Source organism: Latilactobacillus sp. VITA-14, from assembly GCF_046580785.1.
GTDB lineage: Bacteria > Bacillota > Bacilli > Lactobacillales > Lactobacillaceae > Latilactobacillus > Latilactobacillus curvatus.
Window position 1 is genome coordinate 57,672 of sequence record NZ_JBJKTM010000005.1, and the last position, 51,196, is coordinate 108,867.

Annotated in this window: 47 protein-coding genes, 2 pseudogenes and 1 riboswitch (1 of these 50 running past the window's edge); of the genes and pseudogenes, 22 read left to right on the forward strand and 27 right to left on the reverse strand. The window is 43.4% G+C overall.

Annotation, left to right across the window (positions count from 1 at the left end):
• Together ACF1X7_RS03540 and ACF1X7_RS03545 are read left to right on the forward strand one after the other, a co-directional pair.
• Positions 1-409: the 3' portion of an ATP-binding cassette domain-containing protein gene (locus ACF1X7_RS03540; protein WP_064777138.1), read on the forward strand. The gene continues 251 nt to the left of window position 1, outside the view; only the last 409 of its 660 coding nucleotides appear in the window; its start codon lies off the left edge, out of view; it ends in the stop codon at positions 407-409.
• Positions 393-1,154: an ABC transporter permease gene (locus tag ACF1X7_RS03545; RefSeq protein ID WP_064777139.1), complete on the forward strand. Its 762-nt coding sequence runs from the start codon at positions 393-395 to the stop codon at positions 1,152-1,154. The genes ACF1X7_RS03540 and ACF1X7_RS03545 overlap by 17 nt, the downstream gene beginning before the upstream one ends.
• 39 nt (positions 1,155-1,193) lie before the next feature.
• Here the strand turns inward: ACF1X7_RS03545 and plsY are convergent, their stop codons facing one another.
• Positions 1,194-1,811 (reverse strand): glycerol-3-phosphate 1-O-acyltransferase PlsY, encoded by a 618-nt coding sequence (plsY, locus tag ACF1X7_RS03550; protein WP_004270300.1) that lies wholly within the window; start codon positions 1,809-1,811, stop codon positions 1,194-1,196.
• 201 nt (positions 1,812-2,012) lie between these two features.
• Between plsY and parE the strand changes: the two genes are divergently transcribed.
• The 8 genes from parE to ACF1X7_RS03590 all read left to right on the forward strand — a co-directional run bounded on the left by parE (position 2,013) and on the right by ACF1X7_RS03590 (position 14,333).
• Positions 2,013-4,025, forward strand: coding sequence for a DNA topoisomerase IV subunit B (parE, locus tag ACF1X7_RS03555; RefSeq protein ID WP_004270294.1), 2,013 nt, complete (start codon positions 2,013-2,015; stop codon positions 4,023-4,025).
• An 18-nt stretch (positions 4,026-4,043) separates the two neighbouring features.
• The gene (parC, locus tag ACF1X7_RS03560) at positions 4,044-6,506 is read left to right on the forward strand and encodes a DNA topoisomerase IV subunit A (protein ID WP_081272993.1); all 2,463 of its coding nucleotides are present in this window, start codon (positions 4,044-4,046) and stop codon (positions 6,504-6,506) included.
• A gap of 283 nt (positions 6,507-6,789) precedes the next feature.
• Complete coding sequence (pflB, locus tag ACF1X7_RS03565; RefSeq protein WP_039099402.1) at positions 6,790-9,051, forward strand: formate C-acetyltransferase; 2,262 nt, start codon at positions 6,790-6,792, stop codon at positions 9,049-9,051.
• Positions 9,052-9,155: 104 nt separating this feature from the next.
• Positions 9,156-9,974 (forward strand): pyruvate formate-lyase-activating protein, encoded by an 819-nt coding sequence (gene pflA / locus ACF1X7_RS03570; protein ID WP_004271207.1) that lies wholly within the window; start codon positions 9,156-9,158, stop codon positions 9,972-9,974.
• Positions 9,975-10,085: 111 nt separating this feature from the next.
• Positions 10,086-11,051, forward strand: a complete 966-nt coding sequence (locus tag ACF1X7_RS03575) for a LysR family transcriptional regulator (protein ID WP_039099401.1) — start codon at positions 10,086-10,088, stop codon at positions 11,049-11,051.
• 53 nt (positions 11,052-11,104) lie between these two features.
• A complete protein-coding gene (locus ACF1X7_RS03580) occupies positions 11,105-12,028 on the forward strand; it encodes a manganese-dependent inorganic pyrophosphatase (protein ID WP_004271208.1) in 924 nt (307 codons plus the stop codon).
• A gap of 57 nt (positions 12,029-12,085) precedes the next feature.
• Complete coding sequence (locus tag ACF1X7_RS03585; protein ID WP_064777140.1) at positions 12,086-12,439, forward strand: hypothetical protein; 354 nt, start codon at positions 12,086-12,088, stop codon at positions 12,437-12,439.
• A 100-nt stretch (positions 12,440-12,539) separates the two neighbouring features.
• On the forward strand, positions 12,540-14,333 hold the full coding sequence (locus ACF1X7_RS03590; RefSeq protein WP_064777141.1) for a heavy metal translocating P-type ATPase: 1,794 nt from the start codon (positions 12,540-12,542) through the stop codon (positions 14,331-14,333).
• 58 nt (positions 14,334-14,391) lie between these two features.
• Here the strand turns inward: ACF1X7_RS03590 and thiT are convergent, their stop codons facing one another.
• From thiT to trhA, 7 genes are all read right to left on the reverse strand, one after another.
• The gene (thiT, locus tag ACF1X7_RS03595) at positions 14,392-14,994 is read right to left on the reverse strand and encodes an energy-coupled thiamine transporter ThiT (protein WP_039098985.1); all 603 of its coding nucleotides are present in this window, start codon (positions 14,992-14,994) and stop codon (positions 14,392-14,394) included.
• A gap of 48 nt (positions 14,995-15,042) precedes the next feature.
• Positions 15,043-15,139: riboswitch (TPP riboswitch) on the reverse strand.
• A gap of 142 nt (positions 15,140-15,281) precedes the next feature.
• Positions 15,282-16,343 carry a tyrosine recombinase XerS gene (xerS, locus tag ACF1X7_RS03600; RefSeq protein WP_052202739.1) on the reverse strand — a complete coding sequence of 354 codons (1,062 nt, stop codon included), beginning with the start codon at positions 16,341-16,343 and terminating at the stop codon, positions 15,282-15,284.
• Positions 16,344-16,988: 645 nt separating this feature from the next.
• Positions 16,989-17,822, reverse strand: coding sequence for an alpha/beta fold hydrolase (locus ACF1X7_RS03605; protein ID WP_411162430.1), 834 nt, complete (start codon positions 17,820-17,822; stop codon positions 16,989-16,991).
• Positions 17,823-17,827: 5 nt separating this feature from the next.
• Positions 17,828-18,838, reverse strand: a complete 1,011-nt coding sequence (locus tag ACF1X7_RS03610) for an NADP-dependent oxidoreductase (RefSeq protein WP_411162431.1) — start codon at positions 18,836-18,838, stop codon at positions 17,828-17,830.
• 1 nt (position 18,839) lies between these two features.
• Positions 18,840-19,421: a TetR/AcrR family transcriptional regulator gene (locus ACF1X7_RS03615; protein ID WP_146955319.1), complete on the reverse strand. Its 582-nt coding sequence runs from the start codon at positions 19,419-19,421 to the stop codon at positions 18,840-18,842.
• Between the two features lie 130 nt (positions 19,422-19,551).
• A complete protein-coding gene (locus tag ACF1X7_RS03620) occupies positions 19,552-20,394 on the reverse strand; it encodes a DegV family protein (RefSeq protein WP_039098988.1) in 843 nt (280 codons plus the stop codon).
• Positions 20,395-20,414: 20 nt separating this feature from the next.
• Positions 20,415-21,059, reverse strand: a complete 645-nt coding sequence (trhA, locus tag ACF1X7_RS03625; RefSeq protein WP_004270416.1) for a PAQR family membrane homeostasis protein TrhA — start codon at positions 21,057-21,059, stop codon at positions 20,415-20,417.
• A 154-nt stretch (positions 21,060-21,213) separates the two neighbouring features.
• Between trhA and ACF1X7_RS03630 the strand changes: the two genes are divergently transcribed.
• Positions 21,214-21,732, forward strand: coding sequence for a DUF1836 domain-containing protein (locus ACF1X7_RS03630; RefSeq protein ID WP_035186420.1), 519 nt, complete (start codon positions 21,214-21,216; stop codon positions 21,730-21,732).
• A 42-nt stretch (positions 21,733-21,774) separates the two neighbouring features.
• Here ACF1X7_RS03630 and ACF1X7_RS03635 read toward each other — a convergent pair whose 3' ends face one another.
• Both ACF1X7_RS03635 and ACF1X7_RS03640 read right to left on the reverse strand, forming a co-directional pair.
• The gene (locus tag ACF1X7_RS03635; RefSeq protein WP_411162432.1) at positions 21,775-22,644 is read right to left on the reverse strand and encodes a DegV family protein; all 870 of its coding nucleotides are present in this window, start codon (positions 22,642-22,644) and stop codon (positions 21,775-21,777) included.
• 99 nt (positions 22,645-22,743) lie between these two features.
• Positions 22,744-23,166 carry a MarR family winged helix-turn-helix transcriptional regulator gene (locus tag ACF1X7_RS03640; RefSeq protein ID WP_064777146.1) on the reverse strand — a complete coding sequence of 141 codons (423 nt, stop codon included), beginning with the start codon at positions 23,164-23,166 and terminating at the stop codon, positions 22,744-22,746.
• A 151-nt stretch (positions 23,167-23,317) separates the two neighbouring features.
• Between ACF1X7_RS03640 and ACF1X7_RS03645 the strand changes: the two genes are divergently transcribed.
• Positions 23,318-25,033, forward strand: coding sequence for an NFACT RNA binding domain-containing protein (locus ACF1X7_RS03645; RefSeq protein WP_039098991.1), 1,716 nt, complete (start codon positions 23,318-23,320; stop codon positions 25,031-25,033).
• A gap of 111 nt (positions 25,034-25,144) precedes the next feature.
• Here the strand turns inward: ACF1X7_RS03645 and pyrE are convergent, their stop codons facing one another.
• The 13 genes from pyrE to ACF1X7_RS03710 all read right to left on the reverse strand — a co-directional run bounded on the left by pyrE (position 25,145) and on the right by ACF1X7_RS03710 (position 40,183).
• Positions 25,145-25,783, reverse strand: coding sequence for an orotate phosphoribosyltransferase (gene pyrE / locus ACF1X7_RS03650; protein WP_069468212.1), 639 nt, complete (start codon positions 25,781-25,783; stop codon positions 25,145-25,147).
• Positions 25,780-26,499, reverse strand: a complete 720-nt coding sequence (pyrF, locus tag ACF1X7_RS03655; RefSeq protein WP_064777148.1) for an orotidine-5'-phosphate decarboxylase — start codon at positions 26,497-26,499, stop codon at positions 25,780-25,782. The genes pyrE and pyrF overlap by 4 nt, the downstream gene beginning before the upstream one ends.
• Positions 26,492-27,418 carry a dihydroorotate dehydrogenase gene (locus ACF1X7_RS03660; protein ID WP_221276634.1) on the reverse strand — a complete coding sequence of 309 codons (927 nt, stop codon included), beginning with the start codon at positions 27,416-27,418 and terminating at the stop codon, positions 26,492-26,494. The genes pyrF and ACF1X7_RS03660 overlap by 8 nt, the downstream gene beginning before the upstream one ends.
• Positions 27,418-28,206: a dihydroorotate dehydrogenase electron transfer subunit gene (locus ACF1X7_RS03665; protein WP_039099654.1), complete on the reverse strand. Its 789-nt coding sequence runs from the start codon at positions 28,204-28,206 to the stop codon at positions 27,418-27,420. The genes ACF1X7_RS03660 and ACF1X7_RS03665 overlap by 1 nt, the downstream gene beginning before the upstream one ends.
• Positions 28,207-28,278: 72 nt before the next feature.
• Positions 28,279-31,461, reverse strand: coding sequence for a carbamoyl-phosphate synthase large subunit (gene carB / locus ACF1X7_RS03670; protein ID WP_411162433.1), 3,183 nt, complete (start codon positions 31,459-31,461; stop codon positions 28,279-28,281).
• Positions 31,462-31,479: 18 nt separating this feature from the next.
• Positions 31,480-32,556 (reverse strand): carbamoyl phosphate synthase small subunit, encoded by a 1,077-nt coding sequence (locus ACF1X7_RS03675; protein ID WP_064777152.1) that lies wholly within the window; start codon positions 32,554-32,556, stop codon positions 31,480-31,482.
• An 8-nt stretch (positions 32,557-32,564) separates the two neighbouring features.
• Positions 32,565-33,851, reverse strand: a complete 1,287-nt coding sequence (locus ACF1X7_RS03680) for a dihydroorotase (RefSeq protein ID WP_411162434.1) — start codon at positions 33,849-33,851, stop codon at positions 32,565-32,567.
• Between the two features lie 14 nt (positions 33,852-33,865).
• Positions 33,866-34,783 (reverse strand): aspartate carbamoyltransferase catalytic subunit, encoded by a 918-nt coding sequence (locus ACF1X7_RS03685; RefSeq protein WP_064777154.1) that lies wholly within the window; start codon positions 34,781-34,783, stop codon positions 33,866-33,868.
• A complete protein-coding gene (locus tag ACF1X7_RS03690; protein ID WP_411162435.1) occupies positions 34,770-36,077 on the reverse strand; it encodes a uracil-xanthine permease family protein in 1,308 nt (435 codons plus the stop codon). Before ACF1X7_RS03690 ends, ACF1X7_RS03685 begins: the two co-directional genes overlap by 14 nt.
• Before the next feature lie 163 nt (positions 36,078-36,240).
• Complete coding sequence (gene pyrR / locus ACF1X7_RS03695) at positions 36,241-36,783, reverse strand: bifunctional pyr operon transcriptional regulator/uracil phosphoribosyltransferase PyrR (RefSeq protein WP_039099085.1); 543 nt, start codon at positions 36,781-36,783, stop codon at positions 36,241-36,243.
• Between the two features lie 169 nt (positions 36,784-36,952).
• A complete protein-coding gene (locus ACF1X7_RS03700; RefSeq protein ID WP_004270422.1) occupies positions 36,953-37,858 on the reverse strand; it encodes an RluA family pseudouridine synthase in 906 nt (301 codons plus the stop codon).
• The gene (gene lspA, locus ACF1X7_RS03705) at positions 37,851-38,306 is read right to left on the reverse strand and encodes a signal peptidase II (RefSeq protein ID WP_064777156.1); all 456 of its coding nucleotides are present in this window, start codon (positions 38,304-38,306) and stop codon (positions 37,851-37,853) included. Before lspA ends, ACF1X7_RS03700 begins: the two co-directional genes overlap by 8 nt.
• Positions 38,307-38,509: 203 nt before the next feature.
• Complete coding sequence (locus tag ACF1X7_RS03710; protein WP_064777157.1) at positions 38,510-40,183, reverse strand: formate--tetrahydrofolate ligase; 1,674 nt, start codon at positions 40,181-40,183, stop codon at positions 38,510-38,512.
• A gap of 160 nt (positions 40,184-40,343) precedes the next feature.
• Between ACF1X7_RS03710 and ACF1X7_RS03715 the strand changes: the two genes are divergently transcribed.
• The gene (locus ACF1X7_RS03715) at positions 40,344-40,550 is read left to right on the forward strand and encodes a cold-shock protein (RefSeq protein ID WP_004270420.1); all 207 of its coding nucleotides are present in this window, start codon (positions 40,344-40,346) and stop codon (positions 40,548-40,550) included.
• Between the two features lie 68 nt (positions 40,551-40,618).
• Here ACF1X7_RS03715 and ACF1X7_RS03720 read toward each other — a convergent pair whose 3' ends face one another.
• Entirely contained in the window at positions 40,619-41,029 is a 411-nt protein-coding gene (locus tag ACF1X7_RS03720) for an EbsA family protein (protein ID WP_039099087.1), read from the reverse strand.
• A gap of 77 nt (positions 41,030-41,106) precedes the next feature.
• On the opposite strand from ACF1X7_RS03720, the gene ACF1X7_RS03725 reads away from it, so the two are divergent.
• From ACF1X7_RS03725 to nrdF, 5 genes are all read left to right on the forward strand, one after another.
• Positions 41,107-41,502, forward strand: coding sequence for a ribonuclease HI family protein (locus ACF1X7_RS03725; protein WP_004270838.1), 396 nt, complete (start codon positions 41,107-41,109; stop codon positions 41,500-41,502).
• Between the two features lie 73 nt (positions 41,503-41,575).
• Entirely contained in the window at positions 41,576-43,033 is a 1,458-nt protein-coding gene (gene cls / locus ACF1X7_RS03730) for a cardiolipin synthase (RefSeq protein ID WP_064777158.1), read from the forward strand.
• Between the two features lie 321 nt (positions 43,034-43,354).
• Positions 43,355-43,585, forward strand: coding sequence for a glutaredoxin-like protein NrdH (nrdH, locus tag ACF1X7_RS03735; protein WP_004270829.1), 231 nt, complete (start codon positions 43,355-43,357; stop codon positions 43,583-43,585).
• 114 nt (positions 43,586-43,699) lie between these two features.
• A complete protein-coding gene (nrdE, locus tag ACF1X7_RS03740) occupies positions 43,700-45,871 on the forward strand; it encodes a class 1b ribonucleoside-diphosphate reductase subunit alpha (RefSeq protein ID WP_064777159.1) in 2,172 nt (723 codons plus the stop codon).
• Positions 45,872-46,197: 326 nt separating this feature from the next.
• Positions 46,198-47,154 (forward strand): class 1b ribonucleoside-diphosphate reductase subunit beta, encoded by a 957-nt coding sequence (nrdF, locus tag ACF1X7_RS03745; RefSeq protein ID WP_004270820.1) that lies wholly within the window; start codon positions 46,198-46,200, stop codon positions 47,152-47,154.
• 53 nt (positions 47,155-47,207) lie between these two features.
• Here nrdF and ACF1X7_RS03750 read toward each other — a convergent pair whose 3' ends face one another.
• The gene (locus tag ACF1X7_RS03750; protein WP_004270828.1) at positions 47,208-47,714 is read right to left on the reverse strand and encodes a MarR family winged helix-turn-helix transcriptional regulator; all 507 of its coding nucleotides are present in this window, start codon (positions 47,712-47,714) and stop codon (positions 47,208-47,210) included.
• A gap of 138 nt (positions 47,715-47,852) precedes the next feature.
• Between ACF1X7_RS03750 and ACF1X7_RS03755 the strand changes: the two are divergent.
• Positions 47,853-48,425: pseudogene (locus ACF1X7_RS03755) on the forward strand (ABC transporter ATP-binding protein); the annotation flags it as partial.
• A gap of 158 nt (positions 48,426-48,583) precedes the next feature.
• Here ACF1X7_RS03755 and ACF1X7_RS03760 read toward each other — a convergent pair.
• Positions 48,584-49,066, reverse strand: coding sequence for a hypothetical protein (locus ACF1X7_RS03760; protein ID WP_039099091.1), 483 nt, complete (start codon positions 49,064-49,066; stop codon positions 48,584-48,586).
• A gap of 165 nt (positions 49,067-49,231) precedes the next feature.
• On the opposite strand from ACF1X7_RS03760, the gene ACF1X7_RS03765 reads away from it, so the two are divergent.
• The 3 genes from ACF1X7_RS03765 to ACF1X7_RS03775 all read left to right on the forward strand — a co-directional run bounded on the left by ACF1X7_RS03765 (position 49,232) and on the right by ACF1X7_RS03775 (position 51,041).
• The gene (locus ACF1X7_RS03765) at positions 49,232-49,699 is read left to right on the forward strand and encodes a DUF2975 domain-containing protein (RefSeq protein ID WP_064777160.1); all 468 of its coding nucleotides are present in this window, start codon (positions 49,232-49,234) and stop codon (positions 49,697-49,699) included.
• A gap of 11 nt (positions 49,700-49,710) precedes the next feature.
• The gene (locus ACF1X7_RS03770) at positions 49,711-49,917 is read left to right on the forward strand and encodes a helix-turn-helix domain-containing protein (protein ID WP_004270834.1); all 207 of its coding nucleotides are present in this window, start codon (positions 49,711-49,713) and stop codon (positions 49,915-49,917) included.
• Between the two features lie 110 nt (positions 49,918-50,027).
• Positions 50,028-51,041, forward strand: a complete 1,014-nt coding sequence (locus tag ACF1X7_RS03775; RefSeq protein WP_064777161.1) for a lipoate--protein ligase — start codon at positions 50,028-50,030, stop codon at positions 51,039-51,041.
• 26 nt (positions 51,042-51,067) lie between these two features.
• On the opposite strand, the pseudogene ACF1X7_RS03780 reads toward ACF1X7_RS03775, so the two are convergent.
• A pseudogene (locus ACF1X7_RS03780) lies at positions 51,068-51,196 on the reverse strand (IS30 family transposase); the annotation flags it as partial.

A 51,196-nucleotide genomic window follows, 5' to 3' on the forward strand; every position in this document is an offset into this window, starting at 1 on the left:
ACAAGCAACGTTATTTGGTGAAACAATCGGGGATAATTTACGTTTTCCATACGAGATTCGTAATTTACCGATCGATATGGCAGCAATTGAAAAAGCGTTGGCAGCGGTTGGGTTGGCCAACATGCCACTAACGAAAAAAATTACCACGTTATCGGGCGGTGAAAAGCAACGAATTGCCTTGATTCGTAATGTTTTATTTCCACCGGAAGTTTTATTACTTGATGAAATTACGACTGGTTTAGATGCCGCTAATAAGGCAATTGTATTGGCGTTTGTCCAGCACCTCAATGAGGATTGCGGGCTCACAATTATTGCCATTACCCACGATACAGAAGAATTACAACGGAAAGGGCGCCAGGTGCAAATTGTTACTGGCGAATTGGTAAATCAAGATGAACTTAGCCGTTAATGGTCTTTCACTGACGTTTGCTGTGACATTAGTGTTTGTCGCATTAGTCATTAGCTTCCATGAAAAAATCGGTCTTGAAAAAGATATGATTATCAGTGTTTTTCGCGCAATCATTCAATTATTTATCGTTGGTTATTTACTGAAATTCATTTTTCATATTAACGATGTGTGGCTAACGTTATTGATGATGCTGATCATTATTTTTAACGCCGCAGCAAATGCCAAAAAGCGGGCGGGGAAACTACGCAGCGGGTTTCCAATTTCATTTATCGCAATTTTAACAAGTACTGGGGTCACGTTAGGATTACTTGTTTTATCTGGGGCGATTAAGTTTATTCCATCGCAAATTATTCCAATTACTGGGATGATTGCTTCCAACTCGATGGTCGCCATTGGCTTGAGTTACCGCAGCTTACTGGCGCAATTTAAGGATGAACGGCAACCTGTTTTGGAACGACTCGCCTTGGGAGCGACCGCTAAACAAGCATCAATTGCCATTATTCGTGAGAGTATTCGTACGGGGATGTCACCCACGATCGATTCCGCTAAAACGATGGGGCTTGTCAGCCTGCCAGGGATGATGTCGGGCCTGATTTTTGCCGGAATTGATCCAGTCAAGGCCATTATGTACCAGATATTAGTGACCTTTATGTTATTATCGGCAACGAGTCTTGGTTCAGTGATTGCGTGTTACTTAGCTTATCGATCATTTTACAATGAACGGGAACAATTGATTGATCTTTAACTGATTGCACAAAAAAACGCCCGTTTGGCGTTTTTTTAGTTATTGATGTTTTTGTTTATAGCGATAGTACAGGCCAAATGGCACTAAGTTTTCAGTGCCATTTTTAATGCGTTGTAGATTTTCGCGGTGCCGGTAGACCAAGAAAAGTAAGACCAAGGTCGCAATCGAACCGAGTAGCCAATCATGCGTGTAAAACGATAAAATCGCAATCATCAATGGACCGAGGATGCTAGCCATGCTAACCATACTTGTAATCAGGATGACACTGATAAAGATGGTACTGGCAATTACGAAGAAAAGTGGATTGTATGCCAGTAAGATGCCTGCGCTGGTTGCAACGGCTTTTCCCCCCGTAAAGTGTAAAAAGATGGAGTAAGCATGACCGACAACGGCCGCTAAGCCGACGATTAAGACCAATGCATGATTGGGGATGTGAAAAATCATCGGTAGGCTAGCAGCAAGTGTGCCTTTTAAAATATCAAGAAATAAAACGGCTGTCCCAGCGATTGGGCCGAGCACGCGATACGAGTTAGTTGTGCCGATATTATGGCTTCCAGCATCTCGGGGATCTTTATGACAGAAAACGCGGCCGATAATAACGCCTGATGGGAATGAACCGATCAGGTACGCAAGAATAAAGATAAGACTAAGTTTCATGACAAAAACTCCTATTTGTGGCATTTATTTCCCCTATTTTAGCATTTTGACAAGGGAAAAGGAATATTGTATGTTAGAATAGGTGAATACGAACATACATTTGTATTGGCAAGAAATTTTAAATTTTTGATTGTAAAATCATCCAAACTTGTTGATAATATACCTTATCTGTTCATTTTTAAACAAAGGAGTCATACTTGAATGCCAAATCAAAAACAAGATTATAATGATAATTCGATTCAGGTCTTAGAAGGTCTAGAAGCAGTTCGAAAACGGCCTGGCATGTACATTGGCTCAACTGACGGTCGCGGCTTGCACCATTTGGTGTACGAAATTGTCGATAACGCTGTCGATGAAGCCTTGGCTGGTTTTGGTTCAGAAATCAACGTCGTAATTGGCGCGGATAATAGTATTAGTGTCCGTGATCATGGTCGTGGGATGCCGACTGGGATGCACCAATCTGGGATTCCTACGATTGAAGTTATTTTGACAGTGCTTCACGCAGGTGGGAAATTTACCCAAAACAGTTATAAAACATCCGGCGGTTTGCATGGGGTTGGCGCGAGTGTCGTCAATGCCTTATCCGAATGGTTGACCGTCCGCGTTGTGCGTGATGGTGTTGCCTACGAAGAACGCTTTGAAAATGGGGGCCACCCGGTTGGTACCTTGAAAAAAGTTGGCAAAGCTAAAGAACCAAACGGCACGTTAATTACGTTTAAGCCAGATGGGACAATTTTTCAAACGACTACTTATAACTACAATACCTTAGCAGAACGATTACGCGAATCTGCCTTTTTACTCAAAGATGTCAAGATTACGTTGACCGATTTACGCGCTGAGCCAGCACGTGAAGATGTCTTCCATTACCCAGAAGGGATTCAATCATTTGTCGATTATTTGAACGAAGATAAAGATACGATTGGTAATAAGTTATATTTCGAAGGCACCAAAGAAGACATTGAAGTCGAATTTGCGGGTCAATATAACGATGGCTACTCCGAAAACATCATGTCATTTGTGAATAATGTCCGGACAGGTGATGGTGGGACCCATGAAGCTGGGATGAAAGCCGGCTTAACCAAAGCTTTTAACGATTACGCCCGCAAGGTAAACTTGCTCAAAGAACGGGATAAAAACATGGAAGGCTCCGACGTACGTGAAGGTCTTAGTGCCGTCTTGTCTGTCCGGATTCCAGAAGAACTCTTGCAATTTGAAGGGCAAACCAAGGGTAAGCTAGGCTCGCCACAAGCGCGGACAGCTGTCGATAGTTTGGTTTATGAACAAATGAGCTTTTTCTTACTTGAAAATGGTGAATTTGCGCAAGCCTTAGTGCGTAAATCATTAAAAGCACGCGAAGCACGTGAAGCTGCGCGTAAAGCACGTGAACAAAGTCGAAATGGTAAGAAAAAGAAGAAATCCGATGGCTTATTATCTGGGAAGCTAACACCAGCGCAATCGAAAAATGCGGCGAAGAATGAATTGTACTTGGTCGAAGGGGATTCTGCTGGGGGTTCTGCTAAGCAAGGGCGCGATCGGAAATTCCAAGCAATTTTGCCATTGCGGGGCAAAGTTTTAAATACCCAAAAAGCGAAATTACAAGAAATTCTAAAAAATGAAGAAATCAACACGATGATTTACACGATTGGGGCCGGAGTCGGGGCTGAATTCAAACTTGAAGACAGCAATTACGATAAAGTCATCATCATGACCGATGCGGATACCGATGGGGCCCATATTCAAATTTTGTTGTTAACCTTCTTCTACCGCTATATGCGGCCGTTAATTGAAGCCGGAAAAGTCTACATTGCCTTGCCACCATTGTATAAGCTCCAAAAAGGTGCTGGGGCAAAAACGAAGATTGCCTATGCTTGGACTGATGATGAATTGAAAGTCGTCGCTAAAGAAATGGGTAAAGGCTACAGTCAACAACGTTTCAAAGGGTTGGGTGAAATGAATGCTGATCAACTTTGGGATACCACAATGGATCCAACGAGTCGGACGTTAATTCGGGTGCGGATTGATGATGCAGCCTTAGCTGAACGCCGCGTCACAACGTTGATGGGCGATAAAGTTGAACCACGTCGGAAGTGGATTGAAGAAAACGTTAAGTTCACAATGGCTGAAGATGGTAGCATCTTAGATACAACGAATGGTCAACCAGCACCGACAACTTCAAGCGCTGAAGTGGATTTATTTGACCAATTAGACGAATAGAAAAGTGAGTGATTAAATTTGGCTGATGAAGCACAAAAAATTCAAGAGCTAACGCTTGAAGAAGTCATGGGCGACCGCTTTGGCCGCTATTCAAAATACATCATTCAAGAGCGGGCGTTACCAGATATTCGCGATGGGTTAAAACCCGTTCAACGGCGAATTTTATACGCAATGTCCATCGATGGGAATACTTATGATAAAGGGTTCCGGAAGTCAGCGAAGTCTGTCGGGAATGTCATGGGGAATTTCCATCCGCATGGGGATAGTTCAATTTATGAAGCGATGGTCCGGTTAAGTCAGGACTGGAAATTACGTGAACCACTGATTGAAATGCATGGGAATAATGGGTCAATGGATGGGGATCCACCAGCAGCAATGCGGTATACTGAGGCACGCTTAAGTAAGATTGCTGGTGAAATGCTCAAGGACATCGATAAAAAGACGGTTGATTTCGTTTTAAACTTCGATGATACCGCTGAAGAACCCACTGTTTTACCAGCTCGGTTCCCAAACCTCTTAGTGAATGGGGCAACTGGGATTTCAGCTGGGTACGCGACTGAAATTCCGCCACATAATTTAGGTGAAGTGACTGATGGCTTGGTCTATCTATTGGATCATCCCGATGCAACGTTAGAAAAAATGATGACCTTCATCAAAGGACCTGATTTCCCAACTGGTGGGATCTTACAAGGGGTCGATGGGATTAAGAAAGCCTATGAAACTGGTCGCGGTCGAGTTGTCGTCCGGGCAAAAACCAGCATCCAACAATTACGCGGCAATCGGGAACAAATCGTGATTAGCGAAATTCCTTATGAAGTCAACAAGGCTATGATGGTCAAGAAGATTGATGAATTACGCGTTTTAAAGAAGGTCGATGGGATTGCTGAAGTACGAGATGAAAGTGATCGGATGGGCTTATCAGTCGTTGTTGAATTGAAAAAGCAAGCGGATAGTCAAGGGATCTTGAATTATCTGTTCAAAAATACGGATCTGCAAATCACATATAACTTTAATATGGTCGCCATCTCGCATATGCAACCTAAACAGGTTGGCTTATTAGAAATCCTCCATGCCTACTTGGAACATCAAGAAGAAGTCGTGATTCGGCGGACAAAATATACCTTACAAAAGGCATTGGATCGTCAGCACATTGTCGCAGGGCTAATCAAGGCGCTCTCGATTTTAGATCAAGTGATTGCGACGATTCGTGGTAGCAAGAATAAAAAAGACGCTAAAGATAATTTAGTGGCAAGCTACGCCTTCACAGAAGCCCAAGCTGAAGCGATTGTTTCACTGCAATTATACCGGTTAACGAATACCGATGTGACTGCTTTGGAACAAGAATCAGCTGAACTTGATGCAGCGATTAAGGAATACCGGATGATTCTTGGTGATCCAAAAGCACTTACACGGGTGATTAAGGCGCAGTTAAAAGCAATGGTCAAAACTTATCGGAGTGACCGAAAAACTGAAATTGAAGCACAAATTGAGACGCTTGAAATTGATACAAGTGTGACTGTTGTTGACGAAACCGTCATGGTTGCAGTTAGCCATGACGGCTACTTGAAACGTAGTAGTTTGCGCTCGTATCAAGCATCTGAAGGGGCCGACAGCGGTTTGAAAGACGGCGATTTTGCCATTTTACAAAAGCCACTACAAACCTTAGATCAATTGATGATGTTCACCAATTACGGACATTTAATTCAACGACCAGTTCATGAAATTGCTGATTTGAAATGGAAGGAAATGGGCGAACATATTTCGCAATCGATTGGTTTGGCGGCTGATGAAGCGATTATTGCAGCATTTGCCTTTAAGCCAAATGAACAGGCTGGCTATTTTGTGATTGGGACGGATGATGGCTATATTAAACAAACTGCCTTCTCTGACCTCTTGCCAAGTCGAACATATCGTTCTAAGGCACAAGACTTTATTAAGTTGCATGCAGATGCTCATGTGACAAACGTGAACTGGATTCCAAGTGATGAAGGGCTAGCCGTCTTTAGTGCTAGCTATAAAGGTTATGGATTGAGTTTTACCTTATCTGAAGTCTCTGTATCAGGTGCTAAGGCCAGTGGGGTCAAATTAATGGATCTCAAAGATGGGGATGTTGTCACCGGCTTTACGTTATATCATCCAGAAGATAAACATGCAGCCGTTGCCATTATGACGCAACGGGGCGCCTTTAAACGGATGCTCTTAAGTGAGGTTGGTTTAACAAGTCGTGCGCGTCGTGGGGTCTTAATTCTCCGTGAATTGAAGAAAGAACCACATCGGGTAGCAGCAATGGTTAGTGTTGAGCAGGCAAGCGAGTTACTGATTCATACTGATCAGCAAGAAGTGATTGCAATTAACCCTTATCAACATGCAACTGCCGACCGTTATTCGAACGGTAGTTTTGTGATGGATGTTGATGAAGTTGGACAACCGGCATTTGTTCAAACGACTATTCCAGTTAAAAATGAAGACGAGTCAAAATAATAAAAAAGCAAGTCATCTATGTGATGACTTGCTTTTTTCTGTTATACATAAGATGCGGATTTTTTTGGTTTTGTACTATAACAGCAAAATAAGTTTTGCACAATTTAAATGGTGGGGTTATAAAAATATTTTAAGTAGATAAATAGCTATAAATCAATCTTTCAAAAGAGTTTAAGAGTTTCTAAACAATCAAAAAGAAAGGGCTTGCATAAACTATGTGATGTGTTATACTAAATTTGTGAAAACTGTGATAAATAACACTTGACTAATGGAGGTAATCCACATGGTAAAAACCGAAAAAATTAACTTAGCCGACTATTGGGGCGGCTTTAACAAAGGTGACTGGCAAGATGAAATTGATATTCGTGATTTCATCCAACAAAACTTTACTGCCTATGACGGTGATGAAAGTTTCTTAGCTGGTCCAACCGAAGCAACAACAACGTTAAATGATCAACTAATGGAATTGAAGAAACAAGAACGTGAAGCAGGTGGTGTTTTAGCCGCAGACAATGATAATCCTGCAACAGTTACGTCACACGGCCCTGGTTATTTAAACAAGGATCTTGAAAAGATTGTTGGATTACAAACTGATGCCCCATTAAAACGCGCATTCATGCCATTTGGTGGGATTCGGATGGCCGAAGATGCCTTGGAAGCATATGGCTTTAAGACTGATCCAGAACAACACAAGATTTTTAACGAATACCGCAAGACACATAATCAAGGTGTTTTTGATGCTTATACACCAGACATGCGTAAAGCACGTCACTACAAGATTATTACGGGCCTTCCAGATGCCTATGCACGTGGTCGGATTATTCCTGACTTACCACGGATTGCAGTCTATGGGATTGATCGTTTAGCTGAAGAAAAAGTCCGTGACTTTAATGGTGTTGGCGACGGTGAAATGACAGACGATGTCATTCGTCTTCGTGAAGAAATCAATGAACAATATCGTGCTTTACAAGATATGAAGAAAATGGCTGCTAGCTATGGCTTTGATATTTCAAGACCTGCTAAGAATGCCCAAGAAGCAATTCAATGGATTTACTTCGGTTACTTAGCCGCTATTAAGACACAAAACGGGGCTGCGATGTCAGTTGGCCGGATTGATACAACGATGGATATCTTTATCCAACGTGATTTAGAGCGGGGCTTAATTACAGAAGCTGAAGCGCAAGAAATGGTTGACCATTTTGTCATGAAGTTACGGATGGTTCGTTTCATTCGGACAGAAGATTATAATTCATTATTCTCAGGTGATCCAATCTGGGCAACATTATCAATGTGTGGGATTGGTATGGATGGTCGTCATCATGTCACTAAGACTGCCTTCCGTGTCTTGAAGACATTGGAAAATATGGGTGCTGCTCCAGAACCTAATATCACCTTACTTTGGTCAGATCGCTTACCAGAAGGTTTCAAGCGCTATGCAACAGAAGTTTCAATTAAGAGTTCAACGATTCAATACGAAAACGATGATTTGATGCGTAATGAATGGGGGAGTGACTATTATGGGATTGCATGCTGTGTTTCTGCACAACCAATTGCAGACGGCGTTCAATATTTTGGTGCGCGTGCTAACTTGGCTAAGACAATCCTTTACGCAATTAACGGCGGGATCGATGAATTAGGCAAAGCTCAAGTCGGCCCAGCTTATCAACCAATTACAAGTGAAATCATTGATTACAAAGAATTCATGGGTAAATACGATAAGATGTTAGATTGGTTAGCAGACGTTTACGTTAATGCTTTAAACACCATCCACTACATGCATGATAAGTATTACTATGAATCAGCACAATTGGCATTGAAGAATAGTCGTTTAGACCGGACATTTGCGACTGGTATTTCTGGTCTATCACATGCGGTTGATTCAATCTCAGCGATTAAATACGGCCAAGTTAAAGTTATCCGTGATGAAGACGGTATGGCAGTCGATTTCGAAGCGCAAAATCCAGACTATCCACGTTATGGGAACAATGACGACCGCGCTGACGATATCGCTAAATGGTTAGTGAAGACTTTCTATACGAAGATGAATACGCATCATTTATATCGTGGCTCAAAATTATCAACATCTGTTTTAACAATCACATCAAATGTTGTGTATGGTAAGAATACTGGGACAACACCAAATGGTCGTCAAGCTGGCGAACCATTCTCACCAGGTGCTAACCCAGCATACGGTGCTGAAAAGAACGGTGCTTTAGCATCATTACTTTCAACTGCGAAGATTCCATACCGTTATGCAACTGATGGGATTTCAAATACGTTTGGTGTCACACCAAATACATTAGGGCATGATGATGAAGCACGTAAAGACGCGCTTGTGAACATGGTCGATGGTTACATGATTAATCAAGGGATGCATTTAAATATCAACGTCTTCAATAAGCAAACCTTAATGGATGCACAACAACATCCAGAAGAATACCCAACATTAACGGTTCGGGTTTCAGGTTATTGTGTCTACTTCGCTGATTTAACGAAGGAACAACAAGACGACGTTATCTCAAGAACGTTCTTTGACGAAATGTAATCTAACGAAAGTGGATAGCAATATCCGCTTTCTGGTAAGGTCGTTAACGCGAATTAACGACTTTACCAGAAAGCATAGCTTTTCTTTTAAGAGGTGAAAGTGAAATGGCAATTAAATTTACAACACGGTTATCAACTGAAAATGTTGTTCCAGAAACCCCGATAACACCAGAGGTGCCAATTGGATATGTTCATTCGATTGAAACATTTGGTTCAGTGGATGGTCCCGGAATTCGGTTTGTCGCCTTTTTACAAGGCTGTCGCATGCGTTGCGAATTCTGTCATAATCCAGATACGTGGAATATTGGTAGCGGAGAAGCTTATACCGCAGACGAATTAATCGCAAAGGCACTGCCATATAAGGCCTTCTGGGGTAAAGATGGCGGAATTACCTGTAGCGGTGGTGAATCCTTAATTCAAATTGATTTTTTAATTGATTTATTTAAAAAGTGTAAGGCACAAGGGATTAATACCTGTTTGGATACTTGTGGGCAGCCGTTTACGTATAAAGAACCCTTCTTTAGTAAATTCAAAGAATTGATGAAATATACCGATCTTTCAATGGTCGATATTAAGCATATTGATCCAGCGGGGCACAAAAAGTTAACCGGCTTTTCTAACGAACATATTTTGGAAATGATTGAATATATGTCAAATCATGGTCATCATATGTGGATTCGGCACGTCTTGATTCCAGAACGGACGGATTACGATGAGTATCTCACTCGTCTAGGGGATTATATTCAAACGTTAAACAATGTTGACCGAGTCGAAGTGTTGCCCTACCATACGATGGGAATCGTGAAATACGAAAAGATGGGGATTAAATATCCGTTAGCGGGGATTGAACCACCGACCCACGATCGCGTTGTCAATGCGGAGCGTCTATTGCATACAGCAGACTATCCAAAGCAGCAACGCTAACATAAGAAAATTTTAAGCCTTTAATAAGAATGAGCAACGAAAGGGGTTGCTCTTTTTTTATATCTTTATTATTATAATGATAGGCGTAAACTAAAGAACGGAGATTTGAAAATGAAAACAAGACAAGAAAATATCTTCCCCTCTAAAACATTAACCTATTTCCTACAGTTAGCGGAAACGATGAATTATACCCAAGCGGCACAACTACTCGGTATCACGCAACCTGCTTTAACCCAACAGATTAAAAAATTAGAACGGATAGTCGGCGCGCCTTTATTTTATTCAGTCGGCAAGAAGTTACATATTTCGGATGCTGGTCGGACGATGTTGGATGCTACCCATCAGATTCATGATTTATTAAATACTGCGATGGATAAAATTCAAAGTTCAACGAGTGCGACGCGCGGTAAGATTAATATTGGGATTTTAGCATCGATGGAAATCAGTGTTATCCAATCCTTCTTAATTCAATACTATAAACAATTTCCTGACATCGAAGTCAGCATGCACTTATTGACTCGGAAAGAAATCTGGGACCGACTTGAAAATAATAAAATTGATATTGCCATTATGTATTTGCCAGATGACAGCATTAAGAACTGGAAACCTTATAAGTCACATAAGATTGTGGATGAACGCTTACTCTTTATCAGCCAAGATCCTGCTTTAAAGACGCGTAAGAAGATCCGTTTTAAAGATACATTAGATAATAAATGGGTGACATACCCAGATGAATACTATTTAAATCAATTCATCAGTGAAGCCTATAAGAATCAATTGGTTGATCGTCCAGTGAGTGCGGCTCAATTCACATCACCATTTGAAATCATGCGTTTTGCTGAAGCAACTGAATTAAGTACAGCTTTACCAAAGAGTTTTTATGAAGCACATAATTTGGGACTTAAGGGAAACGCGGTTCAATTTGATCCGGCCATTCAGTTCGAATTAGCTTTTGTCTTCCGCAAGGAAAAGGAAGATATTCCACGGATTAATAGCTTTTTCCGTGAATTCGACCATTATTTAGAAGAAAAAGATTATTTAACACGGATTAGAGAGCAAAACCGTAGAATCGTCTAATATTTTTGGTATAATTAGGATGTTATTTTTTTAAAAGGAAGGTCTGTATAAATATGAGTAAAGAATTAGTATTCGGTCACCAAAACCCAGATACAGACGCAATTGTTGCGGCAATGGCGTTTGCTTATCTTCAACAACAACTAGGAAACGACGTAGAAGCCGTTGCGCTAGGTGAACCTAATGAAGAAACAAGCTATGCATTGCGTCATTTTGCAGCAGCAACCCCTCGCATCATTAAAGAAGCAAGCAGTGAAGTTGACAGTGTGATGTTGGTTGATCATAACGAAAGCCAACAAAGTGTTGCCGATATCAAAGATTTAACAGTGACGCACGTTGTTGATCATCATCGAATTGCAAACTTCGAAACAGTCAGCCCATTATTCTACCGCGCTGAACCAGTTGGCTGTACCAGCACAATTTTATTATCAATGTTCAACGAAAACAAAGTTGAAATTCCAGCTCAATTAGCTGGTTTAATGATGAGTGCTATCATTTCAGATACGTTGTTGATGAAATCACCTACAACAACTGAAAAAGATCGGATTGCGATTAAGACATTGGCTGAAATTGCTGATATTGATTTCGAATCATATGGTCTTGAAATGTTAAAAGCGGGCACTAACTTAGATGATAAGAGCGAAGCTGAATTAATTGAAGCAGATGCTAAAACATTCGATATGGCTGGTAAAAAAGTGCGTATCGATCAAGTGAATACAGTTGATATCGAAGCGGTCTTCAAACGCCAAGCTGCTTTTGAAGCTGCTATCGAAGCAGACAATAAAGCTAATGGTTACGACTTATTCGTACTTTTGATTACTGACATCTTAAACAGTAACTCAGAAGCGCTTGTTATCGGTGAACCAGCAGAAGCCTTTGAAAAAGCATTCAACGTAAAATTGAACAACCATCGTGCACAATTAGCCGGTGTTGTTTCACGTAAGAAACAAGTGGTTCCACAATTAACAGAAGCATTTTAATAACGATTAATAATAAAGTCCTTCGGGGCTTTATTTTTTTATTAGGAGGATAGGTAAATGACCGAGGAAAGCATTGATGCAATTCAAGTGATTGAAGCGACAATTCGAAATTGCCAAAAGAGTCAGCTGCAGTTTGTAGCGGGTTCGGCTCAATTTACTTTATTAAAAAATAGGCTTTACGCATTAGAAGTTGGTCGTGATTTATTGAACGGGCACACAGACATAACAGTCGAAGCCTTAGTCGAGGCACAAGCCCCGATTGAATCGATTATTCATAAAACTGAAAAAGCACTCTCTAATCAAAAAAAAACATCACCCGTGATAAAACGAATGACTCTATTATTAGCAGCGATGACTGCCGTGCAGACTGCTATTATAAACCAACTATCTGCAAAAAAGACCCCTCATTAATTTGGGGGGCTTTTTTTGTGTGCCGCCAGATTGGAATTATTCTAATCTAACTAAAAATGTGTTATAATGTAAATGAATTCACAAGAAGGAGCGATTGACGATGAAACATACCATCAAGTTTGCCTTAACAATTAGTGTGGGTGTGATTGCGCTATGCTTGGCGTTTTTGCTACATGAGCCATTGTGGGCACAGATTTTAGTGAGTTTAGCGGGGAGCTTAGTAGCGCTCTCGATGTTTATTGAGATGATTAAAACGCTAAAATCTGGTCAATACGGGGTGGATCTATTAGCGATTACCGCTATTATTGCGACGTTAGCAGTCGGTGAATATTGGGCAGCATTAATGGTCTTGGTCATGTTAACTGGTGGCGACTCATTGGAAGACTATGCAGCGCATAAAGCAGGCCGTGAGTTAAAGACATTACTTGATAATTCTCCGCAAACAGCGCATCGCCTTGTTAATGATGCGGTCGAAGATGTTTCAGTCGATAAGCTTCAAGTTGGTGATCAAGTGATTATTAAACCTGGCGAATTGGTCCCTGTTGATGGGCATATTATTGCAGGAAGTGCTTTATTCGATGAATCATCGTTAACGGGTGAATCACGCCCCGTTGAAAAAGCACTAAATGATGAGCTCATATCAGGCTCTGTGAACGGCGATACGTCGGTTACCATGCAAGTTGACCAATTAGCCGTTAATAGCCAATATCAAGCAATTGTACGGCTTGTAGAGACCTCTGCGGCACAACCAGCGCATTTTGTGCGCTTAGCTGATCGATATGCCGTGCCATTTACATTAGTTGCGTATGTGATTGCTGGAGTAGCTTGGTGGTTATCTAAGGATCCAGTACGGTTTGCAGAAGTGCTTGTCGTGGCTTCGCCGTGCCCATTAATATTGGCAGCGCCTATCGCGTTAATCTCAGGGATGAGTCGTGCTAGTCGAAACGGGATTATTGTCAAGGCTGGCACAACAATTGAAAAATTAGCGTCTGCTAAATCAGCAGCGTTTGATAAAACTGGAACAATTACGAATGGTCAATTGACGGTTGACCAAGTTGTGTCAGTGATTGGTATCGCACCAACCGATTTATTGCAATTGGCGGCTAGTGCGGAGCAAGAATCTTCGCATATTTTAGCACGGTCACTTGTTAAAGCGGCACAGGTAGAACAATTACAACCAATTGAAACATTAAAAGAAGCAACGGGCGCTGGGGTAGTTGCGACGCTGTCGTCTGGACAAACGGTTCGTGTTGGGAAACATCAATTCGTGACGCCAGATGCGCAACAGCCTCTGCAAGAACAAACCACTGTTTACGTTGCGATCAATGATCAATATGCGGGGTACATTACGTTTATCGATCATTTACGACCAGAAGCACCGGCCACGATGCAGACGCTCCATCAACTGGGGATTACGCGTTTGATGATGTTGACAGGCGATCAAGCGACAACTGCGCACCAGATTGCGGAACAAGTCGGAATTGATGACGTCCATGCAGGCTGTCTGCCAGTCGATAAGATTCATTTAATTGAACAAGTACCGCAAGACCAACGCCCACTAATTATGGTTGGTGATGGGGTCAACGATGCACCGTCACTGGCAAGTGCTGATGTCGGGATTGCGATGGGGGCCCATGGCGCAACAGCCGCAAGTGAATCAGCGGATGTGGTGATTCTAAAAGATGATTTAGGACGGGTTAGTCGTGCCGTTCAAATCGCGCGTGACACGATGCGCGTTGCTCGCCAGGCGGTTTTGATTGGGATTGCAATCTGTATTGGGTTAATGTTGATTGCCAGCACCGGGATTGTTCCAGCATTAGTGGGGGCTTTATTCCAAGAGGTTGTCGATACAGTTTCAATCTTATATGCATTACGAGCTAGAACGGATCGTTAAGGGAATTAAAAAGAGCCGTATTAACACCATTCAAGTGTTAATACGGCTCTTTTTTTGTTTATTTTTCAGATTGTACGTGTAAAACCATGTCTTTTGGTAAATATAACTTAGGCACCATGGCTAAACAAATACATAGAACGATGCCGGTTAGAATGAAGCTAGCGATAAAGCTGCCACCGTTAACAGTGAGCGAGTATAGCCAAGCATTCATACCTTTGGGAGCGTATGAGCCCCAATAAACGGCACCGGCTAAGAAGTGGCAGAAGTATTTTGCAAAAGTACCAAAAAATGCGGCCATCCATAAAAGGGTCATCGTTTTGACTTTTGTATGATTTTGAATACTTGCTTGAATAGGTCGTTGTAAGATACCTGCTAAACCAACAACCATGAAGGCAATGGTAAATTCTAGCAATCCTTGCCATACGTTCAAGACACTACCGTTTCCTAATCCACGTAAGATTAAGTCTAGTAGACCCCAGATTAAGCCGGAGACCATTCCAGGAATGGCACCACGGCGTAAACTGTAGATTACAATAGGGATAATCCCAAAGGAGACTTCGATTGCGGAAGGCCCCGCTGTATGGGGGATGTATTCCAATGCCACGGCAAATGCCGCGATGATTGCCCCTTCAATTTGAATCAATAGACGCTGATGTTGCATAAAAATAACCCCTTTTCTTGTTCAACCAACACAAAAAAGGAGTTATCATTTCAACTCCATCACAATTCCTACGCTTGTCTTAACAAACAGGTTCGAAGGGTCTGATTAAAATCACTCTCAGCCAATGGCTCCCCTTTGCGATGGTTAACATTTAATTTTTAGGAACGCTTTCAGTATACTCGATAGCTGGTATAAGTCAAGCAATGTGTAAATCGACGAATTGATGTAAACCAAATGACTGTTAGAACGACGTTGATAATCGTTGCCAAGAAGAGCACTAATAGTGGCTATTCAAGCTGGTCCATTGCCGAGCGTTGTTCATCAGCAACGACGTGCGTATATAAGTGAGTAGCTTGCGTGGTCGTTTGGCCTAGTTGGGTCGCAACAATTGTTTCACTATGAGTTGCCGCCATGAGATCAGTGGCAAGTGTATGGCGGAACTTGTGTGGTGTGAGACGCACGCCAAATGCTTCAGAATACTTCGCGACTAACTTTTCAATGGCATAGTTGCTCATACGCTTGGCGCTGCCACGATAGCGACTGACAAATAAGGCTTGTTCATTATCTTCTTTTAGATAGCGTGATTTACGAATCTGGCAGTAATCCCTTAAAAAAGGTAAACTCCACGGAGCAATTGGGACAGTATCTTGCTGTCCGCCTTTACGGATCACGGTAATTGTAAGTTGTTCAAGATTCAAATCGTTGATGTTGGCTTGGGCCAACTCTGATAGTCGGATGCCCGTTGCCAGCGCCAGTACACAGATGGCAATATCGCGTTCGCAATTTTGCTTGTATGATGCCAGTTGGCGATTAGAAAGCAAGTTAGGGTAATCAACTTGCATGAAGGTGATGAAGTCGTGTTTCTTTTCACCGGTCAGCAGTTGTTTGCTGATGTGTCGTGAACGTGTCGCCATTGTTTCTGAAGCTTTAAGTAGTTTCACCTTCTTCATGACGTTTCGGTAAAAATAAGGCTCACCATCAGCTTGTTCGGCTTCAATGGTTAAGAAGTACCAGAGCGCATTTAATGCGTTAATCGAGCGGTTAACGGCTTGAAAGGAGAGCTTATGGTTATTTTGTTTACGCTTATTCATTAGAAAAATCTTGTAGAGCTCAATATCTTCGAGTTTCATTTTTTCGAGTGCGGTCAGTGGCATCTGGTCGATAGAGGGGACCGCGACGATCTGTTCATCAACTAACCAGGTGAAAAAGCGAACGTATTCTTGTAAGTATTGATAGAGCGTTGCAGAAGAGTAGGCGTTTGCCTGGCGGTTAATGTAGAATTTACGAATGTAATCCGGAAGATTGGCGAGTTGCTTTTCGCAGAGTTCTAAGTAACGTTGTTGATCCATGATGGAAGACTCCTTAATTAACAGTTTAAAGATAGTTTAGCAAAAATGAGGTGAGAATACTACAAGTGTTGTTAAAACCATAATTTTAACAACACTTGTATTGCAAACCGTTCCGCAAACTGATGATCAGATGGTCTTATTCGACTATCTGCATAGCAACCTAAAGATCCTTATTCCGTTTAAAAGTTGGTATATCAACGTTTAAGGCCTTTTTTAACGATTTGATATGTGAGTTTTAAGGCTAAGATGTGTTAATATGCGTATTTACCAATTAAAATCTGCCATAATCGTCAGATTAATCACGGATTTGTGCCTGAGCTTAGATGAATTCTGAATTTAAAGTTAAGTTTGGCGATATCGGTTGGCCAGTCAGTTTGATTCATCATATTGGCGTTGAGTAACTTGTAATAGTTTATGAATCGTGCAGTGTAAAAAACAAACGCATTAAGTGCGGTTCATCAAATCAATTGAATGATGTTGGATAATAAGTGGTTATTTTAGCGCTCTTTTAAGGGATAAGCGTTTCTTCGCATAATATATATTATGTAAACTAAAATAGATTTAAAAAATTAACTAAGCCTACCCACTCGTCACCAGCGTTTAAGCGCAGCAAAAAAGCGCCATATTAAAATGACGCTTCTGTAATTAGTGATTTAAAAACTGAGCCAACAAAGCTGCAAAGTCATTTGGATTTTGGAATAACGCCATATGACCAGCATCTGGGTAAAGTTTTAATTGGGAATTTAAAATCCGTTCATGTAATTCATATGAACCATTAACAGGTGCCATTCGATCGTGATCGCCGTTGACAATCAATGTTGGTTGGTTAATTTGTGCCAGGTTTGCCGGTTGATCGTGCGCATACTGTTTAATTGCCATTAATTGACGACGATAAGCGGCTAACGTAATGGCTTTATCTTCAACAATTTCACGCTGTTTTAACCGGTTAATGAACGCTTTACCAGCCTGTTTGCCTTGGGGCGTTCTGGTGAAGAAGAGGTATTCCTTAACGTCTCTATGCGTTAAGAAGGACCGAATTAAGTCAAAAGTTGTTATGCGCCCCACTTTGGCGATTTCTGAGTCACCCTGGGGACCTGTTCCGACTAAAATTAAGTGATTAACACTTGAGGAGTATTTTAAAGTGAAGGCCTGTGCAACAAAACCACCCATCGATAATCCAAGTAAATCGAATTGAGTGAGCTGCATAGCTGTTATAAAAGCATAACAATCAGCTACCATTTGCTCAATCGTCGTGGGGACTTTGCCATCCGAGAAACCAACACCACGATTATTAAAGACAATCACGCGTCGTTGCTGACTGATCAGGTCAATTAATGCAGGGTCCCAGTTATCTAAAGTGGCTGATAAGTGATTCAATAAAACAAGTGGTAAGCCGCGACCGGTACCCACTTCGCGGTAAGCAAACCGTTGGCCTTGTTGATCTTGAATAAATTGGTTGGGGGTTGTTAGATAAGTCATCTTGATTAGCCCGCTTGAACCTTAATCACCACTTTACCAGTTGGATGGCCGTGAGCAACAAGTTCTAGTGCCTCTTTAACGTGTGCTAAATCGAATTGATGCGGATCGATGGCTAGTACAATCGCTTGTTGTTCAACAATTTCAGTGATTTTTTTGAGTTGGGCACCATCTGAACGAACGAAAATAAAGCGATATTCAACGCCCGCTTTTTTAGCGAGGCGATCCCATTTCCGCCCGGCCAACGAGAATAAGAGTTGCTTCCAAAATGGTAATTGCAATTGTTTAGCGAATTGTTTGTTTGGACCGGCAATCAAGCTTAAAATCCGCCCGCCCGGCTTCATAATCGCCATTTCACGTTCAATATCTGCTCCACCGCGTGTATCAATCACGTAATCGATTTGATCTAAAACTTCCCAGTAATCGGTTGTTTTGTAATCGATATATTGGTCAGCACCCAAATTCAAAATGTGATCTCGCGCGGCTGCATTGCCTGAAACAATCACGGTTAAGCCTAGTGATTTTGCGATTGGGACGGCTATTTGACCGAAACCGCCTGAACCACCAGGGATAAACAGCGTTCGGTTCGATTGGGCTGCCAATTCCTCAAATAGCCCCTGATAAGCCGTTAAGCCAGTCAGTGGGATTGCAACGGCTTCACGTAGCGATAAATCCTTTGGCGTGTACCAGATTGCATCGGTGGTAACCGCGACATATTCAGCAAAGCCACCGATTTTAGCCAATGGTAAACGCGCATAGACTTGATCCCCGACTTTGAAATCAGTGACGTCTGTTCCAATCGCTGTGATTTCACCGGCAATTTCATTACCTAAAGTCAGTGGTAAAGCATAGTTTTGCATTAATTTAGTATCGCCGCGGATATTCATTGGATCCAATGGATTCACCGCTGCATAGGCGACTTTGACGAGTACTTCATTGGCTAGCGGTTGTGGGCGATCAATTTCTTGAATCGTGACAGCTAGTGTTTGATTATATTTTTTAATTTGAGCTGCTTTCATATTAGAAAACCTCTTTCCACGGGAGTGTTTGTAGAGTTTGTTGCACAATTGCTGTTAGCGTAGTTGAATCTGGGTTCACTTTAGCCATGACCCGGATACCAATGAGCGCACTTTGAAGCGATGCAGCTAAAAGATCAATTGCAACAGACGGTTCTAGTTCGGCCTGGCCGGCAATCAGTAATGCCTGCAACAGTGCTTTTTCTTGGGTTAAATAATGCTGAATCAGCGTTTGGATGTCTGGTTCTAATGAATTTAACGTTGCCGCGGTATTCACCACTAAGCAGCCGGCTGGTTGGTTATCCGGATGGTCAATAAATATTTCAAAAATGGCTGTTAAGCGCGACCTTAAATCGGTATGCGTTGCCAGTACTTGCTCGAAACGCTCGTTAATTTGGTCACGATAATGTGCTAGTACTTGGATAAACAGTTCATGTTTATCGCCGAATGTATCGTAAATACTGCGCCGGTGAATCCCCATTGCATCAACTAGGTTTTGCATTGAGGTATTCTCATAGCCTTGTTGCCAAAAGACAAGCATGGCTTTGTCTAAGACAACCGGTGATTCAAATGTTTTTGTCCGCATCTGGATGCTCCTCTCTTATTAGAACGTTCATTCTAATATAAACGATTCTTTGAAATAACGCAACTAGATTTTGCGCAATTTTAAGGGGCAATAAAAAAGAACGCCTCGAATGAGACGTTCTTGTCAGCTGTTATTTTGTCCGATAGAAAATACCAAACGCCCCTAGGCCAACGTGACTCATAATGACCGGGCTGGTTAGTGCGACTGTATAAGGCACATGGGGCTGTGTTTCTTCAAGCGTTGCTTGGATCTTAGCGGATAGTTCATCCGTGATTCCGACGTGTGAGATGCCGATTTCCGCAACGTCTTGGGTGGCTAAGTATTCACGGATATTGTTGAGTTCTTTTGTAAAAGCTTTTAGTCCCCGCCCCTTTGCGACGACTTCTAATTCCGTATCTGTTAAGCGCACAATTACCTTGAGTTTAATGATTTTCGTTAATAGCCCGGCCATTCTACTAATTCGACCACCGCGTTGAAGCGCGTCAAGTGAATCTAAAAAGACGTAGGTTTCGGTTTTACGACGGATGTCATCGAGATGCGCGATAATATCATCAAGAGGCTTCCCTGCTTCAACGTCTTGGGCGGCAGCAACCACTTGATAAGCAAGTCCACGGTCGATTGCTTTACTATCAATCACGTGTACGTCACTTGTTGATTGGTGGGCTGCTGTGTGTGCCCCTTCGATTGTGCCACTTAACAAGCCGGTACAATGAATCGATAGAATCGTACTACCATCAGCCCCTAATTGATCATATAAATCGACGAAACTGCCGACAGTTGGCTGACTTGTTGTTGGAAAATCGGTCGTTGCATTTTGTAAGCGACTTAAAAATTCAGCGCGGGTAATGGTTTGTCCATCAATGAAAGACTCATTTCCTTGTTGAATCGTTAAGGGGACGATGTGAATGTCATATTTGGCGCGTTCGTCTGCTGTCAGTTGAATCGATGAGTCCGTTACAATTTTAATTGTCATATGAGTTGTACTCCTTCAAGTTAAATGTTGAGGTAAATTGAAAAAAACATCAGGGTCGTTCCGAGCATTACGAAAAAGTGCCAAATCAAATGTAAGCCAGGAATTTTAGGAAAACTATAAATTAGAGCGCCAACGGTAAAGACTACGCCACCACTGACTAACAGCCAAAAACCAACTGGACTGAGGTTGACATAAAGGGTCTTACCAGCTAATAAACATAACCACCCCATCACAACGTAAATCGTTGTTTCAATCTTTTGGTACCGACCGTGGCTCAAAATGTGCGTTATAATACCGGCAATCGCTAGTGTCCAGATTGCAATCAGTAAGCTAATTCCTGTTGCATGGCCAATAAAAATCAAACAATATGGCGTGTAGGTACCAGCAATCAGCAAGAAAATATTGCTATGATCGAATATTTGAAACACGCGCTTGGCCTTGGTAAATGCTAAGCAGTGAAATAAAGTCGAAGCGAGATACAGTAGCAGTAATGTGGCGCCATACACTGCTAGACTAGCAATCGCGACTGGTGAGAGTGTTTTATGAATGCTTTTGACCAGGAGCATGATGACTAACGTTAAACTACCGAAAAAACCAATCCCGTGGGTAATGGCATTCCATATTTCATAAATCAGTTGTTGTCGTTTAATCGTGGAAAGTTGCATGGTTCTCGCCTCTTTTTCTCTATTTGCCGAGTATTATAGCGCGAATGTAGATTATAAGTCAATAGATAATAGAATTCGATTCTATGTTAGTGACAAATGATAATTGCTATGGCATAATAAATATACTATCAACAGATTGGTGGCGTTAATCAGTATGCAATCACAAGAATTTGAAAAATGGTTGGGTGACTTTCAACAATTGCGGTTACCATTATGGTCTGAATTTCCAGATTTAGACCTCTATATGGACCAAGTCATTAGTGAGGTCAATAAACGACTGAGTCCTTTGTTGGACGTTAAAATAACGAAAACAATGATTAATAGCTATGTCAAAATGGCGATTATTGAACGACCGGAAAAGAAACGCTATAATCGGGATCATTTAGCCGAATTGATTGTGGTCAGCATTATGAAATTAGTCTTCCCGCTCGATGTCATTAAACAAGGGATTTCGCAATCGTTGGCAAACGACACCGCTGGTAAGGCATATGATCAGTTTGTGCGGTTATTTAATGCCGAAATTGCGAATATTAACGCGCAATCAACGGTTAATGAATTCAATTTAAACGAGGAACCGCTCAACATTGTTCAAAAAGTAGCCGTTAAATCCGTTATTTATAAGCTAATTGGGACGAAGTTGGTTACCTTAGAAGAACCCGTTTCTATCTTATAAGTCACAAAAAAAGCCTGTCGAATTGTTCGACAGGCTTTTAAATTAGGCTTTATCAAAATCTTTAATCCAAGCAAGTGCAATGGCTTTTTCACCAAGATGGGTCCCGATAACTGGGCCAAAGTAGCTGATATCAATTGGTAAGTCTGGATAGTTTGCTTGAAGCTTATCACGCCATGCAATCGCTGCTGGTTCATCGTTAGCGTGAATGATTAGTGCGCGTAATGGATAGTCAACACGTTCGGCTGTTTCAGCAAAAATTTGTTCAGCGCGGGCGTAAGCCTTCTTCAATGAACGAACCTTCTCAAATGCCGTAATTTTGTTAGTGTCAGCGTCAAACGTTAAAAGCGGTTTAATCTTCAACATGCTACCAATAAAAGCAGATGCGTTTGATAAACGACCACCACGCACTAAGTTTTGTAAGTCGTTAACAATGAAACATTCATCCATTGTGCTTTTTAGATCGTCAAGGCGTGCGATAATCTGGTCGACGGTCACTTCTGGGTCGCGTGCCATTCTGGCCGCTTCCGTTGCTAAGTAGCCCATTAACATCACAGTAATCCCTGAATCGTATGGGACAACCTGGATGTTATCGATGGTGCTTGCCGCATTTTTCAATGTCGTGACAAACCCAGAGATGGTACTAGCAAGGTGGATGCTGATGACAGCATCATACCCTTCGTTGCCGAGGTCTTCGTATAGTTTTAACATTTCACCCAGTGGTGGTTGTGATGTACTGGGGAATGTTTCGGATGTTTTTAATTTTTGATAGAACTCTTCAGTGGTTATATCAACGCCTTCATCATAGACCTGGCCATCAAGGATAACCGGAATAGGTACGACGAAGAGATGATGGTCTTTCACTTGCTGTTCTGTGAGATAAGCGGTACTATCAGTGACTACAGCAATTTTCATGGTGACACCTACTTTTTTATTATTCGGTAATAACTATATCATAAATGGTAGGTTAATTCCCCTAAAAATGCCGATTTTCCGAAAAATGTATAGGGCGTCTCATTTTAATGGTCGATTAAAACTTTGATAATAACGGTTCAGTAGGATTTTTAAAAGTTGCTGTTCATCGGTACTCCAGTTTTGTTGAATGTGATTTTCAAGTGCAGTTTGAAGTTGTTGCAACGTACTTAATGCCGTCTTGGCGGTCGGTGTTAAGGCGTAAACGCGTTGGCGCGGATCAGCCCCGGTCACTTTTGTTAACAGCCCTTCTTGAGCCATCGTATTTAACTGCCGACTGAGTGTCGATGCATCGAGTTTGGTTAACGTAATTAATTCTGCGTGCGAAATGCGTTCTTGATCGGGTTCAATGGCCATTAGAATGTTGACTTGGGCTAACTTCAAGTCGAGTCGTAGCGCCCAGTGTTTCTTTTGTTCTTGATACAATAGATTCAGTTGATTAAACGTTGCTGAGGTTGAGCGCACGGTAAATCCCCCTTTAATTGTATAAAGCAATTTGATAATTGTATTATACAATAGTCGTGTTAGCGATTGCAAACAACTAATTTCTTTGAGGTTCCACTGCAAAACCGTTACAATAAGTAAGACAATTCAATTATAGAGAGTGTGAGCAATAATGACCTTTGATGGTTTAATGACCCACGCCGTTGTAAATGAGCTAAATACAACTTTAGCAGACGGCAAAATTACGAAAATTCAACAACCTTATCCAAACGAAGTAATCTTAACGATTCGGGCAAATCGTAAGACCTATCCCCTTCTCCTATCAGCCCACCCATCTTATGCGCGAGTGCAAGTGACGCGGGTGCCTTATGCAAACCCCGCAACGCCACCGAACTTCGCGATGTCTTTACGGAAGTATTTAGATGGCGCCATTTTAGAAAACATCGAGCAAATTGAAAGTGATCGGATTCTAAGATTCACCTTTAAATCACGGAATGAACTGGGGGACTTACAACAACTATGCTTAATCGTTGAATTGATGGGCCGCCATAGTAATGTGATTTTGATTAATCAAGCGACCAATAAGATTCTCGATTTAATCCGGCACGTCGGTGTTTCGCAAAACCGTTATCGGTTCTTAATGCCTGGCGCCGATTATGTTAATCCACCGGCTGCAACCGGGGTTGATGGTTTTACGACTGATTTAAAGACGCTTGATTGGTTAAGTTATTATAACGAAGCTGCTGATGAACAAGTCAAATGGTTACAACAACACTTCCAAGGGATGAGTCATGAAAGTGCCGTTGAACTACAAACCCGTTTAATGGATCATGACAATTATTTGGCGGTTGTGACTGATTTCTTCAAGCAATTCGACCAAGTGACACCAACGTTAACAGTTGGTGACAAGAAGTCGTGGTTCACGGCCTTCCCTTATGAGAGCCTGACAGGGACACTGAGCCATTTTGACACGTTGAGTGAGCTGTTAGACCAATATTACTTACACAAGGCGCAGCGTGACCGAGTGCAGCAACAAGGTGGTGCGCTCATCCACTTCATCCGCAACGAGATTCAAAAGGATGAAAAGAAACTGAAAAAACTACAAAAAACGTTAAAAGCAGCCGACAGTGCGGATGATTACCGGATTAAGGGTGAAATTTTGACCACCTATTTGCGGGAAGTCGAACGTGGCATGACTGAAGTCACGTTGCCCAATTTCTACGACAATAACGAACCGCTTAAGATTACCTTGTCGAACCAGATTAGCCCTTCAAAAAATGCGCAGAAGTATTTCTCGAAATATCAGAAGCTCCGGAATTCAATTGCCTACGTCAATGAACAAATGGCAAAGACCGAAGCAGAACTTGCCTACTTCAACACGATTATGGCGCAAATTGAAATTGCTGAACCCAAAGATTTAGAGGATATCAAAGCTGAATTACAGGCTGAAGGTTATTTAAAGGCTAAGAAAACCGGTGCCAAGAAGCAGAAACGTTACAAGATTAGTGAACCTGAAGTTTTCTATGCGAGTGATGGCACCCGGATTTTCGTTGGCAAGAATAACTATCAAAATGATCAATTAACCTTGAAAAAAGCCCATAAAACTGATATCTGGTTGCATGTGAAGAACATTCCCGGGTCTCATGTGATTATTGATAGCCCAGATCCATCAGAAGATACGCTTCAAGAAGCCGGCAACTTAGCGGCCTACTTCTCGAAGGCGCGCTTATCAGCGGCCGTGCCAGTTGATTATATTCAGGTTAAGAAGATTAAAAAACCGAACGGTGCGCGACCAGGGTTTGTGATTTACGAAGGGCAACAAACACTTTATACGACACCAGACGAGCAACTCGTTCAAAAGCTACGTAACAAACCTGTGCAAGACTAATAAAAAGCGTTACTCCAAAGTGAATTGGGGTAACGCTTCTTTGATTGGTGCGGCTGATGGCACACGCTAAACGTGTTCTGCAAGCCATTACTTTCCGGTTAACACGCTATTCTAATGGGCGTCTGACCATGCTTGTGGGTCTTGGCGCCATTCATTGAGTGATGTGGCTTGTTCTGGAGTTAAGTTATCAGCGGCTTCTTCGACCGCTAATAAGGCGGAGAAATTCGATAAGGTCGTTAGTGGTAAGTTAGCAGTTGCGAAATTCTGTTGGCCGGCTGCCAGTTCGTATGAAAAGATGCCAAAAATACCAAGGACTTCTGCGCCCTCTTTTTGAGCGGCGGCCGCTGCTTGTAAGACACTCCCGCCGGTTGAAATTAAATCGTCAATGAGGACTAATTTTTGACCGGCTTTAAACGGTCCTTCGATTTGACGGCCTTGACCGTGATCTTTCGGTTTCGACCGAATGTAAACCATCGGTAAGTCGAGTTCGGCTGCGACCCATGCAGCATGGGGAATCCCCGCGGTTGCTGTTCCGCCGATGACTTTGACGTCTGGGAATTGCGCTTTGATTGCCGCAGCTAAGTTGCTGGCAATGAGCTTGCGGACTTTTGGATAACCAATCGTTAAACGGTTATCGCAATAGATGGGACTTCTTAGCCCACTCGCCCAAGTAAAAGGGTTGTTAGGACTGAGACTGACGGCATGAATATCGATTAAGGCTTGTGCGACTTGGTGTGCAATTGTTGTCATTTGAAAGACTCCCATTCTGATTTGATAGCTTGGTAAGCTTGATATGGATTTGTAGCTTGCGTAATTGGGCGCCCAACGACAATCGCCGAGCTCTCAGCTTGTGCGGCTTCGTGTGGTGTTACAGCCCGTTTTTGATCATTGGTTTGGCTTGTTGCTGGCCGAATCCCAGGTGTGACGCAGAGAAAATCAGCATTGGTGTGTTCGCGAATCGTTGGCACCTCTTGAGCAGAACAGACCACGCCATCGCAATCCGAGTTCTGTGCGAGTTGCGCATAGTGTGCGACAGATTCTGGTAGGCTGACATTAACGAGTTGTTCGGTTTGCATTTGCGCTTCGCTGGTCGACGTAAGCTGCGTAATCGCTAGTAGTTTAGCGGGCCGCACGTTGCCAAGTGCGGCGCCTTTTTTCAGACCAGCCGCCCCTGCTTTGAGCATTGCCTGCCCACCAGCTGCGTGAATCGTTGTGTAATCGACACCGAGTTGGCCGATAACAGTCATCGCACTTTGAACGGTGTTTGGAATGTCATAGAGTTTTAGGTCGAGAAAAATCCGATAGCCGCGCGCTTTTAACGTTTTAATCAGCTGTGGTCCCTCTTGGTAAAAAAGTTCCATGCCGACTTTAACGAATAAGGATTCATCAGTTGGAAATTGCACTAAAAAACGATCTGTTGTTTCCCAGTTTGGAAAGTCGAGCGCGATAATTAAAGGGTTAGTCATGAGTGCCCTCCTGTGGTAGACCGAATGATTTTAAATCGGTTAGTTGATATTTAGCGAGTTCATCTGGTAATGCGGCGATTAGTTTTGGACAGGCAAATGGATCGCTGAAATTAGCAGTGCCGACTGCGATGGCATTGGCGCCGGCGGCCATTAATTCAAGTGCATCCGCAGCTGTTGAGACACCGCCCATTCCAATAATCGGTAATTTCGAAATTGAACGGACTTGATGAATGAGCCGGATGGCAACGGGTTTTATCGCTGGTCCAGATAAGCCGCCTGTTTGATTAGCGAGAATTGGTTGGCGTGTTTTTGGATCAATCTGCATCCCCACCAGTGTATTGATTAATGAGAAGCCGGCTGCCCCCGCTGCTTCAACTGCTTGCGCAATCGGACGAATATCCGTCACGTTTGGTGAGAGCTTCACGTAAACCGGCACTTGGCTGACTGCAACACAGGCCTTCGTCAACGTGGCAGCGGCTTCTGGTGATGTGCCAAATTCAAGACCGCCATGGGCCACGTTTGGGCACGAGATATTCAGTTCGATGGCATGGACGTTGGGCGCTTGGCTGATTTGTTCACAGACAGCGACGTAATCAGCTTCGGTATTGCCGGCGACATTGGCGATGATTGGTAACTCGGGATAATGCTCGGCTAACCAGGGTAATTTTTCTTGCATAATGACTTCAATCCCGGGATTTTGTAAGCCAATGGCGTTCAACATCCCACTTGGGGTTTCAGCAACCCGTGGTGTCGCATTGCCAAGTCGGGGTTCTTTCGTTGCCGCTTTGATAATAATTGCGCCAAGTTCGTTGAGGTCATAATAGCGACCGTATTCCTGACCGAAGCCAAAACACCCGGAGGCGGGCATAATCGGATTTTTTAAAGCTAAGCCTGGTAAAGTTACTGCTAAGTCTGTCATTAAATGAGCACCTCGTTTGTTTTGAAGACGGGTCCGTCATCGCAAATTTTGAGCTGAATGCTTGGATCACGTTTGAGTTTGGTGACACAGGCGTAGCAGGCACCAATCCCACAAGCCATCCGTTCTTCCAATGAGATATAGGCATTGGGATGCTCACTGAATCGATTATCGACGGCCATTAACAAGCCTTTTGGTCCGCATGCGTAAATGGCATCATATCGGGTTGTCGCATTAGCAAACTGTGCATCGAGTAATAAACCAACATGGCCTTGGTAGCCGTACGAGCCATTATTTGTCGCATAAGCGACTGGCCCGAGCTTGCGAAAGTGATCTTCATAGAAAATGGCTGCTTTAGTTGCAAAGCCGAACACGTGTTGAACGTGAACGCCTTTTGCATTAAGTTGCCGTGAGAGTTCATGTAATGGTGGAATCCCAGTCCCGCCACCAATGATTAGCGCGTTTTGTCCGGCTACTAATTGGTCAATTGGATAACCGTTACCAAGAGGCCCTAAGACGGACAAGCTTGTGCCCACCGGTGATTCACTTAAGATCGTGGTGCCTTCACCAACAACGCGGTATAACAAGGTAATCGTGTTAGTTTGGCGGTCGACATTGGCAATCCCAAATGGCCGACGTAATAAAAGGGCGTCACTGGGAATTTTGATATCGACAAATTGTCCCGGTGCAATGGGTTGCTGTGCGAGGTCTCCGGTGAGGCATAATTCATAGATACTGGGGGCAATTTCGGTTTGCTTAGTGAGGGTTAATTGGTATTCTAATGGCAACATTTAGCAGACTCCTTCTGATTTTTATGTAATAAAAGAGCCTTAGGCAAAGGGCTTCAGACTCTTTTAGTGGTTTTAAAGTGGTTTGGTCAGGAGCGATTGAGATTCTAGGACCGCTAAGATCGCATCAGCGGTATCCAATGAGGTCATCAATGGAATGCCGTGTTCAATGGCGGTTTGGCGAATGACGATGCTGTCTTTAGCGACTTGTGGGGCTTCGTTCAAGCCGGTTGTGTTGATGACCAGTTGAATGTGGCCGGCTTTGATTTTATCAAGTAAATCGCCGCTCGTAGCATTAATCTTGGCAACGGATTGCACTGGCACACCTGCTGCTTGGAATTCTTGACTAGTCCCAGGCGTGGCAATGATTTGATAGCCAACTTCGCGGAAGCGTTTTGCTAATTCGAGCGCTTGTGTCTTATCTTGGTTAGTAATTGTCATTAAGACGTTCCCGTGACTTGGTAAGTGCATCCCACTAGCTTCGAACGCTTTATAGAGTGCTTTTTGCATCGTTACGTCAGTTCCCATGACTTCCCCGGTCGATTTCATTTCTGGCCCGAGTAAGCTATCAACCCGCGTGAGTTTCGAGAATGAGAAGACAGGTGCTTTAATATGAATTAGTGGGCCCGCTGGTAATAGACCGGTTGGGCTCTTTAATTCAGCTAGTGTGCTGCCTAAAATGACTTGGGTGGCCAGTTGCGCCATCGAGATGCCGGTGACTTTACTCAAGAATGGAACGGTCCGACTAGCCCGTGGATTGACTTCAATCACGTAGACTGCTTCATTTTGGATAATGAATTGGATGTTTAACAAGCCGCGACATTCAAGTGCTAAACAGAGCTTGGTCGTGTAAGTGATGATGGCTTGTTTTTCCGCATCCGTCAGATTTTGTGGTGGATAAACCGCCATTGAATCGCCCGAATGAACACCAGCGCGTTCGATATGTTCCATAATTCCCGGAATTAAGACATCTTTGCCGTCACAGATGGCATCGACTTCGCATTCTTTGCCCATTAAGTAGCGGTCAATTAGGACCGGTTGGTCGACTGAAACTTTAACGGCCTCTTTCATGTAATGTGTAAGGTCTTCTGCAGTATGAACGATTTCCATTGCCCGCCCGCCTAAAACGAAACTAGGTCGGATTAAGACCGGATAACCAATCTCTTCAGCAATCTTCAACGCATCTGGCGTATTGGTTGCGGTTGCCCCGACTGGTTGTGGAATGTCGAGTTCGGCGATTAATTGATCGAATTGGTCACGGTTTTCAGCGCGTTTTAAGTTCGCGACGCTTGTCCCGAGAATCTGCACACCATTTTCGGTCAGTGGTTCGGCAAGGTTGATGGCTGTTTGCCCCCCGAATTGCACAATCACCCCTTCTGGTTTTTCGAGTTCAACGACGTTGAGGACATCTTCTAGTGTCAGTGGTTCGAAGTACAATTTATCTGAAATTGAAAAGTCAGTCGAAACTGTTTCTGGATTACTGTTCATGATAATTGCTTCGTAGCCCGCCTTTTGGATGGCTTGCACACAGTGGACGGTTGCATAATCGAATTCAACCCCCTGCCCAATCCGAATTGGACCGGAACCAATCACTAAGATTGAAGGCTTTGTGCTGACAATGCTTTCGTTTTCTTGTTCGTAAGTCGCGTAGTAATAAGGTGTTTGTGATTCGAATTCGGCTGCACAAGTATCGACCATCTTATAAACTGGCTGAATGCCACTTTCTTGGCGCATTTGGCGGACTTGGGCAGGCATGATTTGCCAAGTTGCGGCAATTTTAGCGTCGGCAAAGCCATTTTTCTTGGCGAGTTCGAGTAATTCTAAGTCACCTTTATCGGTCCGGAGTTGTTCTTCAATTTCAACAATGTGGCTGAGTTTATCCAGGAAGAAAAGATCAATTTTTGTCAATTCACTAAGTTCTTGAATTGAATAACCGCGGCGCAATGCTTCGGCAAGGTAGAAAAGTCGGTCGTCTTGGGGATGTACAATCTGTTGGACAAGGTCGTTATCACCGACTGCCGTCAATGCTGGAATTTCGAGATGGTCAGTGCCAATTTCAAGTGAGCGAACGGCTTTGAGTAATGCTTCTTCAATGTTGCGTCCAATGGCCATCACTTCACCGGTGGCCTTCATTTGGGTGCCGAGTTGCCGATCACCTTTGTTGAATTTATCAAATGGCCAACGGGGAATCTTCGCAACGACGTAATCGAGCATCGGTTCAAATTGCGCATAGGTTGTCCCGGTGATTGGATTATGAATTTCATCAAGTGTTAAACCGATGGCGATTTTAGCCGCCATTTTTGCAATTGGATAGCCAGTTGCTTTAGAAGCAAGGGCTGATGAACGACTCACCCGTGGATTGACTTCGATAATGTAGTAGCGGTCGCTATTAGGATCAAGGGCGAGTTGAACGTTACAGCCCCCTTCAATCTTCAAGGCGCGAATGATTTTAAGTGCGGCATCGCGTAATGCTTGGACTTCACGGTCACTTAAGGTTTGAACGGGTGCAAATACGATGGAATCGCCAGTATGAATCCCGACTGGGTCGAAGTTTTCCATGTTGCAGACGACTAGCGCGTTGTCATTTTTGTCGCGCATGACTTCGAATTCGATTTCCTTGAAACCGGCAATACTTTGTTCAACGAGGACTTGTCCGACTGGAGATAGGCTAAGCCCGTTTTTGACAATTGTGCTCAGTTCACCGGCATTTTCGGCAATCCCGCCACCAGTGCCACCAAGGGTAAAGGCTGGACGGATAATGACCGGATACCCGTTTTCGTTAACGAATGTTTGGGCTTCAACGAGTGAATGGGCAATCGCAGATTCTGGAATCGGCTCGTTTAACTGATTCATCAAGTTTTTAAACAGTTCGCGGTCTTCAGCTTGATCAATCGCGCTGAGCTTGGTACCGAGCAATTCAATGTTCAGCTCGGCGAGAATCCCGTTGTTTGCCAGTTCCAAAGCCATATTTAAGCCGGTTTGGCCGCCGAGGGTTGGTAAGATGGCATCTGGGAGTTCTTTGCGTAGAATTTGCGTGACAAAGTCAATCGTGATCGGTTCGATATAAACCGTATCAGCAACGGCTTTATCAGTCATGATTGTCGCAGGATTTGAGTTAATTAAAACGACTTGGTAGCCTTCTTCTTTAAGCGCTAAGCAGGCTTGAGTGCCTGAGTAATCAAACTCGGCGGCTTGACCAATTACGATTGGGCCAGAGCCAATCACTAAAATTTTATGAATATCGGTACGTTTTGGCATCACTAAATCCCCTTTTTACTATTTTTGGCGGCGATTGAAGTCATCGATCATGTCGATAAATTCATCGAATAGATGTGCAGCGTCGTGTGGACCAGGGGCTGCGTCTGGATGGAATTGAACGGAAAAGGCCGGATATTGTCTATGACGGAGACCTTCGACTGTTTGATCGTTAATTTCAACGTGTGTAATCAGAAGGTTTTGTGGGTCGATGGAGTCGGCATCCACGGCGTACCCATGATTTTGAGATGTGAAGTCGATCCGTTTGGTGGCAACTTCTCGGACCGGATGGTTGAAACCACGGTGGCCGAACTTCATCTTGTAGGTTTTAGCCCCATTGGCGAGGGCAAAAAGTTGGTGACCGAGACAAATCCCGAAAATCGGCACTTTACCTTGAATCCCTTTGATCATTTCAATGGCTTCTGGCACATCTTCTGGATCACCAGGGCCGTTGGTTAACATGACGCCGTCTGGATCGAGACTCAGAATTTCTTCAGCTGTTGTGTTGTATGGTAAGACAGTGATGTTACAGTCGCGTTTTGACAGTTCACGAAGGATACTATGTTTTAAGCCAAAGTCAATCACGACGATGTTCCGCCCGTTAGCAGGACTCGGATAAGGTTTGGCCGTTGAGACTTGTTGGACTTGGTTTTTTGGTAAGACCAATGCCTTGAGTTGATCGAACGCGTGATCGTCTGCGGCATCAACGATGCTGGCTCTCATGGTCCCTTTATCGCGCAGACGGCGAGTGATTGCCCGCGTATCGATGCCGGCAATCCCAGGAATTTTCTTTTGCTTTAAAAAGTCATCAAGACTCATATTCATCCGCCAGTTATTTGCTAGGCGTGGTGTTTCATGGACGACAACCCCTTTACAGGTTGGTTTAATCGATTCAAAGTCGTCGCGGTTGACCCCGTAATTACCGATTAAAGGGTATGTAAAAGCGATGATTTGGCCGTTGTATGATTGATCAGTAATGGTTTCTTGGTACCCACTCATCCCGGTGTTAAAGACGATTTCGCCTGTCGAGATAATTGGGGCGCCAAAACCGGTGCCGGGGAAGATGGTGCCATCTTCTAAAATAAGGTAACGTTTCATCTTTTAGTTCACTCCTTTTGATATGCAATCTGACCAGCAACCAAGGTTAATAAAGTATCACCTTGCACTGCTTCGCCGATAAATGGCGTGTTGTGGCCTTTCGATAAGAAAGTGTTTGCGTCGATTGTGGTGGTATCCGTTAAATTAAAAACAGCAAGGTCAGCTGGTTGGCCAACCGCTAACTGGCCGGCGTGTGGTAAGTTGAAAACATGGGCCGGGTTGGTTGTTAGCCAGCTTGTCAGTTGCGCGAGACTAAATGGACCGTTGGCAACTAAATGTGTGTATAACAAGCTAAAGGCTGTTTCACTCCCTACTATACCAAATGGCGCTTTCAATAACGACTGTTGTTTCTCTTCTGTGGTATGCGGTGCGTGATCGGTCGCAATAATATCAATCGTCCCATCCATTAAGCCCGCCCAGAGTGCTTGGCGATCTGCAAGTGTTCGTAGTGGCGGATTCATTTTGAGCATTGCGTTGTCACTGGTAATCGCTGAATCATTGAGTAACAAATGATGTGGGGTGACTTCGCAAGTGACGTTGAGGCCATCTTTTTTTGCGCGGCGAACGAGATTGACGGTTTCCTTAGTTGAGATGTGGCAGATATGATAATGAACGCCGGTCGCCCGCGCTAGCTCGATATCCCGGGCGACTTGGGCGGATTCACTGACACTCGCAATTCCGGGAATGCCTAGTTTTTTAGCGGCTTGACCGTCGTGAATGACGCCGCCGTTGACGAGTGATTCATCTTCGACGTGCGCGACGATGGGCATGTTAATCTGGGCGGCCATCTGCATCGCTTGGTACATTGTTTGTGCCGTTTGTACCCCATGACCATCGTTGGTAAAGCCTGCTGCACCAGCTGCCTTAAACGCCGACATGTCGACAATTGTTTGTTCAGTTAACTCATTGGTAATCGGTGCAAATTGATATGTGTGGACGCTGGTTTCTGCCTGATTGCGTGCAACCAGTGTCTTGAAATCTAGCAAGTTATCAGGTACGGGCCTTAAGTTCGGCATTGCAATTACGCTAGTAAAACCACCGTGGGCAACCGCTGCGCTCCCTGTTTTGAGTGTTTCTTTTGTCGTGAAGCCTGGATCTCTGAAGTGGACGTGTCCGTCGATTAAGCCGGCACTGACGAAATGGCCGTGTGCGTCATAAATCGTTTCTGGGTCGGTTGGGACTGCGGTAATCGTTGGTTCAATTGCCGTAATCTGACCGGTTGCATCGATGGCGATGTCGCGTTTTTGCAGTTGGCCGTCAATCAAGACTTGGCCGTTTTTGATCAATTGATACATAGCAGATCCCCCTCTTAATGTTGAATCAGATGTTGTTGGTCTAATAGGTGTTCAATGATGGCCATCCGCATAAAAACGCCGTTGGTCATTTGTTTAAAAATTCGCGATTGTGGGGCTTCAACTAGTTCGTCGGCAATTTCAACGTCACGATTGACGGGTGCTGGGTGCAACCAGATAGCACTGGACTTAAGGTGTGCTGCCCGCTCAGTTGTTAAACCGTACTGAGTATGGAATGCAGCATCGGATAAGGTTTCATCGGCAGCAAAGCGTTCGTGTTGAATCCGGAGTAACATGACGACGTCAACTTCTGGTAAGACGTCATCGAGTTGGGCTGGTTGTCCGTATTGGGCAAATTCAGGGGCGAACCATTCCTCAGGGCCGGCAAAATACAATGTTGCGCCGAGTTGTTTGAGCAGTTGCATATTTGACCGTGCCACCCGGGAATGACGCAAGTCACCACAGATGACGACTTTTAAGCCTGCAAAGTGGCCGAACTCTTCGTGAATCGTCATTAAATCGAGTAAGCATTGGGATGGGTGTTGCCCACTCCCATCGCCCGCATTGGCCAGTGCCATGTGGAATTGATCATCTGCAAGTAAGGCGTCGTAATAATTATTCTGAGAATGGCGGACAGCAACGAAATCGACGCCAATGGCTTGTACCGTTTTGAGCGTATCGCTGAGGGTCTCGCCTTTGGAAGTCGAACTCGTATCGGCATTGAAGTCTAAGACGGTCATGCCGAGTTTGCGTTCTGCCATTTCGAAACTCGTATGGGTCCGTGTGCTATTTTCAAAGAATAGGTTCATTGCGTAGACCGGCCGAGTTAATTTGCTTGTCGCGCCCTTTTTAAAGGCGCTAGCGCGGTTGATGAGACCTGCGACTAAATCATTGGTGAGTTGATCAACGGAAACCAACGCGTTATGCTTTTGCATTTTGTTGAGCCTCCAATTCAAGTTCGCTCTTTGCTTTATCCGGTAAAACAAGGTTTAAGACAATCCCAAGGACGGTGGCGATGGCTAGCCCTGAGAATTGGTATTGGCCTAATTGTAAGTAGGCATTGCCAATCCCGATGACGAGGATTGATGAACCAATCATTAAGTTGCGTTTCTTATCAAAATCGACTTGTTTGTCGATTAAGACGCGCAAACCGCTTGAGGCGATGACCCCGAAGAGTAAGAAGCTAATCCCACCAATTACGGGTGCGGGGATGCTTTGAATCAACGCGCTCAGTTTGCCGATGAAGCCGAAGATCATGGCGAAGAATGCGGCGCCACCTAAGACCCAGACACTGTGGACTTTGGTGATGGCGAGGACACCGATGTTTTCACCATAACTTGTGACGGGCGGTCCTCCGACAAAAGCGGCGATGATTGAGGCTGTCCCGTCCCCGGCTAACGTGCGGTGAAGACCAGGATCTTTAAAGAAGTTACGCTTGGTGAGTTTGTTTAAGACCATAATGTGGCCCATGTGTTCGGTCATTGTGACAAAGGCAATTGGTGCCATGCTGAGAATCGCGCCCCAGTACAGACCGGGTTTGTAAGTGACAAATGGGACTTGGAAGTCTGGTACTTTAAACCAAGGGGCGTCCATCACGGGTTGAAAATCGACGATTCCGAACAAGACGGCGATGATGTAGCCAGTAATGATGCCGAGCAAGATGGGGACTAAGCTCATGAATCCTTTGAGATACATATTAAAGCCGATGGTGATTAACAACGTTAGTAAAGCGACTGCGAAGAATTTTAAGTCGTAATTCCCGTGGGCATTGATAGTGGCTTGTTTGGCAGCTGTGCCAGCGAGTGATAAGCCAATCACCATCACGATTGGGCCGACAACAATGGGTGGTAAGGCTTTGTCGATCCAGTCGGAACCAATCAGACTGACTAAGATTGAAACGATTAAGTAGACTGCCCCAACCGCCATTGTCCCTTGTGCAATCCCAGGATAGCCAGTCGTTTTCATTAAAGCGAGCATTGGCACGATGAATGAGAAACTCGACCCCATGTATGCTGGAATCTTGCCTTTGGTAATCAAGAGGTACATTAAAGTGCCGACCCCGGAACTGAATAACGCAATCCCTGGGTTTAAACCGACTAAGATTGGCACTAGGACGGTTGAGCCAAACATTGCAAACATATGTTGAATGGATAAACCAATCCATTTACCGGTGCTGGGGCGTTCGTTGACGTCTAAGACCGCATCGGGATTTCTAAATTGTGTAGCCATAAGTATTTCCTCCATGTCGCCGACTTTTTGAACCAAAAAAAGACACACGCTCCAACAGATTGGTAGGTGTGTCCCTTGACGGACTTAGGCCCCTTTTTTTAGGCGCACTAAGTTCAAGACAAACCCTTTTGCTCTCTCTGGAGACAATTAAACGGTTCAGTCGTTATTTAGTTAGTTTTTCGATGGTAATCCCATCATGTTGATCAATTTCTTCCATCGCAACGCGAATTTGTTCGTTGAGGGCGGTTGGAATATTTTTACCGACAAAATCGGGGCGAATTGGTAATTCACGATGACCACGATCGACTAAGACAGCCAATGAAATTTTCTTTGGCCGGCCTAAGTCCATTAAGGCGTCAAGCGCGGCCCGAATCGTCCGCCCTGTGTAAAGCACATCGTCGATTAAGATGACATGCTTATTTGTGATATCAACGGGAATATCGCTCCCGTTAATCTGTGGTTCATTTTGTGTATCAAGATCATGTTGATCATCGCGGTATAACGTAATGTCTAGTGTACCGACGGGCAATGCGATGCCTTCTAATTGTTCGAGGCGTTCTGCAATCCGTTGGGCAATAAACACGCCACGGGTTTTAATGCCGACGAGGACGAGATCTGAAATCCCCTTATTCTGTTCGATAATTTCGTACGTAATCCGAGTAAAGACCCGTTTCATTGTGTTACTGTCGACCACTTCTTTGACCATCGTAAAGACTCCTTCCAAACAAAAAACCTCTCAAACCGATAAGGTCGAGAGGTTACAGTTAGAGACTCCGCGTCTAGTGGTGCTTTCACCGTACCTTCTCGGCCTCACGGGACCGATTTTAAAGGCTTCTATTAAGTTAGACCTAGCTTAACGGAGAATCCTTGATTTGTCAATGATTTTCACGTAATTCGGTTAAAGTTTTCTCGAAGATTGCGGGTAATGGGGCTTCAAAGCGCATCATTTCGCCCGTCGTTGGGTGCTTAAAGCCTAATACAGCAGCATGTAAGAACTGACCATGCCCAGCTAAAGTTTTGCGGGGACCATAAACGGGATCGCCAGCAACTGGCCGGTTAATATAGGCTAAGTGAACGCGAATTTGATGGGTGCGCCCAGTTTCTAGTCGACATTTGATTAATGTGAAGTCTTCAAACCGTTCCATGACCGTAAAATGCGTGACCGCTGGGCGGCCATCTTCGACGATTGCTTGTTTCATCCGGTCGACTTTTGAACGACCAATGGGTGCATCAATGGTCCCCTCGTCTTCTTCGATGTTGCCGTGGACTAGCGCGATATATTCACGTAAGTTTTCCTTAGCTTTGAGTTGGGCGGATAAAGATTCGTGGGCTTCGTTGGTTTTAGCCACCATCAAAAGACCAGAGGTATCTTTATCAATTCGATGGACAATCCCCGGCCGGAAGACGCCGTTGATTTCAGACAATGGGGTGTGCGCCAATAAAGCGTTGACCAATGTCCCATTCGGGTGGCCAGCTGATGGATGAACCACCATCCCTTGTGGTTTATTGACTACGAGGACTTGATCGTCTTCATAGACGATATCGAGCGGAATATCTTCTGGGGTTAAGTCGAGCGTGACAGGGTCTGGAATATTGACGGTGACGACATCCCCTGTTACGACTTTGCGGTTACTCTTACAAGGTTGATCATTGACTTGCACCAAGTCTTTTTTCAACCATTGCTGGATTTGTGAACGTGAGTAATCGGGTAGTAATTGGGTGAGCGCCTTATCAATCCGGCCTGTTTCAGTTGTAATCGTTAATTGTTTAGTTTCAGTCATGAGTCACTTTCTCTTTCAACAAAATAGCAATAAAGACGCAGATGACGCCTACTGTTAAGGCAACATCCGCAACGTTAAAGATGGGGAAATTAATAAATTCGATTTGGAACATGTCTACGACGTACTTAAGGTGGAGCCGATCGATGAAGTTACCAAGTGTTCCGGCTAACAGCAACGTTAAACTGATCCGGTAAAATTTTTCAGTGCGATCAGAGGTATAAAATAAGTAGCCAATTACCCCGAGGGCCACAATGGTGACGAGGTAGAAAAACCACTGTTGACCGGCCAAGATACTCCACGCAGCCCCATCGTTTTGAACATACGTTAAACTCAGCACGTTCGGAATAACGGGTTGGGTTGCTGCAAAGGCAACATGGGCAACAATCCAGCTTTTTAAAAGTTGGTCACCGAGTACAATGACTGCGGCTAAAACGATATAGATGAGCATGGGAACCTCCTATTCATACAATCTACCATTGTCCTTAAAATCGGCTGACTTGTCAATCAGTTTTCGAGATGGGCGTTAGGATATTGGAAAACGTGCTTTTCAAGCTAACTTTCTGCGCTTAACCAAATTTGCCAAATCGCCGATTGTATCGGCAATTCGTCAAATTCTATTAATGCTCAGAAGCTAACCGTTTCAAACGCACTCTAGAATAATCCGCTAATCAGGCCATCTTCTGTGACGTCCATGTTGAGGGCGGCTGGTTTCTTTGGTAGACCTGGCATGGTGAGGACTGTGCCGGTCATTGCGACGATGAAGCCTGCGCCAAGCTTTGGAATCAATTCACGGACGTGAACGGTGAAATCAGTTGGTGCGCCTAATGCTTTTGGATCGTCTGAGAGTGAATATTGTGTTTTGGCGATACAGACTGGTAAGTGGTCCCAGCCATTTTTTTCGATTTCTTTCAGTTGGTTGATAGCTTTGCCCTCGAAAACAACCTCTTTACCGCCATAGATGTCAGTGACAATTGTGGTTAGTTTCGATTGAATGTCGGCGTTTGAATCATATAATGGTTGGAAGTTTTTAGGTTGATCGAGTGCTTCTAAGACGGCCTGGGCTAAATCAAGGCCACCTTTACCACCATGTGCCCAAACACTAGCTAAAACGGCTTTGACACCCAGTTCAGCACATTTTTCTTGGAGCATTGTAACCTCTACTTCGGTATCACTTGTAAACTCATTGATGGCAACGACTACGGGAATGCCGTAACGTTGCATATTAGCAATATGTTTGGCTAAGTTACTAAACCCTTTGTCTAACGCACCGAGATTTTCAGTGGTTAAATCAGCTAAAGCAACACCACCGTTGTATTTTAACGCCCGAACAGTGGCAACAATCACGATGGTATCAGGAGTCTTGCCAAGTTGTGGGACTTTGATGTCTAGGAACTTTTCAGCACCTAAGTCAGCGCCGAAGCCAGCTTCAGTAATCGCAATATCACCCATTTTTAGGGCCGTTTGGGTTGCTAAAATACTGTTACAGCCGTGGGCGATATTGGCAAATGGTCCACCGTGAATTAAGGCTGGTGTATGTTCAAGCGTTTGGACGAGGTTTGGTTTGAGGGCATCTTTTAAAAGCATCGCGATTGCACCGGTGATTTCGAGCTCGCCAACTGTGACGGGTTGCCGATCATAAGTGTAACCAATGACGATTTGGCTAATGCGCCGCTTCAAGTCAGTAATGTCAGTTGCTAAGCAGAGAATGGCCATTAATTCGCTAGCAACGGTAATGTCAAAACCATCTTGGCGCGGCACCCCTTGCACTGGACCACCAAGTCCAATGACAACTTGGCGTAATGCACGATCATTAATATCAAGCGCCCGTTTCCAAATAATTCGGCGGGGATCAATGTTGAGGGCATTTCCCTGTTGCAGATGGTTATCGATTAGGGCGGCTAAAGTATTCACAGCAGCGGTCAATGTGTGCATATCCCCTGTAAAATGTAAGTTAATATCTGCCATTGGTACTACTTGGGCATAGCCCCCACCAGTTGCGCCACCTTTCATCCCCATGACGGGGCCTAGTGAAGGTTCACGTAAAGCAATGACGGCTGATTGATCTAGTTGACGAAGGGCGTCGCCAAGACCGACAGTCACGGTTGATTTACCTTCTCCAGCTGGTGTGGGATTGATTGAGGTCACTAAGATGAGTTTGCCATCTTCTTTTTCTTTCAATCGATTAATGGCAGCGAAATTAACCTTCGCTTTATACGGTCCATATTGTTCTAAATCAGCGGCCGTTAAACCAGCTTGTTCGGCAATTGCCGTGATTGGCTGCATCTCCTTAGCTTCATTTTCCTGTGCTATTTGAATATCTGACATACCGCCCAGCTCCTTTTTATTTATGATACTACCTAGTATAGCTGATTACGTACGGAATTGGCAGATGGGATGCTTAAAAAGAACGATATTCTTCGACACACTTCTTTGTACGTGGTAAAATAAGCGTGTACGCTGATTAACATTTCAAGGAGGGATTGTGATGGAACGAGGAATCGTTAAGTGGTTTAGCAATGCTAAAGGTTATGGCTTCATCAGTTATGGAGATGACGAGGAGGTTTTCGTCCATTTTACCGCAATCCAAACCGACGGCTATAAATCATTGAATAAAGACGAGCCGGTATTATTTGAGATTAAAGAAGGCGCCCGCGGTTTGCAGGCAGCTAACGTGCAAAAGATAGCAGAATAAAAATACGTTTAAACGCTAAAAAAGAGCCACGACAAGATTAATGTTTGTCGTGGCTCTTTTTTATTTAACTATTCTTCAATTGGCCAACCATTTTGTTTCAGTTGTTCAACGAATGCCTGCTTGGCTTTGCGACTAAGGAGTATTTGTTCGGGTTGGTAATCAAGTTCGTTGGTTTTAATTAATAAACCATGTTTTTGGACAATAATGGTCGTAGTCGTTTCACGGTTGATGGTTCGACTATATTTAAATACCGGCCGTTTAAGCGTGATCACGTCTGCCGTCATTGAAACACGATGCCCGAAAATGACCCATAGCGTCAAACAAACGGCAATTAAGCCGATGCCCCACGATTGCCAGTTTAAGTTGATGAGTTCAAGTTGTACAATTAAAGCTAATGTATAGACGAAGCCAATCCAAGACCAAATCGTCACGAAGTAAGCATAATTTGGTTGGTAGAATGCGGTGGTTGTCTTTTGCATGAGAACACTCCTTTTTACGTTTTGTATCATACCATTAACCTGACCCTGCTGTCAGTGAAAGGCGGTAAATTTTAAGAATGATTAAACTTTATACGGACGCAGCAACTCGTGGCAATCCCGGACCAAGTGCGGCGGGAATTTTAATCGTGACACCAGAGCGACAATATCAACTACAAGCACCTTTGCCAGAACAGTCCAATCATGATGCAGAATTTGCGGCGGTCATTCTTGGCTTAGAACAACTAGCCAATCGGGGGCTTACCACGAAAATACTACAGATTAACGTTGACAGCAAGCTTGTCTTTCAGAGCCTAGAAAAGCGGTATGCTAAACATTATCAAGCTGCCGTCGACCGGATTCTAGCACTTGAGGCGCCCTATTCAATGGTCATCCACCAATGGATTCCAGAGCGTCAGAATCAGGGGGCGCACCATCTGGCCCAACAGGGATTACCTCATTTAACTGACTGTTGATAGGCTTAACTAGCGCTTTGAGCGTGATTTTAGTAAAATAATAAGCAACGCTAGAATTTTGGAGGAGTACGATATGGTTTTAGTTACAGAAATAATGTCATTCATCATCTTCATTAATGCCTTATTGGCAATTATTACAATTTTGAGACAGCCCCGCGATATTGCGGCCACCTGGGCGTGGCTGCTAGTCTTAATTTTACTACCCGTGGGCGGTTTTATCCTATATATGTTTACCGGACGGGGCTTATCGCGGAAAAAGATTTTCCAAAGTCAATCGCAAATCGATGATGGGCTTTCCGCATTGGTCGACATTCAACGTAAGGAAAATCGTAAAAACGACCTCTTACCGAAAAAGATGCTTTCCAGTGAAGCATCCGAAATGGTGAATCTCTTTTTAAATATTAATAATGCACCCGTTTTAAAGAATAACCATGTCAAAATCTATACTGACGGGCAAGCAAAGTTTGACGCCCTCTTTGCCGACATCAAACAAGCTCAAAAAAGTATTCATATCGAATATTATACGATCTATAATGACCGATTGGGCAATGAGTTACAACAACTATTGATTCAAAAAGCCAAAGAAGGCGTTTCAGTCAACGTTGTCTACGATGCTTGGGGCTCCCAAGGCGCAACGCAAAAATGGTGGCGCGCACTTGAAGATGTCGGTGGCCACGCGCGAACGTTCTTCAGTTCAAAACACACGATTACCGATTTTCGCTTGAACTTCCGTGATCACCGTAAGATTGTGGTAATTGACGGTAAGATTGGTTATATTGGTGGCTTTAACGTTGGCGATCAATATCTAGGCCGGAGTAAGAAATTCGGATATTGGCGTGATACCCATATGCGGATTACCGGCAATGCCGTGTTAGCCTTACAAGTACGCTTTATGATGGACTGGAACGCGAGTGTTGAGCCTGCGATTAAGTTAACTTACTCGGAAGAACTCTTCCCAGTGGACCAATCCCAAAATCGTGGATCAGCAGCCATGCAAATTGTCTCAAGTGGTCCCGATAAATTAGATGAACAAATCAAACTCGGTTATCTGAAGATGATTAGTACCGCTAAGAAGCGTTTATGGATTCAAACGCCCTATCTAGTTCCGGATGATAGTATTATTGATGCGTTGACGACTGCGGCAATGTCTGGGGTGGATGTTCGTATCATGACGCCTAACATGCCGGATCACCCCTTCATCTACCGTGCAACGGAATACTACAGTCAACTCTTGCATGCAGCTGGCGTTAAGATTTACCGGTATGAAGATGGATTCTTACATGCTAAGACAGCGGTCATGGATGGGCATATCAGCACTGTAGGTTCTGCCAATATGGATATCCGTAGTTTCAAGCTGAACTTTGAAGCCAATACGTTTATTTACGATCCGAAAGTTGCAGCGCAACTTGAAGCGATCTATCAGGCTGATATGGAAAAAGCATCCCTACTAACAGACGAAATAATCGCCCAACAGTCAACTTGGTTAAAATTTAAACAAAAATTTTCACGGTTACTTTCACCAATTTTATAAAATGTTCGTTAACTCATTTTTATGATGGTGCAATATTAAATTAATCCCAATCTAAAAAAATTTTTAAAATCTGTTAAGCTTTGTCCGGCGTGCTTTTGAAAAATTTTGCGCATTAGCAGGGATTGACTTTACCCATAAATATGTTTAACTTAAGTACAGGACGTTGCCCAAGACAATCAAATGAACATTCGTAAACGACCACTATAATTAGTGGTCGTTTTTTGTTTTATCTACAATATGTGGTGTTTATTGATTGCATCTTCCATTTCAAAACGGTATACTATTTTTATCGATAAGAGAAATACAAGGGAGTTAACGATTATGGCAAATATCACATTATATACTAAGAACGGCTGCCCACAATGCCGGATGACGAAACACTTTTTAGAAACGCACAACGTTCCTTTTGTTGAACATAACATCAATGACGAACCACAATATATTGATTACTTGAAGGAACAAGGTTTCCAAGCCGTTCCCGTTTTAGAAGCGGATGGCTTAGAAAGCTTCTCAGGTTTTAGACCAGCGGAATTGCAAAAATTGGCGATTTAAGCACCATGCATTCCCAGTTTTAACGGGTGAGGCCGACTCTTGATTACTAAAGAGTTGGTCTTCACTTTTTTTGAACCCTAAAACAGCTAATATGACTAGAAAGTGGTGGCAAGGATGTCTTTAAAAGAGATTAAAACCGAAGATGTAACATACTATGAATTGAATAACCAAATTAATATTCCAGTGAATGGTCAAATTCCATTACAAAAGGATCAAGAAGCACTCGATGCCTTTTTGGAACAAAACGTACAACCCAATATGGTGACGTTTAAATCACTTCAAGATCGTCTAGATTATTTAGTCGCGGAAAATTATTATGAAGCAGATTTTTTGAAGGCTTATTCTCTTTCATTCATGGAAGAATTGAATCAATATTTAAAGGACCAAGACTTCCACTTCAAGTCATTTATGGCTGCTTATAAGTTCTATGCGCAATACGCATTAAAAACAAACGACAATGGCTTTTATCTTGAAGATTTTAAAGATCGCGTTTTTGTGAATGCTCTCTACTTCGCAGATGGTGATCAAACCCTTGCGCTGCAACTAGCGGATGAAATGATCCACCAACGTTATCAACCGGCAACACCATCGTTTTTGAATGCTGGGCGTTCACGGCGTGGTGAATTAGTTTCATGTTTCTTACTCCAAACAACCGATGATATGAATTCAATTGGTCGGACGATTAACTCGGCACTTGAATTATCACGGATTGGTGGCGGGGTTGGGATTAGCTTGTCGAACCTCCGTGGAGCTGGCGATCCAATCAAAGGCATCGACGGTGCAGCAAGTGGTGTCCTCCCTGTCATGAAGTTATTGGAGGATTCTTTCTCATACTCAAACCAATTAGGTCAACGGCAAGGCGCCGGCGTGGTTTATTTAAACGCCTTCCATCCAGATGTGATTGCTTTCTTAGGTGCTAAAAAAGAAAATGCAGACGAAAAATATCGTTTAAAGACCCTCTCATTAGGCTTAGTCGTCCCCGACAAGTTCTATGAATTGGTGAAAGCTGATGCTGATATGTATTTATTCAGCCCTTACGGTGTTGAAAAAGAATACGGCGTACCTTTCTCATATGTTGACATCACCAAAGAATATGACAACTTAATCGCCAACGATAACATCAAGAAAACCAAAATTAAAGCCCGTGATTTAGAAAATGAAATTAGTAAATTGCAACAAGAATCAGGTTATCCTTACATCGTCAATGTGGACACAGCCAATGCTGCGAACCCAATTGATGGGAAGATCATCATGAGTAACCTCTGTTCTGAAGTCCTCCAAGTGCAAACCCCGTCACAAATTAATAACCGCCAAGAATATGACGTGTTAGGGACGGATATCAGTTGTAACCTGGGTTCAACGAATATTCCGAACATGATGACGTCACCTGACTTTGGTGGTTCTATCGAAGCCATGGTGCGTGCTTTAACCTACGTCACAGATCATTCTGATATTGATGTGGTCCCTTCTGTGGCTCATGGGAACGAATTGGCCCACACCATTGGTTTAGGTGGCATGGGTCTGCATACCTTCTTTGCCAAGAACCACATGATGTATGGGTCAGAAGAATCAATCGACTTTACCAGTAATTATTTCATGCTTTTAAACTACTGGACACTTGTTGCTTCAAATAAGATTGCTAAGGAACGTCAGATGACCTTTGCCAACTTTGAAAAGAGTAAGTATGCTGATGGTAGTTACTTCGATCAATACCTCACTGAAGACTGGGCCCCTAAGACGGACAAAGTCAAAGCGATTTTCAAGGACATTATGATTCCCGCAAAAGCCGATTGGGAAGCTTTAAAACTAGCCATCATGCAAGACGGTTTATACCATCAAAACCGCTTAGCCGTTGCACCAAACGGTTCAATTTCATACATCAACGATACTTCTGCCAGCTTACAACCGATTGTTAACCGGATTGAAGATCGGCAAGAAAAGAAAATTGGGACAATCTACTACCCTGCCCCAGGTCTTTCAAACGACACTATGCCATATTATGAATCAGCTTATGACATTGACATGCGTAAAGTTATCGACATCTACGCAGCAGCACAAAAACATGTCGACCAAGGGATGAGTATGACGCTCTTCATGCGTTCAACGATTCCAGCAGGCCTTTACGAATGGAAAAACGGCCGGACTGACAAAATGACCACCCGGGACTTAAACATCTTAAGAAACTACGCCCACCACAAAGGGATTAAATCAATCTACTACATCCGGACTTACACAGACGACGAAAGTGAAGTCGGCGCAAACGCATGCGAAAGCTGTGTGATCTAGAGTGCGTTTGAAACGGTTTGACTTTGAGCATTAGTCTAACTCGGCGAATAACTGCTATAAGCAGTTGTTTGACGAGTGTAACTAAGCGCAGAAGTCAGTTTCAAAAAGCACGTTTCAAAACAGAGTGCGACGGCAGGCGTTTATATTTTGAGCATTAGCATAGGGAAGCGAATTAGCGAAGTAGTCGATGATTTGATTCACTGGGCTAAGCGCAGAAAGTTAGCTTGAAAAGCACGTTTCAAAGCAAGCACCAAATCTCCACTCCAGCTGCTCGTCAGCTGGCCTACATACCTAAAAAAGAAGCACGTTAAAAGGAGTTCATGAACATGGCAGAAAATTATATTGCAATTAACTGGAACCAAGTTGAAGATCAAATTGATAAAGCAACCTGGGAAAAATTAACCGAACAATTTTGGTTAGATACGCGGATTCCCCTTTCCAATGACTTAGATGACTGGCGCAGTTTACCAGACAATGAAAAATGGATCGTCGGGCATGTCTTTGGCGGTTTAACCCTACTTGATACGCTACAATCACAAGATGGGATGGCCAGCTTAAAAGCCAATATCCGCACCCAACATGAAGAAGCCGTTTTAAACAACATTCAATTCATGGAATCCGTGCATGCGAAGAGTTATTCATCCATTTTTTCAACGTTAAACACACCAACTGAAATTGATGAAATCTTCGACTGGACCAACACAAATGAATTCTTGCAATACAAAGCCAACAAGATTAACGATATCTATCAAAACGGCACACCCTTGCAACAAAAAATTGCCAGCGTCTTTTTAGAAACCTTCCTCTTTTATTCTGGTTTCTATACCCCACTCTATTACTTAGGGAACAATAAGTTGGCCAACGTTGCTGAAATCATTAAATTGATTATCCGTGATGAATCAGTCCATGGGACTTACATCGGCTATAAGTTCCAATTAGCCTTCAATGAATTGGATAAGTCAGAACAAGAAGAATTACAAAACTGGATGTATGATTTACTGTACGACTTATATGCCAACGAAGAAAAATACACCCACGAAGTTTATGATGGCACTGGTTGGACAGAAGAAGTATTAACTTACCTCCGTTATAACGCCAACAAAGCCTTAATGAACCTCGGTCAAGGCGCCCTCTTCCCAGATAGCGCTGAAGATGTGAACCCCGTGATCTTGAATGGGATGTCGACTTCAACTGCCAACCACGATTTCTTCTCCCAAGTTGGGAATGGTTATCGCTTAGGGAATGTGGAAGCGATGGAAGATAGTGATTACGACTTTGATTAATTAAATGCAATAGCGCGCCCCACTAATTTAAGTGAGACGCGCTATTTTTTTGGTTATTTTTTAAATTGTTTCAGATATCGTCCGGCCAATAATTTATGAAACTTAACGCCCAACGTCGGATTTGAGGCATCAATATCGGCATACATCGCCGTTGTAATCTTGTTGAGTAGTGGCACTAACTGGTCGAGTTCTGCCTCGGTCAAGGCGTTCACAAACGGTGGCACCTCTTGATTGGCAGTTTCAATTTCTTGGCGACCGGCATCCGTTAAGTTAACTAAATTAACCCGGCGATCACTTGGGAGCTTACTTAACGTCACCAGCTCGCGTTTAGCGAGTTTAGCGACAAATTCACTGGTTGATTGAGGTGACATTCCCAAACGCGTTGCTAGTTCACGTTGCGATAAGTGATCTTCATCAGCAAGTGCCAATAGAATCTTCCCCTGGCCTTCGACGATTAAATGCGGGCGTGCTTGTTTAACGATATCATCGTAGATCTTACTGAGTTGTTCATATTCAGCTAATTTTCCGGCGACCAATTCGGCCTTGACACTCTTTGCCATACGTCATCTTCCCTTCGCTGTTTTGATTAGTATACACCATTCCAAAATCTAAGAGTAGCAATCCTTGACATTTTAATCAGGAGCCCTTACTATATAAATTAATCAGGTGACCTGATTATTAAACAAGGAGGCAATATTATGTGCAGTGAGCATGTCATTGAAGTGAACAATATTCAAAAAGCATTTGGGACCAAAAAAGTAGTGCGTTCCGTTTCGCTACCCATTTCTAAAGGTGAGATTTTCGCATTATTAGGGCCCAATGGTGCCGGGAAAACAACGCTCTTAAAAATGATGACCACCCTCCTACGACCAGATAGTGGCACAATCACATTAAATGGCTTTGATACGATAACACAAAGCCGCCAAGTGCGCCAACAGTTTAGTGTCACCAATCAAACAGCGGCAATCGATTAAGACTTAAGTGCGCGCGAGAATCTCCGCTTATTTGGGCGGTTAAATGGGCTCAGTGCCAAAGCGAGTCGAACCCGAGCTAACGAGTTACTGACGGACTTTGATTTGGACCAATCAGCGGATCAAACATTGGCGACTTTTTCAGGTGGGATGCGGCGACGGTTGGACTTAGCGGTCAGCTTAGTTGGCAAGCCAAGGATCCTCTTTCTCGATGAACCTACCACTGATCTGGATCCAAGAGCCCAGACGCAAATGTGGCATGCGATTCAAAAATTAGTCGCAGTTGTTAATCTGATTGTTCCGTGTTTAGGTAAACTAGTCCCTTTTTTTAGTCTGTGTTTTGGGTGGTGTGTGTGTTTCAATGGAACGATTGCAACCAGTCATAAAAAACATTGTGATAGATAGTAATAAAATGAAGACAGGCATTATTTTTTTCATAGTGATTGTTTTCTCCCTGATCATTGAATTTGATAAATTGGATAGCGATTGTAGAGTGGGTCGTTTAGATTGGCCGTCGCAACAATGGCTTGCAGTGTGAAGTCGCGCGGAATGCCTACTGTGACCATCCCATAGCCAAAGTCTTGGTGTGGTTTAAACTGATTATCGGCAATAAAAATGAAGCCGTCTTCGTCCAGTTTTTGATAGGAATCGTGCGCTAGTGTTTGCGTAGTTGTTTGACTCAAAAACGTTTTGAGCTTATCTTTCGTATTCAGTTGTTCATTCGGTTGATGCGCAATGACGAAAAAGGTTTTATGCCGGTAAGACAGCCAATAGGCTTGGACATCTTTTTTGTCGTAAGTCTGTTGGTTTTGTGGACGCACCGTTTTTTTCTGCGAACTATGCTGAGGCGTCGTTGTTTTTGCAGGATGGTTCTGACAGGCTGTTAGTCCCAATAATGCAACGGTCAGCGTCAATGTTAGCCAGAGATGCCTGATTTTCATAAGATCAGTCCTTCACAGTTTAGTTTACCCCCTATAATTATAACAGTTACGCCTACTTTGACTAGTCTTAAATATTAAGTTTTATCGAAAAACGATAAAAATTAATTGTTTTTCAATAAAAAACGATTATAATAAAACTATTCTTAAAAACGAGGTATCAGATGAATGTTAAAAAAATGGCTACTTAGAATGGCATTACTCGGAATTGCGGCGGTATTTGGTCTGTTAAGTTTGTTAGTGACGATCCAAATTGTGACCACGAAACACTTAGAATACCCAGCGATAATCTGGATGTTGGCGATTGCTGCGTATGGTGTGACGGCTAGTATTTGGTTTGCATTAATCAAGTTGGCGCAGATTCTCCGCTTAATTGAGCACCATCAAGTTTTTCTCCCTCAGACGCTACGATATGTATCAGCAATTAGAAAAGCGATTTTGGTTGCGAGTTTGACGGCCCTTTTTGCCCTACCCTTTTTCTACCGGATTACGCAACTCGAAGATGCACCAGGCTTGATGTTGCTTGGGTTAGGCCTGATCTTCATTCCGTTTGCAATCCTTATTTTGATGCAGATTGTTGAAGATCTTTTTAAAAGTGCAATCGCCCTTCAATCTGAAGTCGATTTAACGGTCTAAGGAGGAATTCAATGGCCATTCGTGTGAATTTAGACGTAATTCTCGCTCAACGGAAAATGAGTGTCACGGCGCTTGCTGAACAGGTCGATATTACGATTGCGAACCTTTCGAATTTAAAAACCGGTAAAGCCAAAGCAATTCGCTTTTCGACGCTCGAGAAGTTATGTCGCGTATTAGACTGCCAACCTGGTGATATTTTAGAATATAGCGATGATTAATCCTGCGGCCCCCTTTTATCGGGGACCGCTTTTTTAATGCTTCAGTACACTGGTTGATGCGATATGTAGTATAATAAATCCGTAGTGATTATGAAAGGGGTTTTATGCTGATGTATTACGTTGTGATGAAGTCAAATGATATTCGCCGAAACTTGGCAACCGAACAATATTTAATGAATCAAAAAAATTTCGATGAACCACTCTTACTATTCTACATTGAGAAACCATGCATTATCGTGGGCCGCAACCAAAATACGTATGAAGAAATCAATCAAAAATACGTGGAAGACCATGATATTACGGTCACACGCCGGTTGTCTGGTGGCGGTGGGATTTATCAAGATCTCGGTAACCTTTGTTTCAGTTTCGTGGTGAACGCAGATTCTGAACAATTCGGTGATTTCAAATCCTTCACGCAACCAATCGTCGATGCACTCCATCAAATGGGCGCCACAACGGCTGAAGTTTCTGGTCGCAATGATATGTTAGTGGACGGTAAAAAATTCTCAGGGAACGCGATGTACACCAAGAATGGTAAAACCTTCTCCCACGGCACCCTTTCATGGGATGTTGATTTAGATGTTTTGACCCAAGCCTTGAATGTCCCTGCAGATAAGATTGTGTCAAAAGGCATTAAATCGATTCGACAACGCGTCACAAACCTAAAAGGGCACGTTGACCCTGAATACCAAAACATGTCGACAGAAGAGTTCAGAGACGTCTTATTACTGAACTTGATGCACGCCGATCAACTAGCTGATATTGCCGACCGCGAATATCAATTAACGGCCGCAGACGAACAAGCCATCGATAAGATTTTTAACGATCTCTATAGCAATTGGGACTGGGTCTATGGCAAGTCACCTAAATCAACGGTTCAAAAACGCAAACACTTCGATTTCGGGACGATTGATGCGCGCTTGTTAATCGAAAATGGGAAGATTGCCAACGTCAAGTTCTACGGCGACTTCTTTGGTTCCGGTGATGCTAATCAATTGGCTGAAAAATTAGTCGGGACGGTTTATGACCGTGAACATTTAGCAAGCACTCTTGAACCAATCGACACCACGTCCTACTTCACAGGGATTCCAAAAACAGAATTAGTTGAATTATTAGCACAATAAAAAAGAGTGTGTGGTAGATTGCAAATTTAATCCGAATTTTTGGACAAATTTGTCAGCATAACCTGATACGGTGTTTGCCAGTCGAGTATTTTAAGCGGTCGCTGGTTAATTTGGAGTAACGTCGTCGTTAAATCTTGAGCACTAATGTGCTCAAA

Excerpts from the sequence above, each read along its gene's own strand:
- thiT (WP_039098985.1), bottom strand. The coding sequence starts at position 14,994 with ATGCAACATCAGCGTCTATTGATTCAAATTGAAGGGGCAATCATCGCG.
- plsY (WP_004270300.1), bottom strand. The coding sequence starts at position 1,811 with ATGAAACTTAGTCTTATCTTTATTCTTGCGTACCTGATCGGTTCATTC.
- ACF1X7_RS03620 (WP_039098988.1), bottom strand. The coding sequence starts at position 20,394 with ATGACAATTAAAATTGTAACGGACTCATCGATTCAACTGACAGCAGAC.
- cls (WP_064777158.1), top strand. The coding sequence starts at position 41,576 with ATGGTTTTAGTTACAGAAATAATGTCATTCATCATCTTCATTAATGCC.
- ACF1X7_RS03635 (WP_411162432.1), bottom strand. The coding sequence starts at position 22,644 with ATGAAAATTGCTGTAGTCACTGATAGTACCGCTTATCTCACAGAACAG.
- ACF1X7_RS03645 (WP_039098991.1), top strand. The coding sequence starts at position 23,318 with ATGACCTTTGATGGTTTAATGACCCACGCCGTTGTAAATGAGCTAAAT.
- ACF1X7_RS03775 (WP_064777161.1), top strand. The coding sequence starts at position 50,028 with ATGTATTACGTTGTGATGAAGTCAAATGATATTCGCCGAAACTTGGCA.
- nrdF (WP_004270820.1), top strand. The coding sequence starts at position 46,198 with ATGGCAGAAAATTATATTGCAATTAACTGGAACCAAGTTGAAGATCAA.
- ACF1X7_RS03675 (WP_064777152.1), bottom strand. The coding sequence starts at position 32,556 with ATGAAACGTTACCTTATTTTAGAAGATGGCACCATCTTCCCCGGCACC.
- pflA (WP_004271207.1), top strand. The coding sequence starts at position 9,156 with ATGGCAATTAAATTTACAACACGGTTATCAACTGAAAATGTTGTTCCA.
- ACF1X7_RS03725 (WP_004270838.1), top strand. The coding sequence starts at position 41,107 with ATGATTAAACTTTATACGGACGCAGCAACTCGTGGCAATCCCGGACCA.
- carB (WP_411162433.1), bottom strand. The coding sequence starts at position 31,461 with ATGCCAAAACGTACCGATATTCATAAAATTTTAGTGATTGGCTCTGGC.
- ACF1X7_RS03760 (WP_039099091.1), bottom strand. The coding sequence starts at position 49,066 with ATGAAAATCAGGCATCTCTGGCTAACATTGACGCTGACCGTTGCATTA.
- ACF1X7_RS03610 (WP_411162431.1), bottom strand. The coding sequence starts at position 18,838 with ATGAAAGCAGCTCAAATTAAAAAATATAATCAAACACTAGCTGTCACG.
- trhA (WP_004270416.1), bottom strand. The coding sequence starts at position 21,059 with ATGCAACTTTCCACGATTAAACGACAACAACTGATTTATGAAATATGG.
- nrdE (WP_064777159.1), top strand. The coding sequence starts at position 43,700 with ATGTCTTTAAAAGAGATTAAAACCGAAGATGTAACATACTATGAATTG.
- ACF1X7_RS03590 (WP_064777141.1), top strand. The coding sequence starts at position 12,540 with ATGAAACATACCATCAAGTTTGCCTTAACAATTAGTGTGGGTGTGATT.
- ACF1X7_RS03710 (WP_064777157.1), bottom strand. The coding sequence starts at position 40,183 with ATGTCAGATATTCAAATAGCACAGGAAAATGAAGCTAAGGAGATGCAG.
- ACF1X7_RS03765 (WP_064777160.1), top strand. The coding sequence starts at position 49,232 with ATGTTAAAAAAATGGCTACTTAGAATGGCATTACTCGGAATTGCGGCG.
- ACF1X7_RS03580 (WP_004271208.1), top strand. The coding sequence starts at position 11,105 with ATGAGTAAAGAATTAGTATTCGGTCACCAAAACCCAGATACAGACGCA.
- parE (WP_004270294.1), top strand. The coding sequence starts at position 2,013 with ATGCCAAATCAAAAACAAGATTATAATGATAATTCGATTCAGGTCTTA.
- ACF1X7_RS03690 (WP_411162435.1), bottom strand. The coding sequence starts at position 36,077 with ATGGCTACACAATTTAGAAATCCCGATGCGGTCTTAGACGTCAACGAA.
- ACF1X7_RS03685 (WP_064777154.1), bottom strand. The coding sequence starts at position 34,783 with ATGCAAAAGCATAACGCGTTGGTTTCCGTTGATCAACTCACCAATGAT.
- ACF1X7_RS03660 (WP_221276634.1), bottom strand. The coding sequence starts at position 27,418 with ATGACAGACTTAGCAGTAACTTTACCAGGCTTAGCTTTAAAAAATCCG.
- ACF1X7_RS03680 (WP_411162434.1), bottom strand. The coding sequence starts at position 33,851 with ATGTATCAATTGATCAAAAACGGCCAAGTCTTGATTGACGGCCAACTG.
- ACF1X7_RS03770 (WP_004270834.1), top strand. The coding sequence starts at position 49,711 with ATGGCCATTCGTGTGAATTTAGACGTAATTCTCGCTCAACGGAAAATG.
- pyrE (WP_069468212.1), bottom strand. The coding sequence starts at position 25,783 with ATGACAACAATTGCACACCAAGTCGCACAAGCCTTAATCGATATTCAT.
- pyrF (WP_064777148.1), bottom strand. The coding sequence starts at position 26,499 with ATGACTAACCCTTTAATTATCGCGCTCGACTTTCCAAACTGGGAAACA.
- xerS (WP_052202739.1), bottom strand. The coding sequence starts at position 16,343 with ATGGATCAACAACGTTACTTAGAACTCTGCGAAAAGCAACTCGCCAAT.
- ACF1X7_RS03575 (WP_039099401.1), top strand. The coding sequence starts at position 10,086 with ATGAAAACAAGACAAGAAAATATCTTCCCCTCTAAAACATTAACCTAT.
- ACF1X7_RS03750 (WP_004270828.1), bottom strand. The coding sequence starts at position 47,714 with ATGGCAAAGAGTGTCAAGGCCGAATTGGTCGCCGGAAAATTAGCTGAA.
- ACF1X7_RS03605 (WP_411162430.1), bottom strand. The coding sequence starts at position 17,822 with ATGACTTATCTAACAACCCCCAACCAATTTATTCAAGATCAACAAGGC.
- nrdH (WP_004270829.1), top strand. The coding sequence starts at position 43,355 with ATGGCAAATATCACATTATATACTAAGAACGGCTGCCCACAATGCCGG.
- lspA (WP_064777156.1), bottom strand. The coding sequence starts at position 38,306 with ATGCTCATCTATATCGTTTTAGCCGCAGTCATTGTACTCGGTGACCAA.
- pyrR (WP_039099085.1), bottom strand. The coding sequence starts at position 36,783 with ATGGTCAAAGAAGTGGTCGACAGTAACACAATGAAACGGGTCTTTACT.
- pflB (WP_039099402.1), top strand. The coding sequence starts at position 6,790 with ATGGTAAAAACCGAAAAAATTAACTTAGCCGACTATTGGGGCGGCTTT.
- ACF1X7_RS03665 (WP_039099654.1), bottom strand. The coding sequence starts at position 28,206 with ATGTTGCCATTAGAATACCAATTAACCCTCACTAAGCAAACCGAAATT.
- ACF1X7_RS03615 (WP_146955319.1), bottom strand. The coding sequence starts at position 19,421 with ATGCGGACAAAAACATTTGAATCACCGGTTGTCTTAGACAAAGCCATG.
- ACF1X7_RS03700 (WP_004270422.1), bottom strand. The coding sequence starts at position 37,858 with ATGACTGAAACTAAACAATTAACGATTACAACTGAAACAGGCCGGATT.
- ACF1X7_RS03585 (WP_064777140.1), top strand. The coding sequence starts at position 12,086 with ATGACCGAGGAAAGCATTGATGCAATTCAAGTGATTGAAGCGACAATT.
- ACF1X7_RS03715 (WP_004270420.1), top strand. The coding sequence starts at position 40,344 with ATGGAACGAGGAATCGTTAAGTGGTTTAGCAATGCTAAAGGTTATGGC.
- ACF1X7_RS03720 (WP_039099087.1), bottom strand. The coding sequence starts at position 41,029 with ATGCAAAAGACAACCACCGCATTCTACCAACCAAATTATGCTTACTTC.
- ACF1X7_RS03545 (WP_064777139.1), top strand. The coding sequence starts at position 393 with ATGAACTTAGCCGTTAATGGTCTTTCACTGACGTTTGCTGTGACATTA.
- ACF1X7_RS03630 (WP_035186420.1), top strand. The coding sequence starts at position 21,214 with ATGCAATCACAAGAATTTGAAAAATGGTTGGGTGACTTTCAACAATTG.